Raw genomic sequence first — 57,671 nt, 5'->3', positions numbered from 1 at the left:
GAAATTTTCCAATACTTTTAACCCTTTTTAAATTCTGTTTCGTTTGTAGGGGCAGAAGCTCGACAAAGAGCGGAACTTTTTGTTTATACGACGACTTATTTGAACCATTAGGGAGAACACAATGAAATTGACTCATCTACTTAATGCTGCGATGGTGCCTCTTACTTTTGCATTGTTATCTTTTAACGCTGCTGCGGTGAGTCCACCCAATCAAACAGGATTAAATGCACCTATGATCAGCGTGATGAGTTTCACATCAAAAAATTACACGCAGCAAGAAGCCACTAAAATGTTCCCTGTACCTAATGTAGGCATGGTGCAACATATTCTTACACTACCTAAGTTAGAGAATGAAGAAGACTATATGCTTGAAGTCCAAATAGGCCAGACTCAACTCATCGACTGTAACAAACACAGTTTAAACGGCGAGCTGAAAGAACATTCAGTACAGGGATGGGGTTACAACTATTATCAAGTGGATGAGGTCTCAGAAGGTCCAAGCACCATGATGGCTTGCTTTGAACTTGCTAAAAAAGAAGCTTTTGTACGCATTCCCGGTGAGTTAACAATGCGTTACGATAGCCGTTTACCTAAAATATTTTACCTACCAGAAGGCACTGAATTACGTTTTAGAACGTGGAAAGTAGATTCTGCCTTTCAGTATGCTAAATAAAATATTCTGAATATCCTGTTTGAAGCAAATGCCCTTCGGATCTGGACTGACATGATAGAGTCAAGATCCGATGGGCATTACTAAAATCTTTTAATTCTAACTACTTGCATAATCTCGATTTCAAAACCTGCCACCATTTCGGTTTCAGGATAATAGACAACACTCACTTTTTGCCCTTGTAAATTTTTGTATTTTTTTACACGACGAAATTTAAATGGCACATCACAGTTTTCGAGCATCACTGTATGTTGCACCCATTCGCCCTTTTCTCTTTGAGTATGGGATAACACAGTCACTTCGCCTGAATGAATTAATCTCTCATGGTTGGCGAGCATCTTTTTAACAGCCTTATTCATGTTCGATCCTTTTATCATCTAGCCCGCCAGTAGTGACGTAACTTTCTGTTTTATTTCTGCATATCTTAATTTTTCACAACGACCAAATCCCTTGAGTTTACGGATCTGTAGTCGACTAAAAAGAGGAACCATCATGCCAGCTAGAAATCGGCATTGAGTATCGAGTGACAACGAAAGTATACCTTTCATTTTTACGTGGGTTTGTAGTTCGAATAAATCGGTACGGATTTGCGACTCATCAGGCCAAACAGGATCTGCAGAATACGTTAACTTAGCCACATTTCCGCGGCAAACACTGCAATGGCCGCAATATTGTGGTGTGTTTTGGTCATCAAAATAGCGAGATAAATTGTAGCTCAGACACGTATCTAATTCGAAAAAACGCACTAATTGTCCAATACGTAAAATTTCTTTATGCTCTTTTTCCACAAAGTATTGGTGAAGATTGTCTACAAGGGAGATCTGAGCCAATATTGTATTATTCACTTGATAAACATCGGTAATTTTTTTAGTTTCTAGTTCAATCCATTGTTTATCTGCCAGATATTCCAGTGCTGTTAATACTTTACTGCGTTCAGCTCCCGTTGCACTGTAAAGTGCATCAACATCTAAAACACCCCAAACCCGCTTCATGTGTGTGTGAGTAAAAATTTGCGATAAGAATGCCTGCCGCTCTGGATTAAATGCACTTAAAATTTCTGATTTATCTTTGATGAAGCGATAGGTCACATCAGCATAGTAAGCATAAAGCGGTTTAATTACGCCTTGTATTTCTAACTGAACTAACAGTGTTTTTAATGGTAACTGACGGATATTACTGATGCTAGATAACGTATTTAACTGATGTTCCCAACGTCCTTGATGTTGTTCTTGCTTGATATTTTCAATAATGAGCTCAATACCGCTTCGTTCTGGCGTGTCACCATAAACAAAATTTTCGACTGTATTCATTCCATCAAGATTAGCCAAGGTCACGCAGTGCGAGTGTTGACCGTCTCGACCCGCTCGCCCAATTTCTTGACTGTAATTCTCAATGGATTTAGGTAAGTCATAATGGATAACAAAACGAATATTGCTTTTATCTATCCCCATACCAAAAGCAATCGTCGCGACCACCACTTGCACTTTATCCTGCATAAAATCATGTTGAACTTGCTGGCGTTTTACATCGTCAAAGCCTGCATGATAAGCACGAGCAAGGATCCCTTCTTGTATGAGCAAATCCGCAACTTGTTCTGCCGTATGTTGAAGAGTGACATAGACAATACCCGCTCCTGCATATTGGCGGACTTGCCTATACAGTAATGCATTTTTTTCTTGGCTTAATACAGGGATAACACATAAATCTAAATTGGGGCGATAGAATCCTGTTTGAACTATGTGTTTAGGAGCGATATCAAACCGCGCCGCCATATCCAACTTCACCTTACGGGTTGCGGTTGCCGTTAAAAGTAGCACTAGTGGGATCCCAAGCTCCCGTCGATAATCGGGTAACTTTAAGTAATCCGGTCGGAAATTATGTCCCCATTCTGAAATACAGTGCGCCTCATCAATAACCAGCATTGAAATGGCAACCGACTGGATAAACTGCCTAAAGCGTTCATTTTTAAAACGCTCAACCGATACCATCAAAATCTTTAGCTTGCCCGACCGCGCGTCCATCATAACTTGCTTAGTCTGCTCAGCATTGAGAGTTGAGTCTATGCTTGCCGCTGCAATTCCCTTGGCTTGCAAAAACTCAAGTTGATCCTTCATTAATGCTAGCAAGGGGGATACCACTAAGGTCAAGTGGGGCAACTGTAAGGCAGTAAATTGATAACACAAGGACTTACCTGATCCAGTCGGAAAAATGGCGAGGCTAGATTGTCCTGCTAATAGCTGCGAAATCGTTTGGTATTGACCATTCCTAAAGGCTGAAAAACCAAATTGTTGCTGCAATAAAGTGCTATAACTGTCAGCCTTATCTGCAAGAGGCTTTTCTGGGGTTGAGTGAAACATTGCCTAACCTTAGGGGTGAACAAGCTGAAATGCGAAACCGATGTACAGTTTAACAAATTTTGTCCGACTTTATGGGGTTAATTACTGCGATAAGGAGATCCGACTGAATCGACTTAGTTCATTTCGTGTTTAGCGTAGCAAGCTAGGTAGGCTACATAAGTTATGGGAATCTTTTTAGACAGCGATAAAAATTTATTACATCAATACGTTATCACTTTCGCGCTAGATAAAGATTAATCAGTGACGCTAATTTATTTTCAAACCGTTCTTCAAAAACCTCAATATCACGCCCAATCAGATGAAAGTATTTACTCGCCTGTGTCCGTGAAAGCAGTTTATTTGCCACACTATATTGCATTTCATCGAGTGTTTTATCGTACCTTGGTGTAAGTAACCAAGTTCCAACATCCACATCAAAATGTTGCATCGCCTTTTGTGCTAAAGCACAGAAAGCTTCAATATGATCTTTTCCATCAGGACCAAGACAACCTGGCTCGATACGGCACAACACGGCAATTTTTCTGTCCTCAGCCATTTTTATATCCCTAAAATGATTACAACGAAACTCATACGATACATATCAGAATGACTGATTTTACGTGAGTGTATGTATATGTCACGTGCTTTGTATCAATTGATTTTAGCGTGATTTATGACTTACTCGACCGTGAATATAAAAATATTTCAGGATATTGCAGTATTTTTGTCATCTAAATTCAACTTTATTGTCACATAGAGTCATTAGGCTGGGCCTCGAAATTTAATTCATATCACATATTGGAGTGAAATATGAGCAAGGCCACCTTTGATCCTACACTTTATAATAAAAGTAATAATGAGCCGTTTAACCAAGTGTTGGATAAGCATTTATCTCGCCGAAATTTTGTCAAAAGCGGATTGGGCCTTGGTGCCATGACCGCTTTTGCAGGAATAGGACTAACAGGTTGTGGTTCGGATAGCTCACCAGCACCGACGCCAGTTGATCCAGTTCCCACATTACCTCCCACAAAAAGCAGCGCCAAATTAAACTTTACATCTGTGGCAGGTGCTCGACTGGATGCAGTTGTGATACCGGAAGGTTACACCGCACAGGTACTCGCTCCTTGGGGAACACCGTTAAACTCAAAAGCCGCACCATGGAAAAGTGATGGCAGTAACACTGCAGACGATCAAGCCAATTCAGTTGGGATGCATCACGATGGTATGCATTTTTTCCCATTAAATGATGCCGGTAATGATGGCTTACTCTGTATAAACCATGAATATATTGATGAAGATGCATTGCACCCAGCCGGACCGACCGTAGATGCCACCACAGGTTTACGCACCATTGTCGATGAAATTCGCAAAGAAATTAATGCCCATGGTGTCACTGTCGTGCGGATCAAACTGGTTAATAATCAGTGGGAAGTCGTTCTAAATGACAGCCATAATCGTCGTTTCACGGGCGCAACAGTAATGGATATGGCAGGCCCTCTGGCTTATACCTCTCTGCTCGAAACTCGTTATTCACCCGATGGCAGTCAAGCCCGCGGTACCTTAAATAACTGCGGCAATGGTTATACTCCATGGGGAACTTATCTCACTTGTGAAGAAAACTGGCCTGAGTATTTTGCAAACCGCGGTACTTTGAAACCCGATCAAAGCCGCATTGGTATCAGCAAAACCAGTACACGTTATGGTTGGGACCATCTTGCTGGCCATGATGAAGAACGCCTCGATGAATTTGCACGTTTTGATATCACTCCCAAGGGTGCAAATGCTCAAGATGATTACCGCAACGAAGCAAACGGTCATGGTTATATTGTAGAAATAGATCCGTTCAATCCTGCATCACGCGCAGTAAAACGTACCGCATTAGGACGTTTTCGCCATGAAGGTTGTACTTTTGGAAAATTAACTGAAGGTAAACCTGTGGTGTTTTATTCGGGTCATGATGCTCGTTTTGAATACCTCTATAAATTTGTTTCAGCGGCTGCTTGGGATGCAAAAGATGCCAATAGTAGCAATCGTATACAAACGGGTAATAAGTACATGGATGAAGGGACTTTATATGTTGCTAAATTCAACGAAAATGGCGGTGGTGTTTGGTTACCGTTAACCTTAGATAGCCAAACCTCAGACGGTAAAACACTCGGTGATACTTTCGCCAGCTTGGCTGATATTATTCTCAATACTGCAGGAGCCGCCGATCTTGTTGGCGCAACACCGATGGATCGTCCTGAATGGTGTGCTGTTGATCCCTTTACAGATTCAGTCTATTTAACCTTGACCAACAACTCGAAAAGAACCGAAGCACATCCTGCAAACCCAAGACTTAAAAATAACTTTGGTCATATTATTCGTTGGGACGAAGGTGATAAAGTCACAGAGTTCACATGGGATATTTTTGTATTTGGTTCACCAAGTGATGGTAATGCCGAGACAAACTTATCAGGTTTAACGGATTTGAATCAATTTGCGAGTCCCGATGGTTTAGCTTTTGACCAACGGGGTATTCTGTGGGTGCAGACCGACAACGGTGCTAAGGAAGTCGCGGAAGAAACTAACGATCAGATGTTAGCAATTGTGCCTTCTACCTTGGTTGATAGCCAAGATAAACAACTGACAGTCACAGCAAATAACCAAATGGAATTAAAACGCTTCTTTGTTGGCCCTAATGATTGCGAAGTGACAGGATTTGCAGTTAGCCCTGATTACACGTCAATGTTTATTAATATCCAACATCCGGGTAATTGGCCCTACTCTGCCAATGCTGCTGAGCAAACTCCAGCGGGAACCACTCTTCGCCCTCGTTCTGCAACAGTGCTTATCCGTAAGCAAGATGGTAAACAAGTTGGGGTTTAACCATAGCAGTTAAAAATAAACGCAATTAAAGCAAAACTCCCCTACTTGTTAGGGGAGTTTTATTTGTGAAGTTTCGTTCTTCCACTGAAATAAATTAAACGCTGGGCAAAATGGCATTTGCCTTTTCATAAGCCGCTTCAACAGCATCTGTAAAGGATGAAATGGGTAAAAGATCTTCTCTACAACGCCGATTACGACCAAGTAATGATGATTCAACAAACAAATCAAACCAAGTGCTAAGGGCTTTGCTATTTGCCTCCTCACCTATCGCGGCTAACGCTAAAGAAGCGACCTCAGCGGTACCCAGTTGAAAGTCGTGACTCCCCTTTCGTAGCGCATATGTCGCAAGCGTATCGGGATCGAATGATAATAAGGGCAACGAGTGCAAATAAGGACTCTTACGGAACATTTTTATCGCTTCACGCCAACTGCCATCAAGCATGATCAGCAGCGGCCGTTTACCTTCAGCTAATGTCGACATAGGTACTTGATTTAGTACAATCTGCCCTTGCTCTGCATATTGGGCTGGAAACACTAAATAAGGTTGATATTGCGGCGACTCAAGCAAGCCAAGCAACTCAGCTTCAGGTTCTGTACGTGACCAAATATAGGCATGAGTATCAGGAATAAGATCCGCAATGAGTCGGCCACTATTCGTCGGTTTTAACACTTCATCGTTATACATGATCAGCAAAAAACTGGCTTGAGTCTGTAACTGACGGCGCAGCGCACAGGTACAAAACTGCTCACCTAAAAGGCATAATGGGCAGCGGATCAATTTTTTGCCACGGGCACCAAAAGGCTTAGTCGAAATAGACTTACGGTACTCATATAGACGGTGGACGGCATGGGGGGCTAGAGCCATAAAACCAATTCTCTTTCAAACTTATGATAAGCTGCAATGGAGGGCTTTTAATCTTCCCTATTGCGGCGACGCAGTTTATCCCTTGACCATCAATGGCGCAATCCACCCCATACATTATCGCCATAAAAGGCACATCCAATTTTTGATTACAGGTAAATTATGCAACAACATCCCCTACTCGCTTCAATGCCATTATTAAGCAGCGTACTGCTCAGTGTAACGCTATTTTCTAATGTGAGTGCAGCCCAAGCTTTAAATGCTAAGGAAATGCAATCGCTGGTAGATTCTGTGGTTAAACCTTTGATGACTGAGTACCATATCCCCGGTGCCGTAATAGGCTTAACTATTGATGGTAAACAGTATTTTTATCGATATGGCGTCAGTTCTAAAACCTCATGGCAAAGTGTGACTGAACATACCCTGTTCGAGATTGGCTCTATCAGTAAAACCTTTACCGCGACACTGGCAAACTACGCACAGCTTAAAGGCAAATTAACTCTCACGGATATGGCCAGTGACTATGTACCAGCATTAAAAGGCAGTCATTTTGATGGGATTAGTCTCATTAACTTAGCGACTCACACCGCGGGAGATCTGCCAATGCAAGTACCCGATAAAGTCACTAACAACGCAGAATTAATGGCTTATCTTAAACAGTGGCAACCGTCATTTGCCCCAGGGACCCACAGAAATTACGCCAATCCAAGCATTGGCCTGCTCGGGATGATTGCCGCGCAGAGTTTGAATCAAACATTTCAGCAAGCACTTGAACAAACAATCTTTCCGCAATTGGGTATGACCAGCAGCTATGTCAAGGTTCCCAGCGACAAAATGGCCGATTATGCCCAAGGCTACAATAAGCAAGATATGCCGGTTCGGGTCAATCCCGGCGTATTAGCCGATGAAGCCTATGGCGTTAAAACTACAGCCACAGATCTGCTGCAATTTGTGGAAGCCAATATGCAAATGCACCCACTTGCCAAACCTCTGCAAACGGCAATCGATGAGACTCACAGGGGATACTTTGATGTGGGCGTAATGACCCAAGATATGATTTGGGAACATTATTCCTATCCGATTGAGCTCGATAAGCTACTTATGGGCCACACTCAGGAAGTGGTGTTTGGTAGCACGCCCGTTAACCCCATATTGCCACCCCTTGAACCGCAGCAAAATGTGTGGATCAATAAAACAGGCTCAACCGGTGGTTTTGCCGCCTATGTCGCCTTTATCCCCGCGCAAAAGCTTGGGATCGTCTTACTAAGCAATAAAAATTATCCCGTTCCACCACGGGTGACTGTGGGCTACCAGATTTTAACTGGCATAGAAAAATTGCAAAAATAGCAAAAATAGCATTAAAGGAGATAGGCCTATTTGCGATCTCCTATTTTATTTGTACCTTACCCATATTTTTAGCGTTACTTCCTTATATCAAGTATTTTATCCACTGGTTTGTCGCTGATACCAAATGTTTTAAACAAATCCGCTTGTAAGGAAATAGGGGCATCAGAGTTGAGCCAAACATTAATGTATTTGCAATTACCCTACACAATTAACAAGCAAATAACTCAGCGTAAGTTTAACTTTACAACCCAAAATGAAGAGAAAAACTTATGCAAAACATAAAATATTATTTTGCTAAATCAGCATGATTCACACTTGAAGTTCCTCTTTTAGCGCGTAAGATGCGCGCCATTAACTTATGTTCTTTTTATGGCTATTTCATGTCTGGCAAAGCTCAACACTCTTTCGTGTCAAACTCAGTATCTCCTTCTGTAAGCCTGATATTTATGCTGGTATTTATGGTGGCTTGTGGCCAAATGGCACAAACCATTTTTGTGCCCGCATTGCCGCAAATTGCCCTCAGCTTAAATGTAGATGCCAGTCAATTACAGGCTGTGATGGCCTGTTACCTTATTGCATATGGATTATTCCAATTTGTATATGGACCTTTGTCTGACCGTATTGGGCGTAAAACACCTTTACTCATCGGTATTGGTATTTTTATCTTAGGGGCATTTATGGCCGCACGGGCTCAACATTTCAATCAACTTATCTTTGCGAGCTTAATCCAAGGTTTAGGAACCGCAAGTGCAGGCGCCTTATGTCGTAGTATTCCTCGGGATCACTATTTTGGTGACAATTTAGTAAAATTTAACAGTTATGTCTCTATGGCCGTGGTCTTTCTCCCACTTATAGCCCCCTTTTTAGGTAGCATAATGACCGCCTATTTTGGATGGCAAGCTGTCTATTGGGTACTAGCAGGATTTGGCGTATTTGTGTGGTTACTATTATTAGTCGGGTTTAAAGAGTCCCTCCCGTCGTATAAACGTGAGCATAACCCCATCATCGCGTCCTATCGACATGTACTACGGCATAGAGGATTTAGAGCCTATCTGTCTTCATTAATTGCCACATTCGCAGGTATTGCTGCTTTTGAAGCAATTGCAGGTGTACTCTACGGTCAATATTTAGGGCTTCCCCCTTTTATTGTGAGTTGTTACTTTGTGGCTCCTATTCCTGGTTACTTGTTAGGAGCCTTGATTGCTGGCAAGCAAACTAAAACACAACGTACTGTTTATCAAGGGGTTGCACTATTAGGGACTGGGGCTTTATTTATGCTTATCCCTGGGATATTCCTGCTCGTCAGCACATGGAGTTTACTTGTAGGTTCTGTATTATTTTTTAGTGGTGCAGGTATGCTCTTTCCTACTCTCACCTCTGCGGCACTGGAACCGTTTCCGCGTCAAGCGGGTATTGCGGGGGCATTACTTGGTGGGTTACAGAATTTTGGTGCAGGTCTTGCGGCTCTTAGCATGTCAGTCATGCCCATGGGAGGACAATTAAGTATTGGATTACTGAGTACTATGATGGTTATCCTTGTGATAGCATCACTTCATTATGCTAAAGACCAAAATGATACCCATCAAAATCTAATGCTACAAAATCAGTAAGTTAGAAACTAAAAAGCCCACTATATGATGTGGGCTTTTCCTTTAATCGTCTAAGGCTACAGAATACGTCTTAACAGAAAGTCGGCTTTTAATCGTCGAATACGATTCATGATCTTCTTCACTGGCGCTGGATAGCTTTGCAGTGTATCGACTTGACTATAATGATATAACCGCTCTGTATGCTCAAGAATATGGGTCTGTTCAGCTTCAAACTGATTTTTCCAACAAGCGGTTTCATCATGGATCAAAAGACCATTTTCAAGATCTAATGCCCAAGCTCTTGGATTAAGATTGGAACCAGTGATCAAGTGCTTACAACCATCAGCACTGATCCCTTTTAGATGGTAACTATTGATACCGTGTTTCCACAAATGGATATTCAACTGCCCATTATCAATCGCCCACTGTTGACGTTTGGCAAACTTACGCAAAGATTGCTCATACATATAGGGCAAGGCACCTATGGTCGAGAAATCCTGCTCTGGTGGAATATAAAAGTCATTAGCAGTCTTATCACCTACTACGATATCAACACGTTTGCCTTTTCTTAAATGCTTCGCCAAGGCTCGCACTAATATGTATGGCGGGTTGAAGTAAGGCGTGCAAATAAACAAAGCATCCTTCGACTCCTCAACCAAAGCCACTACCACTTTATTGAGGAGATTTTTTTTACGACCTAACCCCAATAAGGGCGTAATCCGATTACCCGTATTGGTACTGTTAAATTGATATTCGGCTTCGGACAATCGCAGTTTAAAACTACGGATATCATTTTTATGTGGTAGGACTTCTTGAGCCGCATCTTGAGCGAGTGACGATACCGCAGGATCGGCAATAATATAACGCTGGATCATCGACCGCATACTACGTGCTAATTCTACAGACTCAATCACATGGTAACGATCAAAGCGATACTTATCATTCTGTTGCAGATAGATATTATTTAGACTTGCCCCACTATAAATGACTGCATCATCAATAATAAAGCCCTTAAGATGAAGTACCCCCATAAACTCACGGGATTTGACGGGTACACCTAAAATATCGATAGGATATTCGGCCGCAGCCATAACTTTACGGTACATCAAATAGTTACCGCTATCACCTTTATGGCCAATCAAGCCGCGTCTGGCACGGTGAAAGTCAACGAGGATCTTGATATCTAATGCTGGATTATTGGCCTTTGCGGACATCAAAGCTTGTAAAATCTCACGGCCCGCTTCGTCATCTTCTAAATACAACGCAGCAATATAAATACTGTGTTTCGCGCCTTCAATACGATTGAGTAATTCTGCCTTAAATCGGCATGGCGTAAGCAACCACGTTAAAGCCTCGGGTTGAACGGCTATACCACCAAGCTTATCTAGCAAGGTATCCTCCTTTAAACATGCTGACCACCCTGATAGGAAGCACTAGGGTTCAGTGACAAAAACATCACAGCAATATGTGTTAATTCTGGATAGGCTTCGGTCACTGTCAGCCTGATCATTTGTTCTACTTTAAGATGAATATCAGGATCTTTAGGAAACCAAAGTAACTCCACTTGGACAAAGCGTTGATCAATCTTACCGTTTCGATAACTGATACTTGGGATCCAATCTAATGTGAAACTCTCTGCATTACCTTTACATATAGCCGCCAAAGACTGCAGTAATGCTTGGCTAAACTCTGCAACGACTGCCTGTGGTAAGCCGCGCATACTAATATGAGGCATGGTTTAGTTTTTTACCTGAGAACCTAAAATCATAAGGGGTAGAAATTACCGACTTCACTGCGTCTCGGCAAGGCTTTTCTCCCAAAAGCACGCTTAAAACCAATTGTTTTGCTGGTAATTTGACCTGAAACGCGCTGATGCTGATGATAAACCTCATTTAGAACCCATATTGTCTAAAACGATATTAGAATGAGAAACGGCGTCCAAATCACAAAAAAATCGCCAACTGGATTTTCGTGTCCCCGAAAGCATGGTTTTAGCGTAAACTAAAACCTCTTTGCACTAAGTAAATAAAGACTATGAACAAAAAAATTTTGCTAACCCTTGCGCTGACATTACTCTTCGCTTGGGGAATTTTCCATTTTAAGACTCAACTTGGATTATTAATCCTGCCATTATTTATTGGATTAGTGCTTTTTGTCACCTTAAGGCTTTATCGTCTAATGGAGAAAGATGATGGCAGTAATGAACGCTAACCGAGCAACATGATTGAGTATTAACATGGATATGTTATCTAAAACAACGTGTTACATAGGGTTAATATTGAGTTTTTTCTCAATAAGCACTAAGGCTACACAAGCAAATATCCCCAGCATTGAGCTTAGAACTACAACACTCAGCCAAAGTATCGCCGATATTAACCCACGACATTCACAAACCGCATTATTAGCATTGGATTTAGCGAACAATCAGATTCTCTATAGTCAACAGGCGGATACCCTGTTGGTTCCTGCCAGCACACAAAAAATTCTCACAGCAGTCACCGCCATGGCAGAACTTGGGACTGAGTTTCGTTATGTCACTGAATTATGGACCGATGCACCACTCCGTAATGGCCACATTGCAGGGAGTGTTTATTTACGTTTTAGTGGTGATCCAACCCTGACACAATTGGATTTAAAAGCCCTCTTTGCCAGTTTAGTGAAACAAGGCATTAATGGCATTGATGGTCATTTGTATCTTATTGGGGATAAACAAGAACAATTGCAAGCACCGGGTTGGGTTTGGGATGATTTAGGCATCTGCTATGCAGCCCCTGTGTCGAGCTACATCATCAACCAAAATTGTGTTTTCGGTCAGTTCATCCCAAGCAATGAAAAAGAGCCCTCAAAGGTTGTGTTACGCGCCACCAGTTATGGGGTAAAGGTCAATAGTGACGCCGTATTCGATCGACAAGCCAATCGCGATTTCTGTCAGCTTGATCTCGTCCGTTTAGGGCAAAACAACTACCACTTACGAGGATGTTATCCAGGATCTGAAGCCATACCTCTCGCAATTGCAGTAACTGATCCAGCTCAGTTTGCGCAAGACACCCTAACAGCCATACTCAAAGCCGAAACACCACTTTCGGGTAAAGTACGCATAGGCAATAGCATCCCTAAAAAAGCCAAACTGATTGCGAGCCATAGCTCACAGCCATTACCTGAACTACTCAAAACAATGTTACTTAAATCGGATAACTTAATTGCTGATAGCTTGTTCAAGCAAATAGGAAAGAGCTATTACCGTACACAGGGAAGTTTCACCCATGGTGCGGCTGCAATGCGCCGTATTCTCACCGATTTAGGGATTGATTTAACGAATGCAAGTATTGTCGATGGTTCTGGACTTTCACGATATAACCTATTGAGTGTTAATCAGTTAGCATCAGTATTGAAGTTAATTTATGAAGATGATCGCTTTAGAGAATTAATGAACAGTCTGCCCCAATCTGGGGTCAGTGGTACACTAAAATACCGAACAGGTTTCACTAAACCACCATTGAAAAACCTGATTTTTGCCAAAACAGGCTCGATGCAAGGTATCGCAAACCTAGCAGGATTTATGCGATTACCACAGCATAAGGATATATTGTTTGTTGTACTCGAAAATGGCATCAGCCCAGCGCTTAAAAAGCAAAATAAGCCCCCTTTTAGCGCAGACTTTTTAACTCAATTGATGACAAAGCTAGAAGTCAAAGCATCTCTAACGGAGACTGATACGATTCAAGCTCATTCCAAGATTACCCCTGAGTAATTATTCTTTAAAAAGCACTGAATATTCAGTGCTTTTTAATTAATAAGCGTAAGTATAATTAGCGCTAAAAGAAATCCGCAGGCATTACCATTGTGCTGGTATCACCTGCACGAACCTGTGCTAAATGATAATCTGCTTTCGGCAATAACTTATCAAAATAGAATTTAGCCAGATAGGTTTTCTGCTGTGCAAAAGCAGTATCTTCATGGTTAGCAACTTTATCGACCATTGCTAACCAATAAAAACCATAGAGTGTATAACCAAAGGCATCTAAAAAGTCGACAGCACTCGCGTTGATCAGGGCTGGCTGGGCCACTTTTTGTCCATTAATGGTTTCGGCAACAATGGCAAGCGCATCTAAACGAGCACACACGGCAGCCACTTTCACAGCATCTACATGGGAAAATGCGCGCATTTGTGCTTTGAGATCGGCGACAAACTCATTTAACGCGGCTAAGTTGTCTCCAGTCACTTTACGACCAAGAAAGTCAATCGCTTGAATACCGTTGGTGCCTTCATAAATCTGTGCAATACGAGTATCTCGTACTAATTGTTCAATACCTGTCTCACGAATATAACCATGACCACCAAAGACTTGCTGCGCCATGATCGTTGCATCTAAACCGCGATCGGTTAAAAATGCTTTGGCCACTGGGGTTAATAGACCCACATAGCGCGCCGCTTTGGCCTTCACTTCATCTTGGCCATATTTGGCTAAATCCAATTGTTGACCCGTAAACACAGACAAAGCGCGACCCGCTTCTGTCATAGCTCGAATGGTCAACAACATACGACGCACATCACCGTGAACAATGATAGGATCAGATTCACTTCCAGTGGGTGAGCCGCCAGCGGCGATGCCTTGATGACGTTCTTTCGCATAATCGGCCGCCATTTGATAAGCTGCTTGGGCACTGCCTAAGCCTTGAATACCGATAGCTAAACGCTCGTAGTTCATCATAGTGAACATGCATACTAAGCCGCGATTAGGCTCGCCAATCAAGAAACCTTGGGCATTATCATAGTTCATCACACAGGTTGCTGAACCTTTTAGCCCCATTTTGTGCTCAATTGAACCGACACTCACCCCATTTGTACTGCCTAAACTACCGTCAGTATTCACTGAAATTTTAGGCACAAGAAAAAGTGAAATACCTTTACTTTCAGGCAGCTTTGCTAGCACTAAGTGGATAACGTTTTCGGTTAAATCATGGTCGCCACCCGTGATAAAAATCTTGCTGCCAGTAATAGCATAACTGCCATCATCCAGTGGTACTGCCCGTGTGCGAATATTACGCAGATCAGAACCCGCCTGCGGCTCAGTCATATCCATAGCACCCGCCCATTCGCCGGAATATAACTTAGGCAAATAAGCCTGTTTCAATTCTTCGCTGCCGTGAGCATTGATACATAAAGCCGCCCCCGCAGTTAACGAGCCATAAAGCGTAAACGCATTACAGGCACTGTAAGCCATTTCGTCAACTAAGATCCCCAACATTTTCGGCATGCCCATGCCACCAAATTCAGGATCGCCACACAAACCAATCCAACCGCCCTGGGAATACTGCTCATAAACGGTTTTATAGCCATCAGGGGTAATCACTTGATTGCCTTGATGCAACACGCCCTGCTCATCGCCCGTCCGATTAAGCGGATGGATTAACTGACTGCTGATCTTAGCGGCTTCTTCAAGGATGGCATTAGCAGTGTCAATATCGACCATTTCAGCAATCTCAGGCAATTGTGCCCAAGTGTTTGGGGCATCAAATACCTGTTCCAGTAGGAAACGCATATCCGTCAACGGGGCTTGGTAAGGATTCATTGGTAGACTCTTAAACGTAGGATTAAAACAGTTGTTTTAATTTATACCAGTTCACTACAGAAAACAATCGTGATACCACGACTAAAAGTTGCCACACTATTCTGTATAGGCATAAATTTAACGTATAAAAAACCCTTAAGTTTCCTTAAGGGTCATTATTCTATCGGGTTACCACCCAGAGTGTCTTCGCGTTAGCTCACGATTAGATGATGATTTACCACATTAAATCATCTGGAATAGCATAATCAGCATAAGGATCATCTTCAACAACAACCTCTTTAGATTCATCATGCTTCCACAAATAGCCACACCATTGAGGCACGAGCAAGTTAACCCGTTCAGCTAACTTATGTGGCACAAGATAACTCTTTTCTTCATATCTAATAATACCCAATTGCCCTTTGAGTAACTCCGCTTGGATCTTTTCATCTATATATAAAGAATAGATTTTATTATCGAGAGTATAGTTAAATTTTACTTCTGCATAAGCAGGGATTTTAATCGCAGACTTAGTGAACTCAGTGATTAAACCACGCACCTGTCCACGCTCAGATGCTTCTGCAAAACGCTGTTCATTTAGCGCTCGATCTTTTTCCGCCTGCAGCCGTTTTTGCTCAGCTACTTCTTGCTTTAATGCCGCTGAACCGTCATCTACTCGTGCTTTTTTATCACGACGTTTTTGGGTCTTAACGTCTCGAACTTTTTGTTTACTGGCCAGCCCTGCTTTCAGTAGCTGCTCTTGTAATGCGTTAGCCATGGATCATTACCTACTTAATCTATATAAAATCAACGTTCTCGATTTTGAATATCTAGAATCTAACACCAAACTACATTTTTGCAGCCCGTTCACTCAACTCTGTCATCGCAATACTCGCTCCACCGAGTGACCAACCACCATCAACTGGCAGAACAACGCCTGTGATATAGGAGGCTAATTCAGAGCCTAAAAATAAGGCCGCATTAGCAATATCCTGTCCCGTGCCATTACGCTTTAAGGGTACAGATTGAGCAACGCTTTGCTGCAATGCAGCACTCGGTGCAAGACGATTAAAACCTTCGGTCTCAGCAATCGGACCTGGTACGATAGAGTTTATTCGTAAATCTTCACAACCCCACTCAATAGCTAAGGTTCGCGTTAACATATCCACGCCAGCTTTTGCTGCACAAACATGTACTTGCATTGGCATTGCAATAAAAGCCTGTGGCGCAGAGATTTGAATAATATTGCCATTAGGACGACGTAGCAAAGGATAAGCCTGTTTTAGCACTTGAAAACTGCCCAGCAAATCGATGTCCATCACCGACTTAAAGCCATTAGCTGAAAGCTTAGCCGCTGTTGCAGGAAAATTACCCGCCGCGCCGCTGACAAGCACATCGATAAAACCAAATTCAGAAGCGATTTTATCAAAACCAATTTCAAGGGCGCTAAGATCGCGCACATCAAAACTCACTCCTAAATGAATCCCCTCTGGATTGACTTGCTGTAGCTGCAATACTGCGGCATCGATTTTATCTTGGCTGCGGCTCGCGACGGCCACATTGGCACCAGCTTGTGCGAACGCAATGGCAATCGCGAGATTTATTCCACTGGTTCCTCCGACAACGACAACATTCTTACCTTGATAGTTAAACATCGTAGCATTAAACATGGGCGTTCTCCGTGAACAGTGAGAATAAACACTCAGGTGTGATTTATTATTCTATGCCAATGATTGATAAATCGCTTGCAAGGCCGCTAATGGATCGACGGCTTTAGTAATGGGGCGGCCAACCACCAAATAATCTGACCCGGCGGCTATCGCCGCAGCCGGTGTCATCACCCGATGTTGGTCGCCAACCTCGCTACCCACAGGACGAATGCCTGGTGTAATGAGTTTAAAGTCTTGACCTAATAACGTTTTAAGTGCCTTTGCTTCTTGCGCTGAACAAACAACACCATCAAGACCAGCCTGTTTCGTCAATTTAGCTAAACGCTGAACATGTTCAAAGGCAGGCACATTGATGCCGATTAATTTAAGATCATCATCACTCATGGAGGTTAATACCGTCACAGCAATCAGCATTGGCGCTTTGTCACCGTATGGCAACAACGCTTTTTTTGCCGCTTCCATCATGGCTAAACCACCACTGGCATGCACGTTCGTCATCCATACCCCTAGATCAGCGGCAGCGGCCACGGCTTTAGCGACTGTATTTGGAATGTCGTGGAATTTTAAATCTAGGAATAAATCGAAGCCACGATCATGGATATCCTTAACGAGCTGAGGCCCAAATAGGGTAAACATTTCTTTGCCAATTTTAAGGCGGCACATGTTGGGATCGAGTTGATCTATGAGTTGCAACGCGTGGCTTTTATTATCGTAATCAAGTGCTACGAGGATAGGTTTAGTGGTCATCATCTCTCCAACGGGGTTACACAAACTGTGTATTTCTCTACTAGATTATTCGCCGTCAAGCCCTCTGATCCGTTTTATACTGCCCCAATTTTTACAAGATGGGCAATGCCAGTAAAGCGCATGTGATGGAAAACCACACTCCTTACAACGGTAACTAGGGCGAAATTTTATTTGTTGTTCAACAAGTTGCTCTAACATAGCTAAACTTTGCTTAGCTTGTCCGTCTTCAGCTTGACGTAGGTGCATCTGCATTAGGTGTTGAAAGCCTTTCATGGTGGGATGGCGATATAGCGAATCAAGCACTATATTTTCAGCCGCTTTAATTTCATCAAGGCTGATCAAATGCTGTGCGAGAGCGACAACCACAGAGGCTCCAGCGCCTTCTGCCATAGCCCCTGCAAGTAATTCCTGATAGCCCTCTTTATCTTGGGTATCACGGTAAACTTGCTTCGCTGTCGGCAATGCATCAGCAAAGAGTTCAATATCCGCTTTTTTGAGCGCCGCTAGCATGGCTTTACATTGTGGGTAATCTTGAATATCGAGGAATTTTTTTGCAAGTGTGAGTAAGGCCCGGCCACACTTAGGATCCTGTTTAAGTGCCTGTTGTAATAGCTTAATTTTTTTGTCGTCATCATTGGTTTCATCGGCCAACTGACAATAGAAGTGAGCAATGATAGGTTTAAGCACTTGCTGGCGCTTGCGGCTTAAACGTTTTGTGATATCAATAGCTTTTTGCCACTCTTTAATCACTTGATAAATATCAATTAATTGTGTTTCAGATTCTTCACTGTGATCATCTTGGCTTACAAGATTAATAAAGATTTCTTCAGCCCTATCATAAAATCCTGCCGCCAGATAATCTTTACCCAGCTCCATCATAGCAATGTCGCGCTGCTCATTGGTGAGTGTAGGCCTAGCAATCAAATTTTGGTGAATACGAATGGAGCGATCAACTTCCCCACGTTTACGGAAAAGTGAACCTAAGGACAAATGAGTGTCGATAGTCTCATCGTCTACATCTAACATACTGATAAATAAATCAACCGCTTTATCCGACTCATTGGACAATAAGAAATTAAGGCCCGTGAAATAATCACGACTTAATTGCTTGCGCTGATTACTTTGATTCTGCCTTATGCTCCGCCGACCCATATACCAACCGTAACCGGCAGCAATGGGAAGCAACAGAAAGAGGATCTCAAGCATATTAGGCGTCTACATCCTGAGGGGTTTTGGCAAGTTGGGCATTTAGTTTCTTTTGGGTCATAGCTAAAGCAAGTTTAAGTCTGACAATATAATAGCAAGCAAATAACCAACTCAGCATAAAGCCAGCAAAGAAAACGATTGCCAATACCACAGGTAAACGATACTCACCTTGAGCCACAAAGTAGCTTATTGTCACCACTTGTTCATTACGCGCGCCGAAGATCAGCGCCAAAATAAATAATAATGCCACTAGGACAGTCACTAGAAATGATTTCACGCTGTACTCCCTAAACGCGTTTCAATTTTATGATTATCCAAGAAATTCACTGAGCTGACCAGCATTGCCTTACATTAGATACAAAAAAGCCTCCATAAGGAGGCCTTTTACTATGCGGTCAATCACACATTAACGGCGTCAACACGCTCGCGCAGTTCTTTGCCTGGCTTAAAGTGCGGGACGTATTTGCCTTCCAATTCAACTGATGAACCAGTTTTTGGATTGCGGCCAGTACGCGGCGCACGATAATGAAGCGAGAAACTACCAAAGCCACGGATCTCGATACGATCTCCGCTTTCTAATGTTGTCGCCATTTGCTCCAACATTTCTTTGATTGCACTTTCAACTTCCTTCGCCGACAGCTGCGACTGCCTGGTGGCGAGTTTTTCGATCAGTTCGGATTTTGTCATCCTAGCTATCCCCTATTATCAAGCCAAACACAGTCACCTATAAAGGGTGGCGAACCACCCTCTAACAACAGGCGATTATTTGCGAGCTGCTTTAAACGCTTCAGCCATAGCATTACTAATAACAGCGTCTTCTTGTTTATTCAAGGTCGCCATTACTTCTTTCTCTTCAGCTTCGTCTTTCGCTTTGATTGACAGGCTGATAGAGCGGTTCTTACGGTCAACACCCATGAACTTAGCTTCGATTGCATCACCTACATTGTAGACAGTAGATGCATCTTCGATGCGCTCACGGCTGATGTCAGCTACACGGATGTAACCTTCAACAGTGTCAGCCAGTTCAACAGTGACACCTTTAGCATCAACAGCAGAAACAGTACCGTGTACGATAGTACCTTTCTTCTTATCAGCTAAGTAAGCGTTGAATGGATCGTCTTCAGTTTGTTTAACACCTAAGCTGATGCGCTCACGCTCTGGATCAACAGACAGAACCACTGCGTGGATTTCGTCGCCTTTCTTGTATTCAGAAACTGCGTCTTCGCCAGTACCGTTCCAAGAAATGTCAGACAAGTGAACTAGGCCATCGATACCGCCGTCAAGACCGATAAAGATACCGAAGTCAGTGATTGACTTGATCTTACCAGAAACCTTGTCGCCTTTGTTGTAACGAGTTGCGAAGTCATCCCATGGGTTGGTCTTACATTGTTTCAGACCAAGAGAGATACGACGACGCTCTTCATCGATGTCCAGAACCAGAACTTCAACTTCATCACCTAAGTTAACCACTTTAGATGGGTGAATGTTCTTGTTAGTCCAATCCATTTCAGAAACGTGAACCAGACCTTCAACGCCTTCTTCGATTTCGACGAAGCAACCGTAGTCAGTTAGGTTAGTTACGCGACCAGTTAAACGTGTGTTTTCTGGGTAGCGTTTGCTGATTTCTAACCATGGATCTTCGCCAAGTTGTTTCAGACCTAGAGACACACGAGTGCGCTCACGATCGTACTTCAGTACTTTAACGTTGATTTCATCGCCAACATTGACGATTTCAGATGGATGTTTAACACGTTTCCACGCCATATCAGTGATATGTAATAGACCGTCAACGCCACCTAAATCTACGAATGCACCGTAGTCAGTCAGGTTCTTAACGATACCTTTAACTGCTTGACCTTCTTGCAGGTTTTCTAACAGTGCATCACGCTCAGCGCTGCTTTCTGATTCGATAACTGCACGACGAGAAACAACAACGTTGTTACGCTTCTGGTCTAGTTTGATAACTTTGAATTCTAATTCTTTGTACTCTAAGTGAGCGGTGTCGCGAACTGGGCGCACGTCAACTAGAGAACCTGGTAAGAAGGCACGGATACCGTTTAATTCAACAGTGAAACCGCCTTTCACTTTACCATTGATGATACCGATTACAGTTTCAGCATCTTCGTAAGCTTTTTCCAGAACGATCCAAGCTTCATGACGTTTCGCTTTTTCGCGAGACAATTGAGTCTCACCGAAGCCGTCTTCAACAGAGTCAAGAGCTACGTCAACTTCATCACCAACTTGAATTTCTAAAACGCCTTGGGCGTTTTTGAATTGCTCAGCTGGGATTGGGCTTTCAGACTTCAGACCTGCGTCAACAAGGACCATACCGTTTTCGATAGCAACAACAGTACCACGAACGATAGAACCTGGACGGAATTCCAGAGTTTGAAGGGATTGTTCAAATAGATCAGCAAAAGATTCAGTCATGTTTTAGGTTACTTTATTTAATAAACCACTGTCAGTCCTAGACGTGGAGTCAGTCTAATTATCCGTATCATCCTTAATACGAATACCTATCCAGTGAGCTAACTCAGTTAGCGCTGGATAACTTTTCGTTGATGTGCTTGAGCGCAAGCTCAAGTACCTCATCTATACCTTTTCCGCTAGTATCGATAACAAACGCATCCTCGGCGGGGACTAAAGGAGCCACCGGACGATTCATATCACGTTCATCACGTTCGATAATTTCACTTAAAAGGCGCTCGATATTAACATCGAAGCCCTTGTCCTGCAACTGATTATAGCGTCTTTGAGCACGCTCCTCGGCTGAGGCTGTTAAATATAATTTTGCCGGTGCAGTAGGGAAAACAACCGTTCCCATATCACGACCATCGGCAATTAATCCTGGGGCAGTTCTAAAGGCGCGTTGGCGACGTAATAAAGCTTCCCTTACTCTAGGAAATGCCGCGACTTTAGATGCCGCATTTGAGCACTCTTGAGTACGAATATCCGTGGTGACATCTTCACCTTCTAATATCACTTGAACGGGATCTTTATCATTGCCTGTTAAAAATTTCACATCAAGATGTGCAGCTAACAGCGTGATCGATTCTTCATTTTCCAGTTCAACGTCGTGATGAATGGCAGCAAGCGCAAGAACTCGATAAATAGCACCACTATCAAGCAGTTGCCAGCCTAGATGCTGAGCCAATAACTGACTAATTGTACCTTTACCAGCACCACTTGGGCCGTCGATTGTGACTACAGGAGCCCGTTCAGACATACATTCCTCCGCAAAAAATAATCATCATCCGTGAGTTCATCATGTGAGCCCCGAAAATGAGCGCGCCGCATTGTACAATAAAAGACAAACAAAATCCGTTGATTTTTTGTGAAGATTAGAAGCCGCGCAAACACGGCTTGCTATTCTTGACATCGATTATTGTAACCATGGCGAAACCCAAAAACTTAACCTTGCAAGCTCGCAAACTGCTTAAAGTAGTCAGGGAATGTTTTGGAAGTACAGTCAGGATCATTGATGGTGATACCGCAATCGGCAAATGCCAACATAGAAAAGCACATGGCCATGCGATGATCGTTGTAGGTATCGATTTCAGCGGTGTTAATCACCGCCGGTGGAGTGATTTTAATGTAATCATTGCCCTCTTCAACTTCGGCGCCCACTTTGCGTAATTCGGTCGCCATGGCCGCTAACCGGTCGGTTTCTTTAATGCGCCAGTTGTAGATATTGCGAATAACCGTTGTGCCTTTGGCAAATAACGCAGCAGTTGCAATGGTCATGGCCGCATCGGGAATATGGTTCATGTCTAAGTCGACGGCCGTTAAAGGTGAGCCGCGGGCGATAATATAGTCATCGCCCCACTCGATATCTGCGCCCATTTTTTCGAGCACATCGGCAAATTTCACATCGCCTTGGATACTCAAACGGCCCACACCAGTGACTTTGACTTCGCCGCCTTTAATCGCCCCTGCCGCGAGAAAATACGATGCCGATGACGCATCACCTTCTACCAGTACTTTACACGGTGATATATAACGCTGGCCTGCAACAATCTCAAAACGGGCATAATCATGGTTAATGACGTTAACGCCAAACTGCGCCATCAAGGCAATAGTGATATCGATATAAGGCTTAGAGACTAACTCGCCTTTGACATGGATATTGACGCTGCCCTTAGCAAGCGGTGCCACCATCAATAAGGCCGTTAAAAACTGGCTCGATAAATCGCCTGCGATTTCGACATCGCCGCCATTAAGGCCAGTGGCATTAATCGTCAGTGGCGGGAAACCGTCATTTTTAAGGTAAACGACATTGGCACCGAGTTTCCTTAAGGCATCGACTAAATCGCCAATCGGACGCTCTTCCATACGTGGTTCGCCCGTGAGGGTAAATTCACCTTGGCCTAAGGTTAAGGCGGCGCATAAGGGGCGCATTGCGGTACCCGCATTGCCTAAAAACAATTCCTGTGCGGATGCAGAGGAAATCACACCACCTAAACCATCGAGTTCACACACAGTATTGTTTTGCGATAAACGGTAGTTCACCCCTAACTGCTTGAGGGAGGCCAACATGTGGCGGATATCATCTGAGTCGAGCAGATTGGTGAGCGTGGTCGTACCTTGGGCTAAGGTGGCCAATAATAAGGCTCGATTTGAAATACTTTTTGAGCCCGGAATATTGATTTCACCGCGGACTTGCACAACAGGTTCAAGACGTAATTGCTTCATGAATAAATCTTCTTTCTCTATAGGGCGTCATCATCACGATCACGCGGACTGAATACGCAAAATGGCAACTTCACGCTACAGCGCGTCAAGTTAAGATTACAAATAAAAGGAGATTGGGGCCTTGTTGGTGCTTCGTCGTTATAAAATTACCGATTGTCGCTAAGGATTCAACCGTTTTTTCGAGAAAAATGACATTTTGGTCAGATTATTTGCTGAGATCAGTGTAAAAATAACAAAAACGCAAAATTTAAGCGGTTAATTTATGATTTAACGTATTTTTGGCAGGCTTTTTTGCCAAGATAACTGGCGTGTAATCACAGTTTTCACTTTAATTACTTTACCTTTCCGCGCTATTCTACTCTCCAAACGATAAATAACGCATATCTGATACGAACAATCACGTTTGCACTATAACCAGAAAGGTAGATGGAGCTATGTTTAACTCACTCATCGCAATGCCAGCGGACCCCATCCTTGGCTTGTTAACTCAGTACCGCGAAGACTCTCACCCACAAAAAGTGGATTTAGGGGTGGGCGTTTATAAAGATCCTACCGGCGTTACCCCTATTCTAAGCTGCGTGAAAAAAGCGGAAAAATTCCGTCTCGATACCGAAACCACTAAAGTGTATATCGGCCCAACAGGCTCACCACAATTCAACACCTTGGTGACGGAATTAGCCTTTGGTGCAGGCCACAGTGCCATTATCGCTAATCGCATCCGCACCGTTTCTACACCCGGTGGTACAGGCGCGCTACGCGTTGCAGGTGACTTTATCAAACGCTGCAACCCGAATGCGGTGTTATGGGTGAGTGACCCGACTTGGGCAAACCATATCGGTTTGTTCGAAGCCGCTGGCATTACCGTTAAAACGTATCCGTATTATGACTACGATAGCAAATCATTGAAATTTGATGAGATGCTCGCTGCATTATCGCAAGTGAGTCCTGATGATGTGGTGTTATTCCACGCCTGTTGCCATAACCCTAGCGGAATGGATTTCACCACAGAGCAATGGGATAAAGTGGTTGCCCTGACAAAAGATCAAGGCTTTACGCCACTGATTGACATGGCCTACCAAGGCTTTGGTGATGGTGTTGATATTGATGCCTACGGCGTACGCCAAATGGCGGCAGCGGTCGATAATATGATCCTGTGTAGCTCATGCTCGAAAAACTTCGGTTTATACCGTGAGCGTATCGGTTCCTGTTCTGTGATTGCTAAAGATGCCAATACCGCTAATATCGCGCAATCGGTAATGCTTTATGTGGTTCGCTGCCTCTACTCTATGCCACCAGCTCACGGCGCGGCGATTGTTGAGACGATTTTAGGATCAAAAGAATTAACCCAAGAATGGCTTGATGAGCTGAAAGTGATGCGCGATCGCATCAATGGCAACCGTGCCATTTTAGTGGATAAACTTAAAGCCAACGGCGTAAACCGTGACTTTAGTTTTATCGCTCGCCAAAAAGGTATGTTCTCTTTCCTTGGGGTTAATCCAGAGCAAGTGGCGCGCCTACAAAAAGAATTCAGCATCTATATGGTAGGTTCAAGCCGCATCAGTATTGCTGGGATAAGCGAAGATAATGTCGACTATTTAGCGCAGTCGATTGCAAAGGTTATTTAAATCTATATCCAAAGCTGCATTCCTCTCTGTAAAAGGAATGCAGCAACCTACCATTTAGCAACGCGATACAAAGGTTGTGATTTTACGCCACTGATACCCTGTAATTGATAAATAAAAACATCACCTGCATGGGGCTCTTTGATCAATTGCTCATCACTGAGTGAATGTTTTGCGCTGGTAATAATCAGCCAATCAAGCTTTGGCCCACCAAAAGCAATACTGGTTGGATTAGTAACGGGCAGTGGCAGGATTAAGTCTATATATCCCTCAGGGTGATAGCGAACCACTTGGCCGCCACCCCATTGTGCATTCCAAATAAATCCTGCTGCATCAACTTCAGAACCGTCAGGGAAAAAATGCTGATTGGTGTTAATAAACGATCGCTTGTTACTCACTGTGCCAGCGATAGGATCAAAATCGTACTGATATATTTCATGTTTTGGTGAATCGGCATGATACATAGTCAAACCATCTGGGCTCCAACAAAGTCCATTTGAAATACAAAGTTCATCTAACACTTTTACACATTGCCTTTGGTTATCAATGCAATAAAGTGCAGCCTTCTGACCTACTGAATGGGGAGCCTCTATCATAGTACCCGCCCAAAATCGCCCTTGCCTATCGACTCGTCCATCGTTAAATCGGTTGCCAATAATATTCAGCTCTGGTGTTGCAAGCCATTGAACCTCTGATGTGTGAAGATGAAATAATGCAATGCCCCGATCAAACGCCACGATAAGTTGTTCTTGGTTATCCGCTAAGCTGAACGAACCGACACGATACGGTGTAGGTATTTTGCGAAGTGTTTGAGACTCAATTTGATAGTTGTAAATCAAAGCAGATTCGATATCGGTCCACCAAATGGATTGAGTTTTATCATCCCATATCACACCTTCCCCAAGGGTATTTGCCACAGGGATAGTCATTAATAATTTACCAACACTTATCTGAGCCATAACCAACTTAGGTCGTTTGAAGTGCCGTTATCTTTCAACATATGCTGATATTAATCAATGTTGCAGCACATAATGAAATTGAGACGTTATATTGTGACTGTAAACAAAAAAGCACTCTTTCGAGTGCTTTCAACTTGACGTCAATTTGTTAACAATAAGGATTACTTAGATTCATCAAATAATTCTTTTACGTCTTGCTCGGTAACTACTTCATCGTAGAATTTAATCTCATCGATAGATCCGCTAAATGGAACATCCCAGAAGTTAACGCCAACAGCAAATTTCGTGGTTGGTGCCGAGAACACATTAGGGAAATTAGCACCAGTAAACATCAGGTTACCATTAACGTATACCTTAACATCACCTGCATTGACAGTGTAAACCATATGCGACCACTGATCTTTAGGCATCACATAACCTGTTCTGCCATCATACCAAGCTTCACCCGACCAGAGTACCAAACGCTCATAATCGTTTTGACCACCAGGTAATATACTGGTCCAACTCGAGGTACTCGCATAAGCAAACAGTGCTGTGGTGTATTTATTGAGTACTTTGGGATTGAGCCAGAGTGATACGGAATAAGTATTGTCTTTAATCAGGTTATTCGGTAATTCAATACCTGAAGCCCCATCAAACACCGCGGCCTTACCCACAGCACCTGCGGCATAACTAATCGTCCCTCCGGTCGTACCAATCAACTTACCCACTACATTACCTGCGCCAAAGTTTGCAGTGCTGTCGATAAGATTATCTTCAAAACTATAAACTGCGATAGGTGTTGGTGGTGCTTTTGATTTTACGGTAGCAGTAAAGACTTTAGTTTGTGTCGCTTGACCAAGTTTAAGTGTTGCCGTGAGAGTGACCACTTTATCGGTTTCATCTCGACTCGGCTGATTAACTCCACCTTTATGATCAATCGTGGTTGGATCCGATGATGCCCAAGTTATCGCTGCAGCATAAGGGCCAGTCACAGGTAAAATTAAGTCTTTACGCACTGCAGTTAAATCACCTAGGTCAAGAATATCAACCGCAGAAGCCAGTAGTTCGCTATCTGGCAACTTATCGATGTCTAGTGCTTTGACTTCTTCAGCCGTTAATGCCGCTTCATATACCTTAAGTTCATCAAGTAAACCGTTATAGGGAATATCCCAATAGTTAACCCCTAGGGCAAATACCCCTTCATTACCTGTAAAGAAATCAGCGAGATTACCTTGGCTAAATTTCTCAATGCCATTGATATAGACATTCACTAAACCATTTTTCACCGAAAAAGCTAAGTGAGACCACGTATTTTCAGCAATACGTTCACCCGTTACCCCATCAAACCAAGCGGTACCATTACTCCAGAACATGGTATTGCCGTCCCAACCTTGGGGTAACATACTGATCCAAGTGTTGGAAAACTTACTGCCATCTTCAGCTGCTTGTTCATTTACAGCACCAAAAAATGCGGTAGTAAATTGCGCTATTACGCTAGGATTTGCCCAAAACGATACAGTGTACTCATAGCTTGAGATAATACCGCTCGGGAGCAGTACACCGTGTGCACCATCGAGGGAAAGCGCTTGCCCCTCAAGACCAATACTATAACCAACTGATTCTGCAGATTTAAATATCCGATCACCCGTAGGTTGACCTGCAGCAAATAGCCCCAAAGTATCATTAAGATTATTTTCAAAGCGATAATGTGCAATACGGTTATAGGCTTTTCTCGCGTAGACAGTCACTTGGAAAGTTTTAGTCACTTTTTTACCGTTTACCATCACAGTCGCTGTTAAGGTGATGACCTTATCGCCTTCCCCTGCATTGGGCCTAATAATGGTTCCATCGGTACGGATCACGCCCTCATCACTTGAAACCCAATTAATGGTTGCACCATGCGTACCTTCAGTGGGTAAAAGAATTGAATCTGTTGTCGCTTCCGAAACAACACTAATCCCATTAACGGTATCCGTTAATATTTGATCTGTGGTTTTATCTGCTAATTTTGTGCCCCAAATACTGACACCGTCACTGGACATCGCACTAAATGTGGGCATTAACTTCGCTTGGTTTGGATCCCATTGCCATGCTAATACCCCTTCAAATGTGCCTAAGTCATCAAGGGTTAACGTGATGTGGCTATCATCTGTTTGTACATAAGTTCCTGTGACATCGCCAGTAATAGCACCTTTATTGGTCCAAGTTCTTTTTAACTGAATATGAACAGATTTATGTGGTTTAGTATTAATGTCTTTTGCATGGTTAATAAATTTATAAGCGCCTTGAATATCCAATTCATCGACAATGTTTTCCCCATTTATAGCGGCATAACGTTGTGGAGATGCAACTAACCAGCCATCACTATTCATAAACATTTCATGCACTCGAACACTATGTCCTTCACCTGTATCAGGGAAGCGAGTGTGGAATACTAAGAAATATTTTCCCGTATTTGCATCATAAAAAGCAGAATTATGCCCTGGTGACATATAGCCGATATCAGTTCCTACATCTCCTGGATGGGCATCAAATAGAAAACTGCCCATTAATTTCGCACCATAGGGCGCTATCATCTCTGCGTTGCCCGTCACATCAATCATATCCTTGCCAGAAGCATCGACATAAGGGCCATTTGGTGTTTTAGCGCGCGCAATACGAATGTTATAACCATCATTTTGCTCATAGCCACCAAATGAGGTAAACATATAATAATATTCAGATTTAGGGCTATAGATAACGTAAGAGCCTTCAATCGGACTATAATCACCGCCCATGATCTTAGTGCCATACCCTTGGCCATCAAGGGGTTTACCTGTTGTCGGATCGAGCTGCAATACCCAAATACCACCCGAATACGAACCATAGGTCATCCAAAGTCCGCCATCTTTATCGTAGAAAATGGCAGGATCGATAGCATTAGGATCGGTATATCCACTGTAGTCTTTGCCGTTAACGCCAGGATTTTCGGTACCCTCATGCCCAGACTTTAGGAATAAACCTTGATTAACATAAGGCCCCATAATCTTGTCAGACGTCGCCACCCCGAGGTAGGAGCGGGAAACACAATCCGATTCAACAGGCCCTGCACAAAAGTTATAGTAAAAATGGTATTTACCATTGGCTAACTTTTTAATATCAGGCGCCCACGACCCAATAAAGCCTCCCGTCCATGCTGTACCTTCTGCGATTTCAGTTGCATACGTATTAAACAAACTACTGGTCTCTACCCCATCAAGCGCAATTTGAGTCCAACTGATAAGATCCTTTGAACTTGCAACAGCAAGGTGAGAACCAAACACATAGTAGGTGCCATCGGTATCTTTGATGATCGAAGGATCATGGACAACCACATCGGTGTAATTCACATCACCAGAAAGGGTTGGGTTGGCAAAGGTTATTGGAGGCGGAAGTGTAAAGGTATTTGTGTCGTTAGCACTGTTGCTACTGTCGTCCCCACCACAGGAAGCAAGCGCTAAAATCAATCCTACAGACACGAATGAGCGTTGAAGCACCATGAGCGTCGATCCTTTTATTGTTGTGTTTGAATATTAAGGTTAGTTGTTAATCAATTTCATCACTACATTATGTAATACAATACTACTGTAACACTAAAGTTAAAAGTAGCATTCTTAAAATAGAAGTAAATATGTTGTGACAGGAATTTCCTGTATTTGATGTCTGGATTAACCTGACCTTGGCGATTACAGCGGGTTTACGACTTTAGTCTAATAAGATGATCTCTATACATCACAAAACAAATAATAACCAGCAAATACATAATGATAAGTTATTTATCCATTAAATAAATTACGGATGATAAATGTGACATTAATTAGCAATTGCATAAATCAACAAGTTGACACATCAATAGTCATACAATATGATTTTAACAGTTGTCATACATTGTTAACTTTGCACTCATCGGCAGTTCAATCCCCTTTACGGTGCAAGGTGTGTTATCAAATTCTTAACTTTTCAGGGGCACAGTTGGGGAAGTCGGTGACTTTGAAGTGGGATAAAAAGACCGGGACGTCAGTGGGTGTCTTAGGCTTACCGGGTCAAATAATAAACTACCGGAGATTAACTAGATGTTTAAACAGACTTATTTGGCAAGTGCGATCATTCTCGCACTCACAAGCCAAGCTACGTTTGCGGCAAATAATGATATTGCACCACAGGATCAGGTAGAAGTTGAGTCTACGACTCAAGAAGAAACACAAGCCGATAACCCACGACCGAATGAAGAAGCCATGGAAATCATTCAGATCCAAGGTATTCGTGGCAGTTTAAATAAAGCCGTAGAACTTAAACGTCAAAATGTTCAGGTAGTTGAAGCGATTATCGCTGAAGATATTGGTAAATTTCCCGACAATAACGTGGTTGAAGCACTGCAACGAGTGACTGGGGTACAAGTCACTGATCGTGCCTCAGGTGAAGTTAACACCGTGAGTATTCGGGGTTTAACCGATGTCACAACAACCGTTAATGGTCGTCAAATTTTCACCGCCGCAGGCCGTGAAGTCGCTATTGCCGATATTCCAGCGGCATTACTGGGCAGTGTAGAAGTATTTAAAACGCGTTCATCCTCGCAAGTCGGCAGTGGTATTGCGGGTCAAATTGATATTCGCACCCATCGACCTTTTGATTTTAGTGATAGCAAAGTCAGTGTCGCGGCTAAAGGCATATATTCAGATCAACCCGATAAAGTCGATCCAGCATTGAGTGCTCTGGTCAGTGACCGCTGGGATACCGCAATCGGTGATGTCGGAGCGCTGTTAAACGTATCTTATATTCGAACTAATTATAATGACCAAATTGTCTCCCCTGGTGCCTCATTACCCTACTCTGCAGAAACGGGTCTGTTAGTTAATGATGCCTATTGGACACGAGGTCTCGCTCACGGCCTAGATACCACAAAAGGCGCACTCATTAACGGTGAAGAATACCTGTTAATGCGAGATGCTATTTTCCAAAATATGAATGTTGGTGAGCGCGAACGCCCTGCGCTTAATCTGTCTTTACAGTGGGCGCCGACTGATAATTCAGAATACTTATTTGAAGCATTTTATAATGGCTATCGTAACAATAGTGCCAACGCCATGCTTTTTAGTAACGTAGATTCGGCTGATAATTGGAGTCAAGTTATTGATAATGGAATTGAAATATATGATGGCACCAATGTGGTTAAATCGAGAACGGCCTATAACGTGGGAGGCTTTAGTAGTTCAGATCACAGCCACAACAGCACCGATAGCTATGTATTTGCCTTAGGTGGTAAATGGGATCTGGATGATGTGACCTTAAAATCTGAGGTTGTCTATCAAACCAGTACCTATGAATCATCGTTCATCGCGATGCGAGGGATCAGTGCTAACAGTAATAAAAAGTTCTACGGAGTGGATGTTGATTACAATAATAAAAGTGGCGGTGTACCAAGCTGGGCTTATTTAGATGATCCAAGTACTGCGATTAATGAATCTGATTTATCCCAATTAGCGTTGTGGCAAACCTCTAATATGTATGACAGCGGAACCAAGGATGAAGGCGACTCGGTAGCTTGGACCTTAAATGGTGATTACTATCTCGATTACAGCATCTTCACCAAAATGAAATTTGGTACTCGTGTCGAAAAACGGGGAGCCAAACACGGCCTCTATGATGCTGGTGCATTAGATAAAAATATTAAGTTTACTGATCTTGACCCCAACATGTTTACTGTTGCCTCTGGCTTCTTTGATGGTCGCGGTAATGTTCCCACAAACTGGGCGCTGGTAGATGGCAACTATCTATATGCTAACCGCGCAGCCATTGAGGCTTTATATGGTGCTGATGCAGATGCATTGGCAATGTATACAAACTACGATATCGATGAAACGTCCTATGCGGCTTATATCCAAAGTGATTTTGAAACCGAGCTATGGGGTAAGCAAGTCGATGGTCAAATAGGTATTCGCTATGAAAAAGCCGATGCCGATATGGATTTTTGGGAGAGGAAACAAGACACTGTCACTGAAAAGTACTATCTTGAGCATTCATCCGATACTAATGGTAGTTCAGAAATTCTACCAAACCTGATGGTTCGTTTCTGGCTAACCGATGAATTAGTTGCCCGTTTTTCCTATTCAGAAACCATTCGTAGACCTGCTTTTGGTGATTTGAGTACCGCTATTTCATATGTAGAAGATTTGACAAATCTTGGCTTTGGCCAAGCATCCAGTGGTAACTCAAAACTTAAGCCTACGACGTCAAAAAACTATGATTTTTCATTGGAATATTACTTTGGAGAAGGTTCATCCATCTACGGTACTTATTTCCGCCGTGATATCGAAGGGTTTGTGTATAACTCAACAACCACAACGACACGCGAAGTTGATGGTGAAATCAAAACTTACCTATTAAGCCGACCAGATAACTCTTCTAACGGCGAGCTAACTGGCTTTGAACTTGGCACAGTATATTTCCCTGAAAATCTGCCTAGTTATCTTGATGGCATTGGTACTCAGATGAGTGCAACCTTTTTGGATTCTAGCCAAGACATTCCGGAATACGATAGCAAGACTGGTGAAAAAACAGGATCGACTACCAGAGAATTGTTCGGCGTTTCCGACACATCTTGGAGTGCAATATTGATTTATGACAAAGAAGTGTACAGTGCCCGCTTGTCTTATACTTGGCGTGATAAATTCTTAAATGCATACGATGCGGGAAGTTTTGCTATGCCACGGGGTATCTATCGTAAGCCAGAGCAAAGTTTAGACTTCCAGTTTAGCTACAACTTAATGGATGATTTGGTGTTGACCTTCGATGCAACCAATATTCTTGATGATGTGTACCAAGAATACTATGAGGACTCAGTGCTCTTTAACCGTACAAATAGTATCTACACTCGTACATTTGCATTAGGCGTTCGCTACTCGTTCTAAGCTAAAGATTTAGTATCTCGTTCGTTTTAAAAAGCTAATCATCTGATTAGCTTTTCTTTTTGCGGTGAGTGTCAGTACAAACATTTACCTTTTGCTCTACATCACTTTAACGGCTACAGGTCGTTTAGTGGTACAGGCTTTCAATCAAGATAGCTGATAGCGTTGGATTCCTTTCGTGCAATAACATCCTCTGCTTTGAAAGCCATAGGTGATTTGTTACTGTTAACACCCTCACAGTGACCGAATAGACATTTATGCTCTCATCGTGGTTTTTCGTTGACACTATCCCTACGGATATTTTTGTACTCTTAATCTTGAGTGCAGGTTTTACATCTTTTTTTACCGCCTGTTTTGGTATTGGCGGTGGGGTAATGTTGCTCGGCGTTATGGCGCAAGTGCTCCCCCCACAACTGATTATCCCACTCCACGGTGTCGTGCAATTGGGTGCCAATGCGGGACGAGCTATCGTCGGTTGGCAGGATATTCAATGGCGATTTATTTACACTTTTCTACCCGGAGCACTGCTAGGAGCTTTACTCGGCAGCCTAGTGTTAGTTGCCCTACCACCTTCTATTATGTATCTCACGATTGCGGCTTTTATTCTCTATTCCTGCTGGGGGCCCAAGCTACCGAAACTTGTTTTAGGAACGTTGGGGACATTCATCGCAGGGGCTATCACCACGTTTATTTCTCTTTTTGCTGGAGCGACAGGACCGCTAGTGGCGGCCTTTATTAAACAGCTTGAAGTCGATCGTTTTCGTACTGTCGCAACCTTTGCAATGGCCATGTCATTGCAACATGGGGTTAAAGTAGCGGTATTTGAAGGAATGGGCATATCCATCGCTGATTGGTGGCCATTGTTGTGCTGGATGATATTGAGCGGTGCATTAGGCACTTGGATTGGCTTTAACATGCTAAAACGGGTAGCCGATAAATATTTTCAGATGATATTTAGTCTTGTACTTTCGCTGCTCGCCTTGCGGTTAATTTGGCAAGCACTTAACCAGTGGTCAATTTAAGATAAAAAAAAGCAGTAACAGACAAACAGTTACTGCCAGCACGCCGAGCAATTAACGCTCAACCAATATGCCGCTAAGCGACCTCAACTTACAACGGCATGTCTAGGGTACGTTGATGTTTCAGGGTTATTTTTTGTCGCTACCTGCCCTAGATTTTGGTAAATCTGGACCAGAACAAACAAAAATGAATCTCGAAACATCACCCTCCCTAAAATAGTTTGGGCTATTTGGTTTTCACCTCCCTGAAATAGAACTGCTGCGAAATGGTATTCTTCCACACATCCTCAACAATATTGTCGCCATTGGCATAGGACTCGCCCGCGACTTTCATCGACGATCCCCCTTTGCGCGATACCACTCGAAGGGAACCATTTGGCATAAACTCAGTGCGCCATTCGCTGTCATCTTTATCACAGGCGCCAAGTTGCAAATTGCCCTCAACACTGACTAAGCACTGGGCTTGTTTATTCGCCGTCAGTTGATTTGATTGCAGACGGTAATAGCCTTCACTGGTGGATGTCGCGTGCCATTGCTGGCAGGCGTTACCTGTGTATTCATATTGCACAACATTAGCATTGGCCTTTGTGTCACATTGCTGCGCTGAGACTACACGGCCACTGTGGGCATTTACAATTGCAAAATGGGATATGGGTTCGATACGCCAGTCAGTACATTCACTAACACGATTTTCACCGGCAACCACAGCCGTATTCTTTTTGCTGCTGCAATTGGCCGCTTGTAGATTTTTAATCGAGCGCTCATTGGCAAAACGGAACCAGCCATCACGACTCGCATCAACCGACCAACGCTGACAACGGGACGCAACCCAAGGCGCGGCATTCACGTCCGAGGCCTTTTCATCTTGGCAGTCAGCTTGCGTTAAAAAGGTCCCTTCGGCCACATTAGCAAACCGATATAAACCATCGTTAGCAGGGTCGATAATCCAAGCACTGGCTTTATCATCACACTGACCAACACTGACTTCTCCTTTCGCATTGGTCACTAAACATTGATTAATATCACGATTGACGATGCGGTATTTCACCCCTTCAACTTGGGCTTTTAATGGCCCAAACTCGCCGCTTGGAACAGGTAACTGTTGCTTGTCGGCTAATGGCTCACCAAACTGCGGTAAGCCTTTATCATCCCACTTAAAAGGTTGTGCTCTGGCGGCGCGGGTGCCACTGCAACCATCTGTGGGTGATGAGTTACCGTGATACACTAACCAATCTTCGCTGCCATCGGGGGAAGTGAAAAATCCGTGATGGCCTGGGCCATATACGCCATTGGCTTTACTGAAGAAGGGTTTGTCGAATTTTGTCCAAGCCGCAGGATCCATAGGATCCTCCCCTGTCAGCTCAACAACACCGAGAGAATAATCCTCTGTATTACAAAAACTTGCCGAATGGACGAGGAAAGTGCGTCCATCACGCTGAATAATCTCAGGCCCTTCATTGACATTTAAACCGGACTTTTCCCAGTCATAAATGGGCTTAGTGATCACTTTATGATCGCCCGTTATCGTCCAAGGATTGGTCATTTTAGCGATGAGGTTCACTTGATCTTTACCATGCCATTCTGACCACAAAAAGTACAACTGCCCCTTGTGCTGTAAGTAACTGCCATCGATATTCCAATGATCCGGCATAGGAGTGCCTTTAAACTTATAGGGCCCCATAGGATCGCTGCCCTCGCTCTCGAGGATATGATTGCGCTGACCATCAAAATTTTCAGCCACACCCGAGGTATAAATCACATACCAACGCAAACCTTCTGCGGTTTGCATGGGGTGGAATTCAAACGCCCAAAAATTACAGCAACGGGACTTATCATCGTCTGACCAAATATTGTGCGCAGGGGCATCGGCAAGCCCTGCTATGGTAGGCGATTTACGCATCACCAATTCAGAGGTCCAAGTGGTCGTCGTTAAATAATAGTTTCCATTATGGTATGCAAGCCAAGGATCTGCACCATTACGAAACAATGGGTTGGCAAAGGTTTCACTGGTAATATGATTATCAGGAAGCACAGGTGACGCTTCAACCACTCCAGTGCTAAAGCCAAATGTGAGCGCCATCGCGGCCATCAATGTTGTCAGAGAATGAGTCATTATTATTTATTTCCGATTGGGTCAACTAATACACTTTTATATTGAGTCAGCGCATTTGGATCAACGACAGGCCAACCTTGGGTATTCCATGTTAATTCAGCTATTTTGAGCTTTTGTAAGCCCTTATCCGCAGACTCATAGGCGTGGAAAACCAAATAGTCCTTGCCCTCAAACTGGTAAACGCTATTGTGCCCAAGGCCAGGCCAAGCTTTTGTACCGCGAAGCAGCACGGAACCGCCACCCTGTGCCATATCTTTACCCTCTTTATCAAGATAAGGGCCAGTGACAGAGGTTGAACGCCCAATCGCTAAATGGTAAGTGCTATCATCGGCGCGACAGCAAAGACCGTAGGAAACAAATAGATAGTAATAATCATCTTTTTTGTAGATAAACGGCGCTTCGATTTGTGCAGGGCCGGGTTCGGCATCATTTAGTAAAGCTGGACGCTCAAGTTTGGCTAAAGTGTGCCACTCTTCTGGTTTAGCAAGGGAGATAAAATCTTGATTGAGCTTCACCAGCTTTAGCCCTTGCCAGAATGAACCAAAACTCATCCAAGGCGCGCCCTTTTCATCGACAATAATATTAGGGTCAATTGCATTCCATGCATCTCGATGGGGAATAGACTCAAGTACCATTCCCTTATCAACCCACTGATAATCTTTTGAGTTTTTATCTAACGTTTTGTTAACGGCTACGCCGATCGCGGAAGTGTTTTTACCAAAAGCGGAAATAGAGTAATAAAGATAAAAATAACCGTCGTGTTCAATAATATCCGGTGCCCATAAATGCCCATTAAAATCCGGAGCCACACCGCGTGCCCATGTAGGCTCAGTATCAAATACCCGTCCGGCCAATGTCCAATGCACCTTATCCGTTGAAGCATAATAGGTGATGCCAGGTCCCGTGCTGAAAAGATAATAATTGCCAGCTTCTTTCGCCATAACAGGATCATGAATACTGACCTGTTTTGCATTAACGCTGCCTATCGAACCCATAAGCCCGATCAACAAGGCACAATGGAGCTTATTCATATGTCGCTTAAGGTGCTTTCTCGCGGTAATAGAAATACGTAGCATCATTTCTCCTTAATGAAACGAGATCCCATTCTAACAAAATAGCTATTATGCTATTGTATGATGATTAAGGTTATCATACTATCAAGACAAATAAGTAACAATCAACTGCGGAAAATTAACAGCAAGAAAATGTGTTAACATCTGGGGAATGCGATAATACGCTGTGCTGACACATTAACTCACTGTTTATAAAAAATATAATAAGGATTTCTGATGAGTTCTCATAAAATGTCGGTCATTGAAAAGATCGGTTACGGCTCAGGGGATATGGCCGTCAACGTCGTGATATCTTCAATGATGTTAATTATTACCTTCTTTTATACGGATATTTTTGGCCTAAAGCCCGCCGATGTGGGCATTTTATTTCTACTCGTTCGATTAATCGATGCCATCACGGATCCCTTAATGGGCATCATTAATGATAAAGTCACCACGCGCTGGGGTCGTTACCGTCCCTACTTCTTATTTATGGCAATCCCCTTCGGGCTTTCGGTATTTTTAACCTTCAGCACACCGGATTGGGACTATAACGCCAAACTCATTTGGGCTTATTCGACTTATATTCTTGTGACCATCATTTTTACCACGGTCACTATTCCCTATATTTCCATTATTAGCGTACTGACGGATAATCCAAAGGAGCGCTTATCCGCTAACGGTTATCGGTTATTCTTCGCCAAAATTGCCGCCTTTTTAGTCACTATTATTGTCCCTATATTAGCTTCCTCTTGGGGAGGAGATGATATTGCTGCAGGTTATCAAAAGGCCATGGGAGTGATGGCGTTAATGGCAACACTGCTGTTTTTATTCTGTTTTTTCACTACAACTGAACGTGTAGCCTATAAGGTTGAAACTAAACCTATTTCAATGCAAATACGTCTATTGTTAAAAAATGATCAGTGGCTCATTTTGACCGCTATTTGTGTCATTGGCACCATTGGTTATGTGATCCGCGGTTCGGTTGCCGCCTATTACGCCACCTACTTCCTTGGTGGTGATGCCAAAATGCTTTCGGCCTTTTTATCAACAGGAGTGGGTGCGGCAATCCTTGCAATGGTCGCCTCAACTTGGATCACTAAGCGCTTTTGTAAACTCAAATTATTCCGTTACAGCCAAATTGCGGTGGGTATTTTGAGTGTGGTGATGTTTTTTGCCGTTCAACCCGGAGACATAGTGTTAGCCTTTGTGCTCTATTTTGCGATTTCTTTTGTGGTTGATTTGCACGCTCCAGTTTTCTGGTCAGTGATTTCAGAATCCGTCGATTACGGTACCGTCAAAACGGGTCATAGAGTATCTGGCCTTGCATTTGGGGGGATATCCTTTGCACAAAAAGCGGGAATGGGAGCGGCAGGTTTTGTAGTTGGCATGTTATTGACCTACTTTAATTATCAACCGGGACAAGAACAAACGTCTACGACGCTCATAGGCATTTCACTGATGCTAACCATCATACCTGGCGCGTTCCATACCTTGATGGGCTTATTGATGTTCAAATACAAGATATCGGACCGTGTCTATGAGGACATTAAGCTGTCACTGCCCGATATGGAAGTAATTGATGGGAAAAGTACGCCAGAGACACAGCCTAATGTCCACAAGGATAGTACCCAAACCCAAGTTTCTATATAGTTTTTGATGATGTTTTTGGAGTCATAGATGTTAAAACTCACCCCTTTAATCGAACAACGTGCCGACCCGTTTATTTATAAACATACGGATGGTTTTTATTATTTCACCGCCTCAGTACCTCAGTACGACCGTATTGAGTTACGCAGAGCCTCCACCATTGCAGGTCTTGCCGATGCTGTCCCTGTGGATGTGTGGCATAAACCCGATACGGGCCCCTATTCCGATCTAGTGTGGGCGCCAGAACTCCACTTTAACCAAGGGGCTTGGTATCTGTACGTCGCCATAGCCCCAAGTCGTGAAATTAAAGATGCATTGTTTCAACATCGTATGTATGTGCTGCGCTGCAATGATGCCAACCCGCTAACGGGCAAATGGCAGTTCCTTGGCCAACTTGATACTGGCATAGACACCTTTTGTCTCGATGCAACCACATTCGAGCATAATGGGCAGCTGTATTATGTTTGGGCGCAAAAAGCCCCTGATATTCAAGGGAACAGTAATCTTTATATCGCGAAGATGGATACACCTGACAAGATAAGCTCAGCCCCCGTGATGCTGACAAAGCCTGAGTACCCATGGGAAATTAAAGGGTTTTGGGTGAATGAAGGCCCATCAGTGCTAAAACGCAACGGTAAAATCTTTATCACTTATTCAGCCAGCGCGACCGATGAAAATTATTGCATGGGTTTACTGCATATTGATGAAAATGCTGATTTACTCGATGCAAGTCAATGGCATAAATCATCAAACCCTGTGATGACAAGTTGCTATGAGCATGGTGTTTATGGGGCTGGACACAATAGTTTCACCCTTGCAGAAGATGGTGAAACGGTTTTATTGGTGTATCACGCACGTACTTATACTGAAATTGAAGGCGATCCATTGTGGGATCCAAACCGTCACACCTATGTCAAGGCTCTTCGTTGGGATGATTCAGGTATGCCGGTATTTGGTAAGCCATCTATCCAAGAGTAAGTTAACTGTGATTTTTAGCCCCTGCATTAGGGGCTTTTTAACCATCAATAACCCAAACCTAGACTTTAAATTTAACCACTAACGTATTTAAATCTACCGCTAAACGGGTTAGTTCTGCAGAACTCGCACTTGTTTGGTGAGCGCCTGCAGCCGTTTGAGCCGCTAAATCTCTAATGGTCATAATATTATTATCAATTTCCCTTGCTACGGTTGATTGTTCTTCAGCAGCGCTCGCGATCACATGATTACTGTCACTGATTGCAACAATACGCGTGGTGATCTGATCGAGTGCTTTAGTCGCTTCGTCGGCAACAATACGGGCTTGATTGGTTTTTTCACTTGTAGTGACCATGGAGGTGACTGCAGCCTCAGCAGAAACTTGTACTTGCCGTACCATAGTCTCAATTTCACCTGCAGATACTTGTGTTCTATGGGCAAGGCTTCTTACCTCGTCGGCGACAACCGCGAACCCACGTCCCGCCTCACCCGCGCGAGCCGCCTCAATGGCAGCATTGAGTGCTAATAAGTTAGTTTGCTCTGATACTGAGCGGATCACATCCAGCAACTTACTAATTGAAACAACCTGAGCAGCCAACTGATTAATGACCGTCGTACTTTTGGTCATCTCATCGTTAATTTCGGTGATAACGGCAGTTGTATCCTCGACTCGATTTTTACCTTCTACCGCAAGCTTGGCCGATTCAGAAGATGCATCTGACGCTTGTTGAGCAGTACGAGCGACTTCATCCACAGCAGTGCTCATTTCAGTTATTGCTGTAGCGGCTTGTTGGATCTCATCATTTTGTAGCTGTAAACCACGGGATGAGTCTTCTGTGACGGAGTTGAGTTCTTCTGCGGCGGAGGCTAGTTGGCTAGAGGAACTGCCGATATGCACAATGGCGTCCCTTAAATTGCGCTGCATAATTTGTAACGCAGTAACAAGACGAGTTAACTCATCGTCACCACTGACACTTATCGACTGAGTTAAATCACCATGGGCAATAATTTCTGCGGTTTTGACTGCAGCTTGTAGGGGCTGATTAATACTATTCGACAACATAAAAGCAATAACGATGGCAATGATACTGGCAACGATCACTGTCACAATGACTAACCAAAAATTACTATCATATTCCGTAATTGAGACAATACGAGTGTCATCGGAGGATGCTTTGTTTATGGCAACCAGATCTCTAAGATCTTTAACTATCTCATCAGCCAATGTATAAAGCTGCGGCAGTACCAATTTAGCTTCATCTAATTTTCCCGATGTTGCAAAACTAATTAATTTATCTTGTTCAACATAATAGGTCTTTTGGACTTGTTCAAATGCACGGTATACCGCCCGCTCATTATCCATCGAGATCAGTTGTTCATACTGAGCCTGATTTTTTTCAATCTCCAATTTAAGATCGCGGATAACGTTAGCAACTTGTTCGCGGCTTTCTTGAGTCTCGCTGACTAATAACCTGAGTGTGAGCACCCTAATTCGCATCATATTTGAATTAAGCTCACCAAGACTCATGATTGAAGGTAATAAATTGGTTTCAACGGTATTGGCATTTGCGCGGATAGTTTTCATCGATGAAATTGATAATCCACTTAAGCCGATCAGCAGCAATGCCATGAGCAAAAAAGCGATTAATAGGCGGGTTTGGATTTTTATCGTCCTTAACATAGTTAATTACCTTATCTATATTGAAATAATGATGTCATCCAATCGAATATAGGAATATAGCGATTAGATAATCATCTGCGCTCTAAATTATAGATAGGAATTTATTTTTAGGATCAATAAACAGTCATCAAACATCAAAGCCGGTATTTATCACAAAAGATTAACAAGCATGATGTAAGCACCTGTTAATCGCTTTTCTGCTTTGATAACTGCCACACTATTACTCTGTTATTTTATATCGACCACATTATCTGCCAGCTCATTGTGAAATACAGGGAATCCATTCTCTGTCCATGAAATAGCGCGGTAGTAAGTATGGCGATTACCATCGGTTAATGGCGTGCCTTGAAGTTCAAGGTAATTGCGAGCATGGTAAAACATCAACTCGGTTTGACCATCTTCGGCAAGCACAAAGCTGTTATGTCCAGGACCAAAGCGATTAAGTGTAGGCTCTGTGCTAAAAACAGGCTCAGAAACTTTATGCCAATTTTTGGGGTCGAGCAGATCTGCATCTTGCTCCGCCCAAAGGAGTCCCATCGCATAACGATCATCTGTTGCACTGGCAGAATAAGTGACAAATACCTTCCCATTTTTCACCAATACCGCAGCGCCTTCATTAACTTTAAAGCCTTGCCTTTCCCAATCCAGCAAAGGCTCACTGATGATTGCTTCTTGTGGTGATGCCGCTGTAGGTGACAGCATTTTGGCAATCACCAGTCCCGTATTGTAGCTTTTGGCATCGTCCTGCTGCGCCCAAATAAAATAGCCCTGCCCGCCAACACTAAAGTGGGTGGCATCTAAGGAAAATCCATCCCTTGCGGTTTTTAAACGGCCAAGCTCTTGCCAATCGCCCTTCATGGGGTTGTCACCTTCAAGCCCCAATACAAACATGCGGTTATGAAAGCGTCTGTCTTTATCACTGGCAGCATAATAGATATACCAGCGACCATCAATTTTATGCAGTTCTGGCGCCCAAATGTCGATACTCATTGGCCCTGATGTATGCTTACGCCAAATAATTTTGGGGATAGCTTGACTTAATCCTTGAATATTTGCGGCATGACGAAGCTCTATCCGATCAAACTCGGGTACAGATGCAATAAAGTAATAGCTCCCATCATCATCTTTTATAACCCAAGGATCCGCGCGGCGCTCAATAAAAGGGGCATCTTGAACTGCACTTGACGTCACGCTAGTTTGAGAAGCTGGAAGCGCTAGAACGGGCGAGGAACTCGCTGCACACACAGGCAACAGCATTGAGGTAATAAAGGCTGATAACAGACCGAATTTTGCGTTAGTTTTCGAGATTATATTATCCATGGTTAGCTTTGCGTCCATTCAAGAGTTTCTGTAACACGATGAAGAAAAATAGCAATAAGCCAATTACTATCTTGGTCCACCAACTACTGAGTGTACCGTCAAAGGTGATGTAGGTTTGGATAACTCCCATCAAAAATACCCCAAGTACAGTACCTAATATAAAACCACTCCCGCCAGTAAGTAATGTCCCCCCAATCACCACGGCAGCAATAGCGTCAAGTTCTACGCCAACCGCCCCAAGGGAATAACCAGAAAAGGTATAGAAGGTGAAAATAATCCCCGCCAAAGTGGCGAGAAAACTGCTAAGGGCGTAAATGCTAATGGTGGTTTTTGCAATCGAAACCCCCATTAACTCGGCAGACTGCGCATTACCACCGAGGGCATACACATTTGTACCAAAACGACTGTAGTGCATCATGGTGGCGATAATGGCAAAAAAAACAATAAAAATCAGCGAACTGATATCGAGTGAACCATTACCTGGTAAAGCGATGCTCAGGTCGGCAATCACATCATAAAATGGATGATCAATCGCTATCGACTCTTCACTTACCGTTGTCGCAATACCACGGGCAAGAAACATCCCCGCAAGGGTCACAATAAAAGGCTGCAACTTATAGACATGAATGATCGTGCCCATCAGTGCGCCAAAGAGCGTGCCTAAGGGTAAGATAAGTGCAAAAGCGAGCAAAGGATGCCACTGATATTGCGTAATTAATACACTACTGAGTACACCACTTAAAGCAATCACAGCGCCGACGGAGAGATCAATACCCCCCGAGATAATCACTAGGGTCATCCCAAGTGCAGTGATCAATAGAAAAGCATTATCACGGAATAGGTTAGTCACCACTCGAACGCTTGCAAACCCCTCAAATTGTAACGCCCCTATCAGAAACATGACCAACAACAAGGAGGCCGTGATCCACAATGGAATAAAACGCTTAGACATCATTTCTTGTCTCCAGCCGTTGTGCCCTTGAACACACGTAATTTAAATAAGCCAGACAACTGATGTCTGAATTTTTCCGACTGCAATAAAAGTACGGTTAAAATCACTATGGCTTTGATCAACAGATTAAATTTGGCGGGTAAACCACTAACAATAATCGTTGTGGCTAAGGTTTGAATAATAAGGGCGCCAATGATTGATAAAAACAAAGAGAAGCGCCCGCCCGTTAATGCCGCACCACCAATTACCACGGCTAAAATAGCATCGAGCTCGAGCCACAATCCGGCGTTATTAGCATCTGAACCTTGGATATCGGCGGTGCTTATCATACCGGCTAAGGCCGCACATAGACCTGCAATTGCATAGGCGAATAGTTTGATGGATTTATCGTTTATCCCAAGATAGCGGCTCGCCTTAGCATTACAACCAACGGCTTCAATAAAGAGACCAAGTGCGGTTTTACGCAATAACAATTGGGTCAATATCAGCATGCCAATCACAATCCAAATAGGCATAGGTAACCCTAAAAACTGCCCGACACCAATGGCGGCAAAGCCTTGATGTTGGAACGTGACTATCTGTCCTTGGTTAATAAGCTGAGCAACACCACGTCCCGCAACCATCAAGAGTAATGTAGCAACAATCGGCTGGATCCCTAAAAAACTGACTAATGAGCCATTAATGCAGCCCGCCAGCAATCCTACGACAAGACCTGCCAATACAACCGTACCAAGACCAATATCCGGTAATAGTAAGAGGTTTGCGCACACAGCCCCGGCGATTGCCATCACAGCGCCAACGGAAAGGTCAATCCCACCAGTGGCAATCACTAGACTCATGCCAATGGCGAGCAGTGCAACAGGTGCGCTGCGGTTTAAAATATCAATTAAGGATCCGTAAAGCCGGTCATCTTGATAGGTAATATGGAAAAAACTGCTATCAATAAAGAGGTTTGCCAGTAACAGTAAGGCCAGTGCTAGCAGCGGCCAAAGATACCGACCAAAGGACGTAGACTTACCCGCTTGATAGCGATCATTGGGTGTTTTACTGCTGGTTTGTTGACTGTTTGGCATCTCAATCAAAGCCTCGGATGACATCATTTCTACTGAGGTTTTCATCTATCCCTCCGCAATGGCTTGCATAACGTGTTGTGAGGTAAGTTCAGAGCCCGATAATTCACGCACTGCATATCGGTCGCGCAATACCACCACTTTGTTGGAAAAGGCGACCAGTTCATCAAGCTCAGATGAAGCAACCAGTAACGACATACCGTCATCACATAAGGTTCTAATCAGCTTGATAATTTCGGCGTGAGCACCAATATCGATACCGCGAGTCGGTTCATCTAATACAAGGAGAATGGGTTCAATGGCGAGCCAGCGAGCTAAAATAACTTTTTGTTGATTACCGCCACTGAGTTGCTCAATGGGTTTATCTGCATCTGGGGTCGCTATCTGTAACTTATCGATAAAAAATTGGGCGATTTCCTGCTGCCTTGTCTTTGACAAACAGCGCCACCATCCTACCCTCGCCTGCAATGCCAGAATGATATTCTCGCGGATCGACAGCGGGCCGATAATGCCATCGACCTTACGATCCTCTGGACACAGTGCAATGCCCGCATTAATCGCATCTACTGGGTGCGAAAGATGGAGCTTTTTACCCGCAAGGTGAATACTGCCACTATCGAGCAAATCGAGCCCAAATACCGCATTACACACCTCACTACGCCCTGAACCCAACAGTCCAGCAAGCCCAACGGCTTGACCTTTAGGAACTGTTAAATTCATCGATTGAATTGACCCTTTAACCGACACGCCCTCAAGGGACAAGAGTACGGCTGAAGTGCCGTTTGTTGTTTGCTCCGCCGCACTTTTCTCGACTAAATGCTGCTGTAATGAGCGCCCGAGCATGGCTTCGATAAGCTGAGGTTGTGGCAGTTCAGATGTCAGGTATTCACCGATAAAACGACCATTTCGCAACACTGTGATACGGTCGCTAATTTGATAAACCTGATCGAGAAAGTGCGTAATAAACACTATCGCGACACCCTTTTGCTTGAGCTGGTTCAAAATGCCAAACAGCACTTGTACCTCATCGGCATCCAAACTCGCCGTTGGCTCATCTAGCACTAGGACTTTAGCCGACATAGCTACGCCGCGGGCAATGGCAATAAGTTGCTGAACAGCAATGGAATAACTCGATAACGGCGCACTCACATCGATATCGAGCTTAAATTGCGTCAGTACAGTGCGTGCATCGGCATACATTTTTTGAAAATGGATCAAACCAAAGCGTTTTGGCTCGTGTCCCAAAAATAAATTTTGCGCCACGGTAAGGTTAGGTACCAGATTGACCTCCTGATACACAGTGCTTATGCCAATCTTTTGGGCCTCAATAGGCGTATTAAAATGCTGTTTTTCATTTAGAAAAATGATTTCACCACCGTCTTTCGATTGTGCGCCCGTCATCACTTTGACTAAGGTAGATTTACCCGCACCATTTTCACCTAATAAGGCATGAACTTCCCCAGAAAATAACCGTAAATTCACCGCTTCGAGCGCTTTTACGCCCGGATAATGTTTACTGATATTCTTAAGTTCTAAGATAAGGCTCATAGCGCATCTCCCCAAGAAACTGTCTATCGCGGATTATTACAGGCGACGTTTTTCATATTCGACTGCTGCGGTTTCTTGAGTGAATACATCACCTGTTGTACTGATAAGCTTAGGCAGATCTTTATTTCCCTTAAGGAAAGCATCAATCGCATCGAAAGCAGGACCACCTAAATATGGACTCAATTCGACCGTTGCATTAACGTCACCATCCGCCATTGCTTTGAAGTAATCAGGCACCCCATCAACAGAGACAATTAAGATATCTTTACCCGGCTTAAATCCGGCTTCTTTAATGGCTTGCACAGCACCTAATGCCATTTCATCGTTATGTGACCAAATGGCGCACAGTGCTTGACCATTCTGTGCTTTTAGAAAACCCTCCATCACTTCTTTACCCTTAGCGCGGGTAAATTCCCCAGTTTGACTACGCACAATGTTGGCATTCGGGTAATTAGCAATGACGGCATTAAAACCTGCAGCGCGATCGATAGCGGCAGTCGCACCAACTGTGCCCTGTAACTCGGCAATTGCACAGTTACCTTGGGTTTTATCCATTAGCCACTGCGCTATTTTGCGGCCTTCTTCGGTAAAGTCAGAAGCAATACGGGTGAGAAACAGTGAGTCATCATCGACCTTAATATTACGGTCAACAATCACAACGGGGATATTTGCTCGCTTGGCTTCCTTAAGGACAGGCTTCCAACCCGTTTCAACGACAGGCGCGATAATAATCGCATCGACGCCTTGAGCGATAAAGCTACGTACAGCCTTGATTTGGTTCTCTTGTTTTTGCTGTGCATCGGCAAACTTTAAGTCTATTCCCCGTTGTTTGGCTTCCGCTTTTACCGCCTCACTAAAACTGGTTCGCCAGCCACTTTCTGAGCCCACCTGCGAAAAACCTACCGTGGCCGCAAAGGCGCAACTGGCTCCTATCGCCCATAAACTGAATACTGAAACTAATGTATATTTTGTCATTTTTATTCCCTTATTAAATTTTAATAACAGCAATCCCCAGACCTTCTTAATGCAGAAGATCAAACTCAATTAAACTAATATGACTAATTCGTTATATGACTAAAGTGTCACACACGGTTTAAATTAAATATTTTTAAATCTATGCACCGTTATTTGTTTATAGGGTTTATTTTCCTCTAACATAACACTCGGAAAATGAGCAATATTGACGGCATTAGGATAACCATGGGTTTCTAAACATAAACCTTGATATTGATTTAACGGTTTTCCATGATTATCAAGCCGCGTACCATCTAAAAAGTTACCACTATAAAATTGCACACCTAATTCTGTAGTGCTGATTTCCAATTCACGTCCTGAAATAGGTTCGATTAATGTGGCGATGGTTTTTAAGCATGAGGTATTGTCTATATCCTTCGACATCACAAAATAGTGGTCATAACCATTACTTAATTTATGAATATCTTCAGATATGGATTTTATTTGACGAAAATCGAAGGGGGTATCATCGACTAAAACCAATTCACCCGTAGGAATTTGCTCAGAATCTAAGGCTAAAATATGACTCGCATTGAGTTGTAAGTTATGGCCTAAGATGCCATGTTGCTTGTCAGATGCGAGATTCCAATAGGCATGATTTGTGAGACAAACCGGAGTGGTTTGGTCTGATAGAGCATCGTAAATCAGGATTAACTCATTGCTTTCACTAAGGCGATATTCGACTGTTACGGATAAATCCCCAGGATAACCTTGATCACCATCAGGACTCTGTATCCTAAAAATGGCACCAACAGCATCGGAATATTGCTTAGTTTCACATTGCCAAACACAGTGACTTAAGCCTTGCGGACCACCGTGAAGTTGGTTATTACCTTCATTCGGGGTTAATACAATGGTTTGACCCTTTAAAGAAAATGCAGCTCCACCAATTCGATTTGCAACGCGGCCTGCAGTAATACCAAAATAATAAGGGTTTATTGCCCAATCTTGAATATTCTGATAACTCAAACTGAGATCAATGGTTTTATCTTCTTTTTCATAGAGTTTGACAGACCAAATACTTGCACCATAACTCGATAACACTACTTCCAAACCATGACTATTCGTTAATGTTATTAACTCTAATGGTGCAGGGAAGGTGCTATGCGTTAATTGTTGTGTAGAGATTGAGAGTGACATATGAGTGCTTTCACCTTTTATAATAAGTTTTCTCAGCACTCATCCTCAGCTATCTATGTAAGATAATGACGACTTAATCAACAAAGACTTTATTGTTAATGATTAAATCCAGCCACCATCTACAATAAAATTTTGTGCAGTGCAGAGTTTGCTATCATCGGCTGCCAAAAATAACGCCATAGCGGCAATATCTTCAGGCATCACATATTCTTTAATACATTGATTATCTTCAATATGTTTTGCCGTATCCTTATCAACCCAGTGCGTTAATTGACGCTTCGTCATCACCCAACCTGGGGTCAAGGTATTAATTCGAATTCTATCTTTACCTAAATCCGCAGCTAATCCGCGAGTCAATCCCATAGCACCAGCTTTAGAGGCGGTATAGCCTGCCATACCCGGCTGGCGATTATGCCAACTCATTGAGCCTAAATTGATCACTGAACCGCCACCCAGACGTTGCATTTGCGGCCTTACCGCTTGCACTGCAAAAAAATAATGCCGTAAATTGGTGTTTAAACAGTGATCCCAATACTCAGGAGTCACTTCATCTATGCTATGGCGCTCATCGCAGGCGGCGTTATTAATCAATACCGCAATGGTTCCAATTTCCTGCTCTATCTGCGTAACGACGTTTTTTAGTGCTGCAATATCCACGAGATCACAGGGATAAAATTTCACTATTGCATCGGGCATACTGGCTAATAAGGTACTAACAAGTTGATTTGATTCCGTTATAAGTATGTCGGCAAATGCAACTTTTGCGCCCTGCTCTAAGAATGATCTCACTAAACAGGCGCCAATACCCGTACCGCCACCACTGATAAAAATGGTTTTTCCTTTCAAGCTCGGGTATTGATTACTTAACTTCATAACTCAACCTTTATTAAAATAATTATTTGGTTTTATTATAAAAGAAAAAGTGTCCATGTTTAATGGGAATGTGCCGGAATATCAGCACCCCGACATCCCACTAGAAAATCAAAATCACACCCTTCATCGGCCTGCAACACTCTTTCCCTAAAAAGGGATAAATAACCACTGCTGACAGGAAGTTGCTTAACCAAGGCGATTTTTGCTAACCGATCCGCTAATTCTTCGTCACTAATCTCTAGTTGCAGTACGCCAGCAAAAGTATCGAGTGCGATCACATCACCATTTTGTACCGCAGCTAGTGGGCCTAAGTCCTGTGACTCGGGGACAACATGCAATACGACTGTTCCAAATGCAGTACCACTCATTCGCGCATCCGAAATCCTAACCATATCTTTAATCCCTTTTTTTAACAGCTTAGGTGGCAATCCCATATTGCCGACCTCAGCCATTCCAGGATATCCCTTCGGGCCGCAATTTTTGAGCACCATGATGCTCGTTTCATCAATCGCAAGTTCGGGATCATTTATGCGGGCGTTGTAATCATCAAAGCTCTCAAACACGACCGCTTTACCACGATGTTTCATTAAATGCGGACTGGCTGCAGAAGGTTTAATCACTGCACCTCGAGGGGCCAAGTTTCCCTTTAATACTCTGATCCCACCATTTTCAACTAAGGGTGTATCAATACTCATGATCACGTCTCGGTTGTAACAAGGTGCATTTGCCACATTTTCCCAGAGCGTTTTCCCATTCACTGTTAAGGTATTTTTACTCAATAAATGATGGTTAAAGAGTTCTTTTAGCACTGCGGGTAAACCTCCTGCATAGTAAAAATCCTCCATCAAATACTGACCCGAGGGCTTAAGATTGACTATCGTCGGTACATCATAGCCATACGACCAATCATCCAGTGACAAATCAACCCCTATTCGCCCCGCTATGGCTTTTAAGTGGATAACCGCATTGGTCGAGCCGCCAATCGCCGCATTGGTTTTTATCGCATTGATAAATGCTTCACGCGTGAGCACTTTTGAAAGCGTTAAATCCTCATGGACCATATCGACAATACGCATTCCAGACATATGGGCTAAGACATAACGTCTTGAATCCACAGCAGGAATAGCCGCATTTTGTGGCAAACTGGTGCCTAAACTTTCTGCCATGCAGGCCATAGTCGATGCCGTTCCCATGGTATTACAAGTACCCGTTGAACGTGACATATCAGCTTCGGCATTCATAAACTCAGCCAAGCTAATATTTCCTGCTTTATATTCTTGATGCAGTTCCCAGACTAAAGTGCCAGACCCTACATCTTTCCCTTTATGTTTACCATTTAGCATAGGCCCACCCGTCACGACTATGGTGGGTAAGTTGCAACTGGCCGCCCCCATAAGTAAAGCCGGCGTTGTTTTATCACAACCCACTAAGAGCACCACACCATCAATCGGATTGCCTCGAATCGCTTCTTCGGTATCCATCGCGGCCAAATTACGCGTTAACATGGCACTGGGGCGTAAATTAGATTCACCATTGGAAAATACTGGAAATTCCACTGGGATCCCCCCTGCTTCACGGATCCCATTTTTAACTCTTTCAGCCAACTCACGTAGATGACCATTACAAGGCGTTAACTCTGACCACGTATTGCAAATACCAATTACAGGTCTGTTTTGAAAATGATGATCTGGAATGCCTTGGTTTTTCATCCAACTACGATACATAAAACCATTTTTATCATCGCTACCAAACCAGCTTGCGGAACGAAGTGCTTTTGTTTTTTTATTCTGCATTGTTACACCTTCGTTTTACCTCTGCTTAGTGCCCGACTCGCCTATTCACACCTATTCTCAGTACGTGCGGTATTTACCGCGAAGCTAAGGCAAATAATGGCGATTAAAAGGGTGTCGTTAACAATTCGTACTTTAAAGATTGCTAGCGAGTAAAAGTATTGGTATTACTATAATACTAAAATATCAAAAAACAATAGAGGAATTATGAAAAAAACGCTTTTGAGTATTTGCTTAGCCTTTAGCTCAGCGACATTTGCGGCAAATCCGTTGTTTTCAGATGTGTTTACTGCCGATCCCGCCGCAATCGTTCATCAAGATACTGTGTACTTGTATACGGGACATGATGTGGCCAAAGAAAACAAAACCTTTTTTGAAATGCATGATTGGTTAGTCTTTAGCTCCAAGGACATGGTTAATTGGACTGCGCATGGCAGTAAACTGTCAGTCAAAGATTTTAGTTGGGCCAAAGGTGATGCATGGGCTAGCCATGTCATTGAAAAAGAAGGTAAGTTCTATTGGTTTGTCACAGCAAGGCACGCAAAAATTAATGGTTTTGCCATTGGTGTAGCTGTTGCAGATAGTCCATTAGGCCCCTTCAAGGACGCCAGAGGCACTGCGTTGATCACTAACGATATGACAACCGATACTGATATCGATTGGGATGATATAGACCCTGCCGTGTTTATCGATGACGACAAACAAGCTTATCTATTTTGGGGGAACACTAAACCTCGTTATGCCAAACTTAAAGCCAATATGATTGAACTCGATGGGCCGATTAATTCTATTGATGTGCCTAACTTTACTGAAGCACTCTGGGTCCATAAAAAAGATCACACTTATTATCTTTCCTATGCGTCTGGTTTTCCTGAAAAAATTGCCTATGCAACCAGTCACAGTATTAATGGCCCTTGGAAATACCAAGGAATTCTTAATGAAGTTGCCGGTAATTCACCGACAAATCATCAAGCCATTATCGAATTTAAAGGCAAATCCTACTTTATCTATCACACAGGTGCTTCGCAGGATAATGGTGGAGAGTTTAGACGTTCTGTGGCAATTGACCCGCTCTACTACAATGAAGATGGCACCATTAAACGTATTCATATGACCACAGAAGGTATTTCAGCGTCACAATAGCAGTTTAAGTCCTCATGTCAGCGAAAAACAAAAAGGTGATCTAATGGCAAAGATCACCTTATGTAACAAACAGATTAGTCTCGCTCAATATTTTTCTTTAATGTTTCTTGGGAAGTCGACAGCAGCTTATTCATTTCGGCTTTGGCACGCACGCTGTCTCCTGCCGCTATCGCGGTATAAATGGCCTTATGACCCGGAAGTGATTGTAGAAAATCATCTTGAATCGTACTGCTTAATCTAAACAATTCCAGCAATGCCGATTGAATGGAGACACCCAAAGACACCATAAATTCGTTATTAGTGGCATCCAGAATCGCCATATGAAACTCGATATCTGAGGTATATACCTCATCCGTACCCAGCTGTGCGGCTTCCATTTTGGCATAGGCAGCTTCAATGATTTCAAGCTGCTCTGGCGTACGTTTTTTAGCGGCCAATTCTGCGGCGGCTGGCTCAAACACCTCACGAATTTCATACAACGAAGTGTAAAACTCTGGCGACGGTTTAGATTGGGAAAACCAGTTTAAGATCACAGGATCAAACATGTTCCAATGACGACGCTCACGAATGCGGGTACCCAGTTTCGGCCGAGATTCGATTAGCCCCTTAGCCGTCAGCACCTTAAATGCTTCCCTTAACGATGTACGGGAGACCTCAAGTTCTTCACAGATGGTATTTTCATTAGGAATATATTCACCTGGTGCATAAAAACCGCCAACAATACGAGAACCCAGTTCGCTAGCCACCCAGTTGTGGATATTTTGCGGTCGGTTGTTTGCCTGATTTGCCATTGCGCCCTCTTTTGTCTTAGAAAATATGCCGAACTCAATCTAGATGAATAGGTGATAAACCTAAGATTTATCTAATGTTATAATACTACCTTTCCCTAAAAACGTAACAGGTAATTTTCATAAAGCCAAGAATTTATGGGGATTTCAACCAAAGAAAAACATTGGTTTAGGTTTTTAGGGATAAGCCAATAATCGAACCAAGCCTATGCCGTCAGAAAGTAATCATTTTGGATATCAAAATCGACAAGGACATCGACGACAAACATTCCTGCTGACTTAGCCGCTTGAATACCTGCTTTTGCATCTTCAAATACGATGCAGCGCGCTGGCGCGATCCCCATCAATTCGGCGCAGCGTAAAAAGGTATCTGGAGCAGGTTTGGGTTCACTGACCTGATCTGCGCCTACCACATGATCGACCAGTTCAAGCAAACCACACAAGGTTAATATCTCAACCGCTTCGCCAGTATAGGCCCCCGTCCCCACCGCCATAGGACGCTTCCCCTTATTTTGCTTCGCAAACTCGATTAAACGAGTCGGCTTAACATATAAATGCATGGTTTCTCGTACCAAGGCTTCTTTATATTCATTCATCGCTTCATAGCTTGCGGTTGGCGTGACGCCAAAATGGGTGATAAGTATTTCAAGTGTTCCAATGGTCGGTACGCCAGCAAGAGAGCGCATTAACGCTGCATCAATCGGGATCCCAAAGTGACTTAGTGTTTGTCGCCATGCCTGTTCATGTAGCTGACCGCTGTCCACCAAAGTGCCATCCATATCAAAAATAATGCCATCAAAATTTGTATACATGTTGTGTTTCAACCTCTTGGACGGGGAACCATTAGCAAATAAAGAACTCAGCTTCGGACATAAAATACAAAGCCGCCCTAGGGCGGCTCTTAACTTAAGAAGGTAAATTATAGCCCTCTTGCTAGGCCGTAATAAACGGAATTTTGACGTAATTCATTTTTGAACTGACGAATTTGAGTGTCGGCATCAATAATCACTAATTCAGCCCCCGCCATTTCAGCAAAATCGACAATGTTTTCAGTCGATATCGCTTGGCTGTAGGCCGAGTGATGCGCGCCGCCCGCATGGATCCACGCCGCTGCTGCAATTGACAAATTTGGACGCGGTTCCCAAAGTGCAGAAGCAACAGGTAAGTTTGGTAAATCCTGTGGCGGTGTCACTGTGTCTAATTCGTTGAGGATAATACGGAAACGATTACCAAGATCGATTGTCGATACGTTGATGGCAGGCCCCGCTTTCGCCGTAAACAGTAAGCGTGGCACATCACAGCGCACACCTATAGTGTGGCGATGCACTTCTAAACGTGGTTTGCTAGCAGCAATAGACGGACACACTTCGAGCATATGTGCGCCGAGCACTTGATCCGTCGCACCGAAGTTATAGGTGTAATCCTCCATAAAGGAAGTACCTCCAACACGGCCTTGTCCCATCACTTTCATGATGCGTACCATCGCGGCAGTTTTCCAATCACCTTCGCCGCCATAGCCAATACCATTGGCCATCAAACGCTGTGTCGCTAACCCTGGTAATCCCGTCATTCCCGTTAAGTTTTCAAAGCAGTTCGTAAAAGCACCAAACTCGCCATCCTTTAAGAACTGCGCTAACCCGAGTTCGATTTTGGCTTCTTTTCTTAAACGATCGAGTTGGTATTCATCATTAAACAATTCGTTGCTAATAATATATTCGCTCGCATAGCGGTCGATTTGAGCCGTGATATCATTTTCGCTAATGGCATTAATGGCATCATTGAGTTCGCCTAAACTGTAGGCATGCACTTCGTAACCGAATTGAATTTGTGCCGCAACTTTATCACCTTCGGTCACAGCCACTTGGCGCATATTGTCACCAAAGCGAGCAATACGAAGATTTTGACTTTCGTTCCAGCCTGCTGCCGCGCGGCACCAATCATCCACTTGGGCTTGTACATCGTTTGTTTGCCAATGCCCTACAACCACTTTGCGTTCTTTACGCATCCGGGTGCCGATATAACCAAACTCGCGGCAACCGTGGGCACTTTGATGGGTGTTCATGTAGTTCATATTAATGTCGGCCCACGGCAGTTCGGCATTAAATTGAGTATGCAAATGCATAAAGGGTTTGCTGAGTTCATTCAGTCCCGCAATCCACATTTTGGCTGGCGAGAAAGTGTGCATCCACAGGATAATCCCGACACAGTTTTCGTCGCTGTTAGCAGCTTGGCACACCGCGTAAATTTCGCGGGGAGATTTAACCGTGGGTTTATAGACAACTTCCATTGAAATTGCATCAGACTGATTAAATCCGTTGACAATTTGTTCACTGTTTTTTGCGACTTGCTCTAACACTTTGGGCCCGTACAAATCCTGCGAACCCGTGACAAACCACACTTGTTTTTGTTTGAATGCTTTCATATCGCTCTCTCTCATCTTTAAATTCAGTTATTCAGAACAGGAAACTTATTTGTCTTGACCATAGTAAGCATCTTTGCCGTGCTTACGCAGATAGTGCTTATCTATAAGCTCTTGTTTTAATGATGTTATATTCGGTGACAATGTCTTAGTGAGGTATGCCATTCTGGCAATTTCTTCAAGCAGAACGGCGTGGTAAACAGATTTGGCGGCACTGTCTCCCCACGTAAATGGTGCATGCCCTGCCACAATGACCATAGGTGACTCACTCGGGTTTCTATCAGCAAAACAATCGAGAATCTGTACACCAGTTTCTTCTTCGTAGTCGCGACTAATTTGGTCATCACGCATCACAGCTGTACAGGGGATCTCGCCGTAAACATAATCGGCTTGAGTGGTACCCAAACAAGGGATTGCAATTTGCGCCTGTGCCCATGCGGTGGCATAGGTGGAATGCGTATGGGTAATGCCCCCAATACTTTCCCACTGGCGATACAAGTAAGTGTGGGTTTTAGTGTCAGATGATGGACGTAAACGTCCCTCGACGATGTGGTTTTCAAGATCGACAATAACGATATCTTCAACCTTAAGATCTTCGTAGGGTACGCCGCTGGGCTTAATACCGATGACACCACGCTTGCGATCAATTTGTGACACATTGCCAAAGGTATAGGTCACTAAATGACGCTTTTCGAGCTCCATATTGGCTTCATAAACTTCGCGTTTAAGTTCTATAAATGACATATTATTTCGCTCCATCAACATAATGGCCTAGGGCTAGATACGCTTGATAAAGCATTTGGTATTTTTCTGCATTGATGGGATTAGACTGATAGGTTTTAGCTACATTTGAAGCCATCACAGCTTGAGCGCTTAATACATCGGGATAAATACCCGCCGCCGTTGCGGCATAAATGGCGGCGCCTAATGCACAGCTTTGTTCACTTTCCAGCACGTCAATATTACAATTCCACACATCCGCGCAGGTTTGCATAATAAAATCAGACTTTTTAGAGATGCCGCCAATGGTCACGACATGGTCTATCCGCACCCCCTCCTCCTTAAAGCGTTCAATAATCGCCCTTGCTCCGTAGGCACTGGCCTCGACTAAGGCTTTAAAGACGTGCGGTGCATGGCTACCCATGGTTAAGCCGCTGATCGCCATAGAAACGGATTGATCGGCATCGGGAGTACGGCGTCCGTTAATCCAATCTAGCGCGACAATGCCTGTTTCACTGACGGGAAGATTAGCCGCGGCCTCACCGAGTTTTGCTAAGGTTTCATCTTCAAGTTGTGCAATAAGTTTAGCTTTCACCTCATCGTCAAATAGTGCAGAGGTATTGATCTGTTTAATGGGCCAAAGGGTGAGATCCTTAAACCAAGCATACAAATCGCCAAAGGCCGACTGCCCTGCTTCAAGACCAATCATCCCCGGTAACACTGAACCATCAACTTGGCCACAAATGCCTTTAATACACCGCTCACCAATGTCTTCATAACTGGCAACGGTAATATCGCAGGTCGATGTCCCCATCACCTTAGTCAGTACGCCCGCTTTAACATTGGCACCAACCGCACCGGCATGGCAGTCAAACGCACCGAACGACACGATAACATCGGTCGATAATCCTAGATTGGCTGCCCACTCAGGGGTTAAAGTACCGCAGACTTTATCTGAAGTGCAGGTTTCCACGGGTAAGCGATCACGCAAACCATCGAGCAATGGATCAATACCAACAAAAAATTCATTCGGTGGATACCCATTCCATGACGCGTGCCACATGACTTTATGCCCTGATGCACAGCGCCCTGCCTTATAGACCTTAGGGTGAGTTGTGCCTGTCATTAGCGCGGTGATCCAATCACAGTGCTCAACCCAACTGTATGCCGCTTGTCTTACTTCGGTATCATGGCGCAGAACATATAAAGCCTTGGCCCAGAACCACTCAGATGAGTAGATCCCCCCCTCATATTTAAGATAATTTTCTTTAGCCACCTTTGCCGCAGCGGTAATTTGCTGTGCCTCTAGTATTGCGCTATGGTCTTTCCAGAGTAAAAACATTGCATTAGGGTTATTAGCAAATTCGTCTTTAAGTGCC

At 43.5% G+C, this 57,671-nt stretch carries 46 protein-coding genes (1 of these 46 cut by a window edge); 12 read left to right on the top strand and 34 right to left on the bottom strand.

Annotated features, from left to right (window positions below; translation table 11 throughout):
• The first annotated feature begins 121 nt into the window (after positions 1 to 121).
• Complete coding sequence (gene eco, locus SPUTW3181_RS10320; protein WP_011789314.1) at positions 122 to 673, top strand: serine protease inhibitor ecotin; 552 nt, start codon at positions 122 to 124, stop codon at positions 671 to 673.
• An 80-nt stretch (positions 674 to 753) separates the two neighbouring features.
• On the opposite strand, the gene SPUTW3181_RS10315 is transcribed toward eco, so the two are convergent.
• From SPUTW3181_RS10315 to SPUTW3181_RS10305, 3 genes are all read right to left on the bottom strand, one after another.
• A complete protein-coding gene (locus SPUTW3181_RS10315) occupies positions 754 to 1,029 on the bottom strand; it encodes a hypothetical protein (protein ID WP_011789313.1) in 276 nt (91 codons plus the stop codon).
• 18 nt (positions 1,030 to 1,047) lie between these two features.
• Positions 1,048 to 3,027, bottom strand: a complete 1,980-nt coding sequence (locus tag SPUTW3181_RS10310) for an ATP-dependent DNA helicase RecQ (RefSeq protein ID WP_011789312.1) — start codon at positions 3,025 to 3,027, stop codon at positions 1,048 to 1,050.
• A 211-nt stretch (positions 3,028 to 3,238) separates the two neighbouring features.
• Positions 3,239 to 3,562, bottom strand: coding sequence for a hypothetical protein (locus SPUTW3181_RS10305; protein WP_011789311.1), 324 nt, complete (start codon positions 3,560 to 3,562; stop codon positions 3,239 to 3,241).
• Between the two features lie 254 nt (positions 3,563 to 3,816).
• Between SPUTW3181_RS10305 and SPUTW3181_RS10300 the strand changes: the two genes are divergently transcribed.
• Entirely contained in the window at positions 3,817 to 5,874 is a 2,058-nt protein-coding gene (locus SPUTW3181_RS10300) for a PhoX family protein (RefSeq protein ID WP_011789310.1), read from the top strand.
• A gap of 94 nt (positions 5,875 to 5,968) precedes the next feature.
• Here the strand turns inward: SPUTW3181_RS10300 and SPUTW3181_RS10295 are convergent, their stop codons facing one another.
• Positions 5,969 to 6,739 (bottom strand): tRNA-uridine aminocarboxypropyltransferase, encoded by a 771-nt coding sequence (locus SPUTW3181_RS10295; protein WP_011789309.1) that lies wholly within the window; start codon positions 6,737 to 6,739, stop codon positions 5,969 to 5,971.
• 159 nt (positions 6,740 to 6,898) lie between these two features.
• Here SPUTW3181_RS10295 and ampC point away from each other — a divergent pair, with 159 nt between their 5' ends.
• Positions 6,899 to 8,083, top strand: a complete 1,185-nt coding sequence (gene ampC / locus SPUTW3181_RS10290) for a class C beta-lactamase (RefSeq protein ID WP_011789308.1) — start codon at positions 6,899 to 6,901, stop codon at positions 8,081 to 8,083.
• Between the two features lie 380 nt (positions 8,084 to 8,463).
• On the top strand, positions 8,464 to 9,693 hold the full coding sequence (gene emrD / locus SPUTW3181_RS10285) for a multidrug efflux MFS transporter EmrD (RefSeq protein ID WP_041408382.1): 1,230 nt from the start codon (positions 8,464 to 8,466) through the stop codon (positions 9,691 to 9,693).
• A gap of 56 nt (positions 9,694 to 9,749) precedes the next feature.
• Here the strand turns inward: emrD and pssA are convergent, their stop codons facing one another.
• Positions 9,750 to 11,063: a CDP-diacylglycerol--serine O-phosphatidyltransferase gene (gene pssA / locus SPUTW3181_RS10280; protein ID WP_011789306.1), complete on the bottom strand. Its 1,314-nt coding sequence runs from the start codon at positions 11,061 to 11,063 to the stop codon at positions 9,750 to 9,752.
• A gap of 11 nt (positions 11,064 to 11,074) precedes the next feature.
• A complete protein-coding gene (locus SPUTW3181_RS10275) occupies positions 11,075 to 11,407 on the bottom strand; it encodes a DUF1904 domain-containing protein (RefSeq protein WP_011789305.1) in 333 nt (110 codons plus the stop codon).
• A 299-nt stretch (positions 11,408 to 11,706) separates the two neighbouring features.
• Between SPUTW3181_RS10275 and SPUTW3181_RS10270 the strand changes: the two genes are divergently transcribed.
• Both SPUTW3181_RS10270 and dacB read left to right on the top strand, forming a co-directional pair.
• A complete protein-coding gene (locus tag SPUTW3181_RS10270; RefSeq protein WP_011789304.1) occupies positions 11,707 to 11,883 on the top strand; it encodes a hypothetical protein in 177 nt (58 codons plus the stop codon).
• A gap of 25 nt (positions 11,884 to 11,908) precedes the next feature.
• Positions 11,909 to 13,423, top strand: coding sequence for a D-alanyl-D-alanine carboxypeptidase/D-alanyl-D-alanine-endopeptidase (dacB, locus tag SPUTW3181_RS10265; RefSeq protein ID WP_011789303.1), 1,515 nt, complete (start codon positions 11,909 to 11,911; stop codon positions 13,421 to 13,423).
• 64 nt (positions 13,424 to 13,487) lie between these two features.
• Here dacB and SPUTW3181_RS10260 read toward each other — a convergent pair whose 3' ends face one another.
• The 10 genes from SPUTW3181_RS10260 to aroA all read right to left on the bottom strand — a co-directional run bounded on the left by SPUTW3181_RS10260 (position 13,488) and on the right by aroA (position 23,539).
• Positions 13,488 to 15,245: an acyl-CoA dehydrogenase family protein gene (locus SPUTW3181_RS10260; RefSeq protein ID WP_011789302.1), complete on the bottom strand. Its 1,758-nt coding sequence runs from the start codon at positions 15,243 to 15,245 to the stop codon at positions 13,488 to 13,490.
• A 214-nt stretch (positions 15,246 to 15,459) separates the two neighbouring features.
• Entirely contained in the window at positions 15,460 to 16,002 is a 543-nt protein-coding gene (locus SPUTW3181_RS10255; protein ID WP_011789301.1) for a DUF2058 domain-containing protein, read from the bottom strand.
• A 70-nt stretch (positions 16,003 to 16,072) separates the two neighbouring features.
• Positions 16,073 to 16,894 carry an SDR family oxidoreductase gene (locus SPUTW3181_RS10250; protein WP_011789300.1) on the bottom strand — a complete coding sequence of 274 codons (822 nt, stop codon included), beginning with the start codon at positions 16,892 to 16,894 and terminating at the stop codon, positions 16,073 to 16,075.
• Positions 16,895 to 16,945: 51 nt separating this feature from the next.
• Positions 16,946 to 17,641 carry an orotidine-5'-phosphate decarboxylase gene (gene pyrF, locus SPUTW3181_RS10245; RefSeq protein ID WP_011789299.1) on the bottom strand — a complete coding sequence of 232 codons (696 nt, stop codon included), beginning with the start codon at positions 17,639 to 17,641 and terminating at the stop codon, positions 16,946 to 16,948.
• A gap of 45 nt (positions 17,642 to 17,686) precedes the next feature.
• A complete protein-coding gene (gene lapB, locus SPUTW3181_RS10240) occupies positions 17,687 to 18,847 on the bottom strand; it encodes a lipopolysaccharide assembly protein LapB (RefSeq protein ID WP_011789298.1) in 1,161 nt (386 codons plus the stop codon).
• A 1-nt stretch (position 18,848) separates the two neighbouring features.
• Positions 18,849 to 19,124 carry a LapA family protein gene (locus SPUTW3181_RS10235; RefSeq protein WP_011789297.1) on the bottom strand — a complete coding sequence of 92 codons (276 nt, stop codon included), beginning with the start codon at positions 19,122 to 19,124 and terminating at the stop codon, positions 18,849 to 18,851.
• 122 nt (positions 19,125 to 19,246) lie between these two features.
• Positions 19,247 to 19,534, bottom strand: coding sequence for an integration host factor subunit beta (gene ihfB, locus SPUTW3181_RS10230; protein WP_007647758.1), 288 nt, complete (start codon positions 19,532 to 19,534; stop codon positions 19,247 to 19,249).
• Between the two features lie 75 nt (positions 19,535 to 19,609).
• Positions 19,610 to 21,277 carry a 30S ribosomal protein S1 gene (rpsA, locus tag SPUTW3181_RS10225; protein ID WP_011789296.1) on the bottom strand — a complete coding sequence of 556 codons (1,668 nt, stop codon included), beginning with the start codon at positions 21,275 to 21,277 and terminating at the stop codon, positions 19,610 to 19,612.
• Between the two features lie 103 nt (positions 21,278 to 21,380).
• Positions 21,381 to 22,073: a (d)CMP kinase gene (gene cmk / locus SPUTW3181_RS10220; protein WP_011789295.1), complete on the bottom strand. Its 693-nt coding sequence runs from the start codon at positions 22,071 to 22,073 to the stop codon at positions 21,381 to 21,383.
• A gap of 185 nt (positions 22,074 to 22,258) precedes the next feature.
• The gene (gene aroA / locus SPUTW3181_RS10215; protein ID WP_011789294.1) at positions 22,259 to 23,539 is read right to left on the bottom strand and encodes a 3-phosphoshikimate 1-carboxyvinyltransferase; all 1,281 of its coding nucleotides are present in this window, start codon (positions 23,537 to 23,539) and stop codon (positions 22,259 to 22,261) included.
• A gap of 434 nt (positions 23,540 to 23,973) precedes the next feature.
• Here aroA and SPUTW3181_RS10210 point away from each other — a divergent pair, with 434 nt between their 5' ends.
• Positions 23,974 to 25,164: an amino acid aminotransferase gene (locus SPUTW3181_RS10210; RefSeq protein ID WP_011789293.1), complete on the top strand. Its 1,191-nt coding sequence runs from the start codon at positions 23,974 to 23,976 to the stop codon at positions 25,162 to 25,164.
• A gap of 47 nt (positions 25,165 to 25,211) precedes the next feature.
• Here the strand turns inward: SPUTW3181_RS10210 and SPUTW3181_RS10205 are convergent, their stop codons facing one another.
• Together SPUTW3181_RS10205 and SPUTW3181_RS10200 are read right to left on the bottom strand one after the other, a co-directional pair.
• Positions 25,212 to 26,120: an SMP-30/gluconolactonase/LRE family protein gene (locus SPUTW3181_RS10205; protein ID WP_011789292.1), complete on the bottom strand. Its 909-nt coding sequence runs from the start codon at positions 26,118 to 26,120 to the stop codon at positions 25,212 to 25,214.
• 161 nt (positions 26,121 to 26,281) lie between these two features.
• The gene (locus SPUTW3181_RS10200) at positions 26,282 to 29,620 is read right to left on the bottom strand and encodes a LamG-like jellyroll fold domain-containing protein (RefSeq protein ID WP_011789291.1); all 3,339 of its coding nucleotides are present in this window, start codon (positions 29,618 to 29,620) and stop codon (positions 26,282 to 26,284) included.
• Positions 29,621 to 30,193: 573 nt separating this feature from the next.
• Here SPUTW3181_RS10200 and SPUTW3181_RS10195 point away from each other — a divergent pair.
• Together SPUTW3181_RS10195 and SPUTW3181_RS10190 are read left to right on the top strand one after the other, a co-directional pair.
• Positions 30,194 to 33,028 carry a TonB-dependent receptor gene (locus SPUTW3181_RS10195; RefSeq protein ID WP_011789290.1) on the top strand — a complete coding sequence of 945 codons (2,835 nt, stop codon included), beginning with the start codon at positions 30,194 to 30,196 and terminating at the stop codon, positions 33,026 to 33,028.
• Positions 33,029 to 33,282: 254 nt separating this feature from the next.
• The gene (locus SPUTW3181_RS10190; protein ID WP_011789289.1) at positions 33,283 to 34,047 is read left to right on the top strand and encodes a sulfite exporter TauE/SafE family protein; all 765 of its coding nucleotides are present in this window, start codon (positions 33,283 to 33,285) and stop codon (positions 34,045 to 34,047) included.
• Positions 34,048 to 34,270: 223 nt separating this feature from the next.
• Here the strand turns inward: SPUTW3181_RS10190 and SPUTW3181_RS10185 are convergent, their stop codons facing one another.
• Together SPUTW3181_RS10185 and SPUTW3181_RS10180 are read right to left on the bottom strand one after the other, a co-directional pair.
• Positions 34,271 to 36,157, bottom strand: coding sequence for a family 43 glycosylhydrolase (locus SPUTW3181_RS10185; protein WP_011789288.1), 1,887 nt, complete (start codon positions 36,155 to 36,157; stop codon positions 34,271 to 34,273).
• 2 nt (positions 36,158 to 36,159) lie between these two features.
• Positions 36,160 to 37,233: an arabinan endo-1,5-alpha-L-arabinosidase gene (locus tag SPUTW3181_RS10180; protein ID WP_011789287.1), complete on the bottom strand. Its 1,074-nt coding sequence runs from the start codon at positions 37,231 to 37,233 to the stop codon at positions 36,160 to 36,162.
• Between the two features lie 213 nt (positions 37,234 to 37,446).
• On the opposite strand from SPUTW3181_RS10180, the gene SPUTW3181_RS10175 reads away from it, so the two are divergent.
• Together SPUTW3181_RS10175 and SPUTW3181_RS10170 are read left to right on the top strand one after the other, a co-directional pair.
• A complete protein-coding gene (locus SPUTW3181_RS10175) occupies positions 37,447 to 38,862 on the top strand; it encodes an MFS transporter (RefSeq protein ID WP_011789286.1) in 1,416 nt (471 codons plus the stop codon).
• 27 nt (positions 38,863 to 38,889) lie between these two features.
• Positions 38,890 to 39,837, top strand: coding sequence for a family 43 glycosylhydrolase (locus SPUTW3181_RS10170; protein WP_011789285.1), 948 nt, complete (start codon positions 38,890 to 38,892; stop codon positions 39,835 to 39,837).
• A gap of 58 nt (positions 39,838 to 39,895) precedes the next feature.
• On the opposite strand, the gene SPUTW3181_RS10165 is transcribed toward SPUTW3181_RS10170, so the two are convergent.
• From SPUTW3181_RS10165 to SPUTW3181_RS10125, 9 genes are all read right to left on the bottom strand, one after another.
• On the bottom strand, positions 39,896 to 41,515 hold the full coding sequence (locus tag SPUTW3181_RS10165; protein WP_011789284.1) for a methyl-accepting chemotaxis protein: 1,620 nt from the start codon (positions 41,513 to 41,515) through the stop codon (positions 39,896 to 39,898).
• Positions 41,516 to 41,743: 228 nt separating this feature from the next.
• Positions 41,744 to 42,853 (bottom strand): family 43 glycosylhydrolase, encoded by a 1,110-nt coding sequence (locus tag SPUTW3181_RS10160; RefSeq protein WP_011789283.1) that lies wholly within the window; start codon positions 42,851 to 42,853, stop codon positions 41,744 to 41,746.
• Positions 42,828 to 43,790, bottom strand: a complete 963-nt coding sequence (gene yjfF, locus SPUTW3181_RS10155) for a galactofuranose ABC transporter, permease protein YjfF (protein ID WP_011789282.1) — start codon at positions 43,788 to 43,790, stop codon at positions 42,828 to 42,830. Before yjfF ends, SPUTW3181_RS10160 begins: the two co-directional genes overlap by 26 nt.
• On the bottom strand, positions 43,787 to 44,905 hold the full coding sequence (locus SPUTW3181_RS10150) for an ABC transporter permease (RefSeq protein ID WP_011789281.1): 1,119 nt from the start codon (positions 44,903 to 44,905) through the stop codon (positions 43,787 to 43,789). The genes yjfF and SPUTW3181_RS10150 overlap by 4 nt, the downstream gene beginning before the upstream one ends.
• Positions 44,906 to 46,405 carry a sugar ABC transporter ATP-binding protein gene (locus tag SPUTW3181_RS10145; RefSeq protein ID WP_011789280.1) on the bottom strand — a complete coding sequence of 500 codons (1,500 nt, stop codon included), beginning with the start codon at positions 46,403 to 46,405 and terminating at the stop codon, positions 44,906 to 44,908.
• A 36-nt stretch (positions 46,406 to 46,441) separates the two neighbouring features.
• A complete protein-coding gene (locus SPUTW3181_RS10140; RefSeq protein WP_011789279.1) occupies positions 46,442 to 47,380 on the bottom strand; it encodes an ABC transporter substrate-binding protein in 939 nt (312 codons plus the stop codon).
• A 123-nt stretch (positions 47,381 to 47,503) separates the two neighbouring features.
• Positions 47,504 to 48,559, bottom strand: coding sequence for an aldose epimerase family protein (locus SPUTW3181_RS10135; RefSeq protein WP_011789278.1), 1,056 nt, complete (start codon positions 48,557 to 48,559; stop codon positions 47,504 to 47,506).
• 102 nt (positions 48,560 to 48,661) lie between these two features.
• The gene (locus SPUTW3181_RS10130) at positions 48,662 to 49,432 is read right to left on the bottom strand and encodes an SDR family NAD(P)-dependent oxidoreductase (RefSeq protein WP_011789277.1); all 771 of its coding nucleotides are present in this window, start codon (positions 49,430 to 49,432) and stop codon (positions 48,662 to 48,664) included.
• Positions 49,433 to 49,491: 59 nt separating this feature from the next.
• Complete coding sequence (locus SPUTW3181_RS10125; protein ID WP_011789276.1) at positions 49,492 to 51,225, bottom strand: IlvD/Edd family dehydratase; 1,734 nt, start codon at positions 51,223 to 51,225, stop codon at positions 49,492 to 49,494.
• A 204-nt stretch (positions 51,226 to 51,429) separates the two neighbouring features.
• Between SPUTW3181_RS10125 and SPUTW3181_RS10120 the strand changes: the two genes are divergently transcribed.
• On the top strand, positions 51,430 to 52,365 hold the full coding sequence (locus SPUTW3181_RS10120) for a glycoside hydrolase family 43 protein (protein WP_011789275.1): 936 nt from the start codon (positions 51,430 to 51,432) through the stop codon (positions 52,363 to 52,365).
• A gap of 74 nt (positions 52,366 to 52,439) precedes the next feature.
• On the opposite strand, the gene SPUTW3181_RS10115 is transcribed toward SPUTW3181_RS10120, so the two are convergent.
• The 5 genes from SPUTW3181_RS10115 to SPUTW3181_RS10095 all read right to left on the bottom strand — a co-directional run.
• Positions 52,440 to 53,156: a FadR/GntR family transcriptional regulator gene (locus tag SPUTW3181_RS10115; protein WP_011789274.1), complete on the bottom strand. Its 717-nt coding sequence runs from the start codon at positions 53,154 to 53,156 to the stop codon at positions 52,440 to 52,442.
• 203 nt (positions 53,157 to 53,359) lie between these two features.
• Entirely contained in the window at positions 53,360 to 53,965 is a 606-nt protein-coding gene (locus SPUTW3181_RS10110) for a beta-phosphoglucomutase family hydrolase (protein ID WP_011789273.1), read from the bottom strand.
• A 107-nt stretch (positions 53,966 to 54,072) separates the two neighbouring features.
• Positions 54,073 to 55,575, bottom strand: coding sequence for an L-arabinose isomerase (gene araA, locus SPUTW3181_RS10105; protein ID WP_041408176.1), 1,503 nt, complete (start codon positions 55,573 to 55,575; stop codon positions 54,073 to 54,075).
• Positions 55,576 to 55,620: 45 nt separating this feature from the next.
• Entirely contained in the window at positions 55,621 to 56,316 is a 696-nt protein-coding gene (locus SPUTW3181_RS10100) for an L-ribulose-5-phosphate 4-epimerase (protein ID WP_011789271.1), read from the bottom strand.
• A gap of 1 nt (position 56,317) precedes the next feature.
• On the bottom strand, positions 56,318 to 57,671 hold the 3' portion of the coding sequence (locus SPUTW3181_RS10095; protein ID WP_011789270.1) for a ribulokinase. It continues 320 nt past the right edge of the window; the window shows 1,354 of its 1,674 coding nt (coding positions 321–1,674); its start codon lies beyond the right edge, outside the window; the stop codon is at positions 56,318 to 56,320.

Origin of the sequence: Shewanella sp. W3-18-1 (assembly GCF_000015185.1) — a bacterium.
Taxonomy (GTDB): Bacteria; Pseudomonadota; Gammaproteobacteria; order Enterobacterales; family Shewanellaceae; genus Shewanella; species Shewanella putrefaciens.
Note: the sequence above shows the minus strand (reverse complement) of the source record. Positions and strands in the feature narration are given on the sequence as shown.

Bases quoted from the DNA above. Each gene is read 5' to 3' on its own strand.
- eco (WP_011789314.1), top strand. From the start codon at position 122: ATGAAATTGACTCATCTACTTAATGCTGCGATGGTGCCTCTTACTTTT.
- SPUTW3181_RS10315 (WP_011789313.1), bottom strand. From the start codon at position 1,029: ATGAATAAGGCTGTTAAAAAGATGCTCGCCAACCATGAGAGATTAATT.
- SPUTW3181_RS10310 (WP_011789312.1), bottom strand. From the start codon at position 3,027: ATGTTTCACTCAACCCCAGAAAAGCCTCTTGCAGATAAGGCTGACAGT.
- SPUTW3181_RS10305 (WP_011789311.1), bottom strand. From the start codon at position 3,562: ATGGCTGAGGACAGAAAAATTGCCGTGTTGTGCCGTATCGAGCCAGGT.
- SPUTW3181_RS10300 (WP_011789310.1), top strand. From the start codon at position 3,817: ATGAGCAAGGCCACCTTTGATCCTACACTTTATAATAAAAGTAATAAT.
- SPUTW3181_RS10295 (WP_011789309.1), bottom strand. From the start codon at position 6,739: ATGGCTCTAGCCCCCCATGCCGTCCACCGTCTATATGAGTACCGTAAG.
- ampC (WP_011789308.1), top strand. From the start codon at position 6,899: ATGCAACAACATCCCCTACTCGCTTCAATGCCATTATTAAGCAGCGTA.
- emrD (WP_041408382.1), top strand. From the start codon at position 8,464: ATGTCTGGCAAAGCTCAACACTCTTTCGTGTCAAACTCAGTATCTCCT.
- SPUTW3181_RS10275 (WP_011789305.1), bottom strand. From the start codon at position 11,407: ATGCCTCATATTAGTATGCGCGGCTTACCACAGGCAGTCGTTGCAGAG.
- SPUTW3181_RS10270 (WP_011789304.1), top strand. From the start codon at position 11,707: ATGAACAAAAAAATTTTGCTAACCCTTGCGCTGACATTACTCTTCGCT.
- dacB (WP_011789303.1), top strand. From the start codon at position 11,909: ATGGATATGTTATCTAAAACAACGTGTTACATAGGGTTAATATTGAGT.
- SPUTW3181_RS10260 (WP_011789302.1), bottom strand. From the start codon at position 15,245: ATGAATCCTTACCAAGCCCCGTTGACGGATATGCGTTTCCTACTGGAA.
- SPUTW3181_RS10255 (WP_011789301.1), bottom strand. From the start codon at position 16,002: ATGGCTAACGCATTACAAGAGCAGCTACTGAAAGCAGGGCTGGCCAGT.
- SPUTW3181_RS10250 (WP_011789300.1), bottom strand. From the start codon at position 16,894: ATGTTTAATGCTACGATGTTTAACTATCAAGGTAAGAATGTTGTCGTT.
- pyrF (WP_011789299.1), bottom strand. From the start codon at position 17,641: ATGACCACTAAACCTATCCTCGTAGCACTTGATTACGATAATAAAAGC.
- lapB (WP_011789298.1), bottom strand. From the start codon at position 18,847: ATGCTTGAGATCCTCTTTCTGTTGCTTCCCATTGCTGCCGGTTACGGT.
- ihfB (WP_007647758.1), bottom strand. From the start codon at position 19,534: ATGACAAAATCCGAACTGATCGAAAAACTCGCCACCAGGCAGTCGCAG.
- rpsA (WP_011789296.1), bottom strand. From the start codon at position 21,277: ATGACTGAATCTTTTGCTGATCTATTTGAACAATCCCTTCAAACTCTG.
- cmk (WP_011789295.1), bottom strand. From the start codon at position 22,073: ATGTCTGAACGGGCTCCTGTAGTCACAATCGACGGCCCAAGTGGTGCT.
- aroA (WP_011789294.1), bottom strand. From the start codon at position 23,539: ATGAAGCAATTACGTCTTGAACCTGTTGTGCAAGTCCGCGGTGAAATC.
- SPUTW3181_RS10210 (WP_011789293.1), top strand. From the start codon at position 23,974: ATGTTTAACTCACTCATCGCAATGCCAGCGGACCCCATCCTTGGCTTG.
- SPUTW3181_RS10205 (WP_011789292.1), bottom strand. From the start codon at position 26,120: ATGGCTCAGATAAGTGTTGGTAAATTATTAATGACTATCCCTGTGGCA.
- SPUTW3181_RS10200 (WP_011789291.1), bottom strand. From the start codon at position 29,620: ATGGTGCTTCAACGCTCATTCGTGTCTGTAGGATTGATTTTAGCGCTT.
- SPUTW3181_RS10195 (WP_011789290.1), top strand. From the start codon at position 30,194: ATGTTTAAACAGACTTATTTGGCAAGTGCGATCATTCTCGCACTCACA.
- SPUTW3181_RS10190 (WP_011789289.1), top strand. From the start codon at position 33,283: ATGCTCTCATCGTGGTTTTTCGTTGACACTATCCCTACGGATATTTTT.
- SPUTW3181_RS10185 (WP_011789288.1), bottom strand. From the start codon at position 36,157: ATGACTCATTCTCTGACAACATTGATGGCCGCGATGGCGCTCACATTT.
- SPUTW3181_RS10180 (WP_011789287.1), bottom strand. From the start codon at position 37,233: ATGCTACGTATTTCTATTACCGCGAGAAAGCACCTTAAGCGACATATG.
- SPUTW3181_RS10175 (WP_011789286.1), top strand. From the start codon at position 37,447: ATGAGTTCTCATAAAATGTCGGTCATTGAAAAGATCGGTTACGGCTCA.
- SPUTW3181_RS10170 (WP_011789285.1), top strand. From the start codon at position 38,890: ATGTTAAAACTCACCCCTTTAATCGAACAACGTGCCGACCCGTTTATT.
- SPUTW3181_RS10165 (WP_011789284.1), bottom strand. From the start codon at position 41,515: ATGTTAAGGACGATAAAAATCCAAACCCGCCTATTAATCGCTTTTTTG.
- SPUTW3181_RS10160 (WP_011789283.1), bottom strand. From the start codon at position 42,853: ATGGACGCAAAGCTAACCATGGATAATATAATCTCGAAAACTAACGCA.
- yjfF (WP_011789282.1), bottom strand. From the start codon at position 43,790: ATGATGTCTAAGCGTTTTATTCCATTGTGGATCACGGCCTCCTTGTTG.
- SPUTW3181_RS10150 (WP_011789281.1), bottom strand. From the start codon at position 44,905: ATGAAAACCTCAGTAGAAATGATGTCATCCGAGGCTTTGATTGAGATG.
- SPUTW3181_RS10145 (WP_011789280.1), bottom strand. From the start codon at position 46,405: ATGAGCCTTATCTTAGAACTTAAGAATATCAGTAAACATTATCCGGGC.
- SPUTW3181_RS10140 (WP_011789279.1), bottom strand. From the start codon at position 47,380: ATGACAAAATATACATTAGTTTCAGTATTCAGTTTATGGGCGATAGGA.
- SPUTW3181_RS10135 (WP_011789278.1), bottom strand. From the start codon at position 48,559: ATGTCACTCTCAATCTCTACACAACAATTAACGCATAGCACCTTCCCT.
- SPUTW3181_RS10130 (WP_011789277.1), bottom strand. From the start codon at position 49,432: ATGAAGTTAAGTAATCAATACCCGAGCTTGAAAGGAAAAACCATTTTT.
- SPUTW3181_RS10125 (WP_011789276.1), bottom strand. From the start codon at position 51,225: ATGCAGAATAAAAAAACAAAAGCACTTCGTTCCGCAAGCTGGTTTGGT.
- SPUTW3181_RS10120 (WP_011789275.1), top strand. From the start codon at position 51,430: ATGAAAAAAACGCTTTTGAGTATTTGCTTAGCCTTTAGCTCAGCGACA.
- SPUTW3181_RS10115 (WP_011789274.1), bottom strand. From the start codon at position 53,156: ATGGCAAATCAGGCAAACAACCGACCGCAAAATATCCACAACTGGGTG.
- SPUTW3181_RS10110 (WP_011789273.1), bottom strand. From the start codon at position 53,965: ATGTATACAAATTTTGATGGCATTATTTTTGATATGGATGGCACTTTG.
- araA (WP_041408176.1), bottom strand. From the start codon at position 55,575: ATGAAAGCATTCAAACAAAAACAAGTGTGGTTTGTCACGGGTTCGCAG.
- SPUTW3181_RS10100 (WP_011789271.1), bottom strand. From the start codon at position 56,316: ATGTCATTTATAGAACTTAAACGCGAAGTTTATGAAGCCAATATGGAG.